Origin of the sequence: Rothia sp. ND6WE1A, assembly GCF_001683935.1 — a bacterium.
Classification (GTDB): Bacteria; Actinomycetota; Actinomycetes; order Actinomycetales; family Micrococcaceae; genus Rothia; species Rothia amarae.
The window spans coordinates 1-52,065 of sequence record NZ_LXTU01000012.1 but is presented as its reverse complement, the minus strand read 5'-3'; the positions used below and the strand labels follow the sequence as shown (position 1 = coordinate 52,065).

At 55.4% G+C, this 52,065-nt stretch carries 43 protein-coding genes, 1 tRNA gene, 1 other RNA gene and 1 pseudogene; 24 read left to right on the top strand and 22 right to left on the bottom strand.

Annotated features, from left to right (window positions below):
• Positions 1 to 244 precede the first annotated feature (244 nt).
• The 6 genes from A7E48_RS01510 (at position 245) to A7E48_RS01485 (ending at position 7,743) form a co-directional block, all read left to right on the top strand.
• On the top strand, positions 245 to 1,963 hold the full coding sequence (locus A7E48_RS01510) for an ABC transporter family substrate-binding protein (protein ID WP_083147109.1): 1,719 nt from the start codon (positions 245 to 247) through the stop codon (positions 1,961 to 1,963).
• 260 nt (positions 1,964 to 2,223) lie between these two features.
• Positions 2,224 to 3,945 (top strand): ABC transporter family substrate-binding protein, encoded by a 1,722-nt coding sequence (locus A7E48_RS01505; protein ID WP_068168560.1) that lies wholly within the window; start codon positions 2,224 to 2,226, stop codon positions 3,943 to 3,945.
• Between the two features lie 342 nt (positions 3,946 to 4,287).
• Positions 4,288 to 5,682 carry an anion permease gene (locus A7E48_RS01500; RefSeq protein ID WP_083147115.1) on the top strand — a complete coding sequence of 465 codons (1,395 nt, stop codon included), beginning with the start codon at positions 4,288 to 4,290 and terminating at the stop codon, positions 5,680 to 5,682.
• A 50-nt stretch (positions 5,683 to 5,732) separates the two neighbouring features.
• Entirely contained in the window at positions 5,733 to 6,278 is a 546-nt protein-coding gene (locus A7E48_RS01495; RefSeq protein ID WP_068168556.1) for a CE1759 family FMN reductase, read from the top strand.
• A gap of 70 nt (positions 6,279 to 6,348) precedes the next feature.
• Positions 6,349 to 6,852, top strand: coding sequence for an asparaginase domain-containing protein (locus A7E48_RS01490; protein ID WP_068168553.1), 504 nt, complete (start codon positions 6,349 to 6,351; stop codon positions 6,850 to 6,852).
• Positions 6,853 to 6,939: 87 nt separating this feature from the next.
• Positions 6,940 to 7,743: a hypothetical protein gene (locus tag A7E48_RS01485; RefSeq protein ID WP_068168550.1), complete on the top strand. Its 804-nt coding sequence runs from the start codon at positions 6,940 to 6,942 to the stop codon at positions 7,741 to 7,743.
• Between the two features lie 128 nt (positions 7,744 to 7,871).
• Here the strand turns inward: A7E48_RS01485 and purL are convergent, their stop codons facing one another.
• The 4 genes from purL to A7E48_RS01465 form a co-directional block, all read right to left on the bottom strand.
• Positions 7,872 to 10,190: a phosphoribosylformylglycinamidine synthase subunit PurL gene (gene purL, locus A7E48_RS01480; protein ID WP_068168547.1), complete on the bottom strand. Its 2,319-nt coding sequence runs from the start codon at positions 10,188 to 10,190 to the stop codon at positions 7,872 to 7,874.
• A gap of 37 nt (positions 10,191 to 10,227) precedes the next feature.
• Positions 10,228 to 11,025, bottom strand: a complete 798-nt coding sequence (gene purQ, locus A7E48_RS01475) for a phosphoribosylformylglycinamidine synthase subunit PurQ (protein ID WP_068168545.1) — start codon at positions 11,023 to 11,025, stop codon at positions 10,228 to 10,230.
• Positions 11,026 to 11,028: 3 nt separating this feature from the next.
• Positions 11,029 to 11,280, bottom strand: coding sequence for a phosphoribosylformylglycinamidine synthase subunit PurS (gene purS, locus A7E48_RS01470; protein ID WP_068168541.1), 252 nt, complete (start codon positions 11,278 to 11,280; stop codon positions 11,029 to 11,031).
• A 117-nt stretch (positions 11,281 to 11,397) separates the two neighbouring features.
• A complete protein-coding gene (locus A7E48_RS01465) occupies positions 11,398 to 11,634 on the bottom strand; it encodes a helix-turn-helix domain-containing protein (protein WP_068168539.1) in 237 nt (78 codons plus the stop codon).
• 77 nt (positions 11,635 to 11,711) lie between these two features.
• Between A7E48_RS01465 and A7E48_RS01460 the strand changes: the two genes are divergently transcribed.
• Positions 11,712 to 12,338, top strand: coding sequence for a DUF4126 domain-containing protein (locus A7E48_RS01460; protein WP_068168536.1), 627 nt, complete (start codon positions 11,712 to 11,714; stop codon positions 12,336 to 12,338).
• Here A7E48_RS01460 and A7E48_RS01455 read toward each other — a convergent pair.
• Both A7E48_RS01455 and A7E48_RS01450 read right to left on the bottom strand, forming a co-directional pair.
• Positions 12,335 to 13,315 (bottom strand): 3-methyladenine DNA glycosylase, encoded by a 981-nt coding sequence (locus tag A7E48_RS01455; RefSeq protein ID WP_068168533.1) that lies wholly within the window; start codon positions 13,313 to 13,315, stop codon positions 12,335 to 12,337. The two genes, A7E48_RS01460 and A7E48_RS01455, sit on opposite strands and share 4 nt — an antisense overlap.
• 98 nt (positions 13,316 to 13,413) lie before the next feature.
• Entirely contained in the window at positions 13,414 to 14,709 is a 1,296-nt protein-coding gene (locus A7E48_RS01450) for an aspartate kinase (protein ID WP_068168530.1), read from the bottom strand.
• A 292-nt stretch (positions 14,710 to 15,001) separates the two neighbouring features.
• On the opposite strand from A7E48_RS01450, the gene A7E48_RS01445 reads away from it, so the two are divergent.
• From A7E48_RS01445 to A7E48_RS01435, 3 genes are all read left to right on the top strand, one after another.
• The gene (locus A7E48_RS01445; RefSeq protein ID WP_141669332.1) at positions 15,002 to 15,901 is read left to right on the top strand and encodes a DUF559 domain-containing protein; all 900 of its coding nucleotides are present in this window, start codon (positions 15,002 to 15,004) and stop codon (positions 15,899 to 15,901) included.
• Positions 15,902 to 16,186: 285 nt separating this feature from the next.
• On the top strand, positions 16,187 to 16,678 hold the full coding sequence (locus A7E48_RS01440) for a DUF2087 domain-containing protein (protein ID WP_068168525.1): 492 nt from the start codon (positions 16,187 to 16,189) through the stop codon (positions 16,676 to 16,678).
• Between the two features lie 173 nt (positions 16,679 to 16,851).
• Positions 16,852 to 17,130, top strand: coding sequence for a DUF1801 domain-containing protein (locus A7E48_RS01435; protein ID WP_233125934.1), 279 nt, complete (start codon positions 16,852 to 16,854; stop codon positions 17,128 to 17,130).
• A gap of 27 nt (positions 17,131 to 17,157) precedes the next feature.
• On the opposite strand, the gene A7E48_RS01430 is transcribed toward A7E48_RS01435, so the two are convergent.
• The 5 genes from A7E48_RS01430 to hchA form a co-directional block, all read right to left on the bottom strand.
• Entirely contained in the window at positions 17,158 to 17,655 is a 498-nt protein-coding gene (locus A7E48_RS01430; RefSeq protein WP_068168522.1) for a DUF805 domain-containing protein, read from the bottom strand.
• Positions 17,656 to 17,690: 35 nt separating this feature from the next.
• Positions 17,691 to 18,824, bottom strand: coding sequence for a recombination mediator RecR (gene recR / locus A7E48_RS01425; protein ID WP_068168520.1), 1,134 nt, complete (start codon positions 18,822 to 18,824; stop codon positions 17,691 to 17,693).
• Positions 18,825 to 18,867: 43 nt separating this feature from the next.
• Positions 18,868 to 21,909, bottom strand: coding sequence for a DNA polymerase III subunit gamma and tau (locus A7E48_RS01420; RefSeq protein ID WP_068168518.1), 3,042 nt, complete (start codon positions 21,907 to 21,909; stop codon positions 18,868 to 18,870).
• Positions 21,910 to 22,010: 101 nt separating this feature from the next.
• Positions 22,011 to 22,105: signal recognition particle sRNA small type (gene ffs, locus A7E48_RS01415), an RNA gene on the bottom strand.
• 60 nt (positions 22,106 to 22,165) lie between these two features.
• Positions 22,166 to 23,017, bottom strand: coding sequence for a glyoxalase III HchA (hchA, locus tag A7E48_RS01410; protein WP_068168577.1), 852 nt, complete (start codon positions 23,015 to 23,017; stop codon positions 22,166 to 22,168).
• A 223-nt stretch (positions 23,018 to 23,240) separates the two neighbouring features.
• Between hchA and A7E48_RS01405 the strand changes: the two genes are divergently transcribed.
• A tRNA-Ser gene (locus A7E48_RS01405) sits at positions 23,241 to 23,328 on the top strand.
• A gap of 68 nt (positions 23,329 to 23,396) precedes the next feature.
• Here A7E48_RS01405 and A7E48_RS01400 read toward each other — a convergent pair.
• The 3 genes from A7E48_RS01400 to A7E48_RS10910 are packed head-to-tail and all read right to left on the bottom strand — an operon-like array spanning position 23,397 to position 27,396.
• Positions 23,397 to 24,275: a glycosyltransferase family 2 protein gene (locus tag A7E48_RS01400; RefSeq protein ID WP_068168516.1), complete on the bottom strand. Its 879-nt coding sequence runs from the start codon at positions 24,273 to 24,275 to the stop codon at positions 23,397 to 23,399.
• Positions 24,272 to 25,273, bottom strand: a complete 1,002-nt coding sequence (locus A7E48_RS01395; protein ID WP_198924106.1) for a hypothetical protein — start codon at positions 25,271 to 25,273, stop codon at positions 24,272 to 24,274. Before A7E48_RS01395 ends, A7E48_RS01400 begins: the two co-directional genes overlap by 4 nt.
• Positions 25,270 to 27,396: a glycosyltransferase gene (locus A7E48_RS10910; RefSeq protein WP_141669331.1), complete on the bottom strand. Its 2,127-nt coding sequence runs from the start codon at positions 27,394 to 27,396 to the stop codon at positions 25,270 to 25,272. Before A7E48_RS10910 ends, A7E48_RS01395 begins: the two co-directional genes overlap by 4 nt.
• Before the next feature lie 169 nt (positions 27,397 to 27,565).
• Here A7E48_RS10910 and A7E48_RS01385 point away from each other — a divergent pair, with 169 nt between their 5' ends.
• The 6 genes from A7E48_RS01385 (at position 27,566) to A7E48_RS01360 (ending at position 34,642) form a co-directional block, all read left to right on the top strand.
• On the top strand, positions 27,566 to 28,606 hold the full coding sequence (locus A7E48_RS01385; protein WP_068168513.1) for a WcbI family polysaccharide biosynthesis putative acetyltransferase: 1,041 nt from the start codon (positions 27,566 to 27,568) through the stop codon (positions 28,604 to 28,606).
• Positions 28,603 to 29,646: a hypothetical protein gene (locus A7E48_RS01380; RefSeq protein ID WP_068168512.1), complete on the top strand. Its 1,044-nt coding sequence runs from the start codon at positions 28,603 to 28,605 to the stop codon at positions 29,644 to 29,646. Before A7E48_RS01385 ends, A7E48_RS01380 begins: the two co-directional genes overlap by 4 nt.
• A complete protein-coding gene (locus tag A7E48_RS01375) occupies positions 29,639 to 30,871 on the top strand; it encodes a glycosyltransferase (RefSeq protein WP_068168509.1) in 1,233 nt (410 codons plus the stop codon). Before A7E48_RS01380 ends, A7E48_RS01375 begins: the two co-directional genes overlap by 8 nt.
• 342 nt (positions 30,872 to 31,213) lie before the next feature.
• Complete coding sequence (locus tag A7E48_RS01370) at positions 31,214 to 32,776, top strand: DUF1800 family protein (protein ID WP_068168507.1); 1,563 nt, start codon at positions 31,214 to 31,216, stop codon at positions 32,774 to 32,776.
• An 84-nt stretch (positions 32,777 to 32,860) separates the two neighbouring features.
• Positions 32,861 to 34,261, top strand: a complete 1,401-nt coding sequence (locus A7E48_RS01365) for a DUF1501 domain-containing protein (RefSeq protein WP_068168504.1) — start codon at positions 32,861 to 32,863, stop codon at positions 34,259 to 34,261.
• 60 nt (positions 34,262 to 34,321) lie between these two features.
• Positions 34,322 to 34,642, top strand: coding sequence for a type II toxin-antitoxin system VapB family antitoxin (locus A7E48_RS01360; RefSeq protein WP_068168501.1), 321 nt, complete (start codon positions 34,322 to 34,324; stop codon positions 34,640 to 34,642).
• A gap of 48 nt (positions 34,643 to 34,690) precedes the next feature.
• On the opposite strand, the gene A7E48_RS01355 is transcribed toward A7E48_RS01360, so the two are convergent.
• The gene (locus A7E48_RS01355; protein ID WP_068168498.1) at positions 34,691 to 35,359 is read right to left on the bottom strand and encodes a TetR/AcrR family transcriptional regulator; all 669 of its coding nucleotides are present in this window, start codon (positions 35,357 to 35,359) and stop codon (positions 34,691 to 34,693) included.
• 120 nt (positions 35,360 to 35,479) lie between these two features.
• On the opposite strand from A7E48_RS01355, the gene A7E48_RS01350 reads away from it, so the two are divergent.
• The 6 genes from A7E48_RS01350 to A7E48_RS01320 all read left to right on the top strand — a co-directional run bounded on the left by A7E48_RS01350 (position 35,480) and on the right by A7E48_RS01320 (position 42,255).
• Positions 35,480 to 36,292, top strand: a complete 813-nt coding sequence (locus A7E48_RS01350) for a hydroxymethylpyrimidine/phosphomethylpyrimidine kinase (RefSeq protein ID WP_068168494.1) — start codon at positions 35,480 to 35,482, stop codon at positions 36,290 to 36,292.
• 364 nt (positions 36,293 to 36,656) lie between these two features.
• Positions 36,657 to 37,373 carry a queuosine precursor transporter gene (locus A7E48_RS01340; protein ID WP_068168487.1) on the top strand — a complete coding sequence of 239 codons (717 nt, stop codon included), beginning with the start codon at positions 36,657 to 36,659 and terminating at the stop codon, positions 37,371 to 37,373.
• A gap of 260 nt (positions 37,374 to 37,633) precedes the next feature.
• The gene (locus tag A7E48_RS01335; RefSeq protein ID WP_083147111.1) at positions 37,634 to 39,013 is read left to right on the top strand and encodes an amino acid permease; all 1,380 of its coding nucleotides are present in this window, start codon (positions 37,634 to 37,636) and stop codon (positions 39,011 to 39,013) included.
• Positions 39,014 to 39,142: 129 nt separating this feature from the next.
• Positions 39,143 to 40,582 (top strand): amino acid permease, encoded by a 1,440-nt coding sequence (locus A7E48_RS01330; protein ID WP_068168480.1) that lies wholly within the window; start codon positions 39,143 to 39,145, stop codon positions 40,580 to 40,582.
• 121 nt (positions 40,583 to 40,703) lie between these two features.
• Positions 40,704 to 41,162, top strand: coding sequence for a thioesterase family protein (locus A7E48_RS01325; RefSeq protein ID WP_068168568.1), 459 nt, complete (start codon positions 40,704 to 40,706; stop codon positions 41,160 to 41,162).
• A 22-nt stretch (positions 41,163 to 41,184) separates the two neighbouring features.
• Positions 41,185 to 42,255, top strand: coding sequence for an FUSC family protein (locus A7E48_RS01320; protein WP_068168477.1), 1,071 nt, complete (start codon positions 41,185 to 41,187; stop codon positions 42,253 to 42,255).
• 116 nt (positions 42,256 to 42,371) lie between these two features.
• Here the strand turns inward: A7E48_RS01320 and A7E48_RS01315 are convergent, their stop codons facing one another.
• The 3 genes from A7E48_RS01315 to tgt form a co-directional block, all read right to left on the bottom strand.
• Positions 42,372 to 42,854 carry an SRPBCC domain-containing protein gene (locus A7E48_RS01315; protein WP_068168475.1) on the bottom strand — a complete coding sequence of 161 codons (483 nt, stop codon included), beginning with the start codon at positions 42,852 to 42,854 and terminating at the stop codon, positions 42,372 to 42,374.
• A gap of 28 nt (positions 42,855 to 42,882) precedes the next feature.
• A complete protein-coding gene (locus tag A7E48_RS01310) occupies positions 42,883 to 43,386 on the bottom strand; it encodes an SRPBCC domain-containing protein (protein WP_068168472.1) in 504 nt (167 codons plus the stop codon).
• A gap of 73 nt (positions 43,387 to 43,459) precedes the next feature.
• On the bottom strand, positions 43,460 to 44,959 hold the full coding sequence (gene tgt / locus A7E48_RS01305; RefSeq protein ID WP_233125933.1) for a tRNA guanosine(34) transglycosylase Tgt: 1,500 nt from the start codon (positions 44,957 to 44,959) through the stop codon (positions 43,460 to 43,462).
• A 164-nt stretch (positions 44,960 to 45,123) separates the two neighbouring features.
• Here tgt and A7E48_RS01300 point away from each other — a divergent pair, with 164 nt between their 5' ends.
• A complete protein-coding gene (locus A7E48_RS01300) occupies positions 45,124 to 46,635 on the top strand; it encodes a SulP family inorganic anion transporter (protein ID WP_068168565.1) in 1,512 nt (503 codons plus the stop codon).
• A gap of 17 nt (positions 46,636 to 46,652) precedes the next feature.
• On the opposite strand, the gene A7E48_RS01295 is transcribed toward A7E48_RS01300, so the two are convergent.
• From A7E48_RS01295 to A7E48_RS11060, 4 genes and pseudogenes are all read right to left on the bottom strand, one after another.
• Positions 46,653 to 47,921 (bottom strand): glycoside hydrolase family 76 protein, encoded by a 1,269-nt coding sequence (locus A7E48_RS01295; RefSeq protein ID WP_141669330.1) that lies wholly within the window; start codon positions 47,919 to 47,921, stop codon positions 46,653 to 46,655.
• Between the two features lie 38 nt (positions 47,922 to 47,959).
• Positions 47,960 to 49,147, bottom strand: a complete 1,188-nt coding sequence (locus tag A7E48_RS01290) for a pseudouridine synthase (RefSeq protein WP_233125932.1) — start codon at positions 49,145 to 49,147, stop codon at positions 47,960 to 47,962.
• Positions 49,095 to 49,985: a DNA-formamidopyrimidine glycosylase family protein gene (locus A7E48_RS01285; RefSeq protein ID WP_068168463.1), complete on the bottom strand. Its 891-nt coding sequence runs from the start codon at positions 49,983 to 49,985 to the stop codon at positions 49,095 to 49,097. The genes A7E48_RS01290 and A7E48_RS01285 overlap by 53 nt, the downstream gene beginning before the upstream one ends.
• Before the next feature lie 184 nt (positions 49,986 to 50,169).
• A pseudogene (locus A7E48_RS11060) lies at positions 50,170 to 52,065 on the bottom strand (ATP-dependent helicase); the annotation flags it as partial.

Sequence of the window (52,065 nt, the reverse complement as noted above, 5' to 3'; positions counted from 1 at the left end):
GTGTTTGCGGTGGTTCGGGGGTTGGTGTTTTATGCGGCTGGGAGGACTTTTGAATAAGCCTCATTACGTAGGTTAATTTTTCATGAAGTAAATGAGACAAGGATTTGCCTTATTGACTGAATTTTAGTTTGATAAGACTAAAGATTAAGAGGTCTATATCACATTGTTCAACAATGCTTCACCTCCTATCTCGCACATCTACACCGTATGCGCTTGGCGCCGTTCATAAGGGGACAGGAAACCCGTGAAAAATTTCATCTTCAACCGCCGCACACTTCTTGCTGGAACCGCCGTTGGTTCCGTTGGTCTTCTCGCTGCTTGTGGTAGGGGTAATGGGGGCAACACCACCAGTGCAGAATCAGCCTCTGCGCTAGGCGTGGGCGAAGATATTGCCAAGCTCATCTCCATCAATCCCAAAAAGCGCGATGAGCTGAAAGAAGGCGGCGAGCTGAAACTTGCTCTCACTCAGCTTGGACCGGACTTTAACACTGCCTCGCAGAACGGTAATACTCGCCATAACAACTTTATGGTTTCTGCACTTTCACCCATTACTATTATGGGTCTATGGCAAAACGATTTTGAAGGTAAGGGTTCTCCTAACCCCGATTTCTGTGAGTCATTCCAGGAAGAACTCTCTGGCGGCACTCAGATTCTCAACATCAAGCTCAACCCCAAAGCCAAGTTCAATGATGGTACCGCTATCGATATCAAAGCACTTCAGGCAACCGTTGAGATCTTGCGCGATGGTCTAGATAAAGGTCTTAATATTGTCGATGCTGGCCCCCACGCCTACATCGACTCAGTGGAAGAAAATGGCGACGCATTTACCGCTAAAGTCACCATGAAACAGCCTTACTATCCCATTGAAGATATTTTTAGCTCTGGCGTCTTTCACCCCGAGATGACCGATAAGAAAATCTTCAATGACGGCTTCGTAGACAAGATTCACAACGAATGGCAGGCTGGTCCCTTCAAGCTCGATAGCTGGAACTCCGCAGAAAAGGTTGCCACGCTCGTCCGCAATGACAAGTGGTGGGGTGAGAAGCCACTTCTTGAACGTATTACTTTCCGTCAGATGGAAGCATCTGCTCAACGTGCTGCATTTAAGAATGGTGAAATTGATGCGGTTGAAGCGAATACCCTAACGGCTTACAAGGATGCCGAGGGTAAGGACGGTGCTGAGGTGCGCCGCGGTCAACGCCTCTTCGCCGGTGGTCTGAACATGAGCTCCTTCCGTCTGCCTGTCGAAATCCGTAAGGCAATCTTCGCCGCAGTTGATCGCGATGCTATGGCAAAAATTCGCTTCAACGGCTTGAACTGGACCGAAACCATGCCCGGTTCAATGATGCTTATGCCCTTCTCTGCCGACTACAAAGATAACTTCGGTGAGGCAACCAAGGATTGGGATGCCGGCAAGATTCTGGAAGAAGCTGGTTACAAGAAGGACGGTGACTTCTATAAGAAGAACGGTGTGAACGCTAAGTTTGCTGTAACTATCTTCGGTGATGATCCTTCGGAAAATGCTTTGGCACAAACTATCGTTCAGCAGATGAAGACTGCCGGTATTGAATGCACCATTGACAACCAGCCAGATGCGAATTTTGGCAAAGTTATGGGAAATAAAGAATTTGATCTGACTTTCTCGGGTTACTCTGTAGGTGCCGATGCAACCGTTGCTGCTCGCCAGTACTACCTCTCCGCTAATAATGATGGCAAGGGCTCTAAGGAAATCGACAAGCTCATTGAAGAAATGGGTCAGATTCAGGACGATAAAGAGCGTAATAAGAAATGCAACGAGATTGAAAAGAAGCACATGGAAGAATTTGCCATTATGGGCACTCTTTTCAATGGTCCTGAGATTTACTTTGCAGATAAGAAGCTTGCAAACTACGGTGCTGCGCTGTTCGGTTCGCCTCGCTTGAACCCTCGTCAGTGGTCGAACATCGGTTGGATCAAAGAATAGTCTTTGATGTGAACTGTTGAGGCTCTAACAATCGAGTCTAGATAAGTGAAGGGCTCCCGTCTCTATGAGGCGGGAGCCCTTTATTTTGTGCATTTCGACAAAAGGATGGGCGGGTTTTCTCAAATATTCTCCTAATGTTGCACGGAGCACAATTTTAGTGTTAGATAAAGTTCAATATTATTGAGACTTGCACCACAAAGGTAAGTATCAGTTGAACAATATCCCACGCACATTGCTCTAGCCATTCGAAAGACACCTTTATGAAAAATTTCATCTTCAACCGTCGTACCCTTCTTGCCGGGACCGCTATCGGCTCCGTCGGTCTACTTGCTGCTTGCGGTGGCGGCAACAGCGGCAACACTTCTAGCGCCGCATCGGCATCAGCCCTGGGAGTGGGCGAAGACATCGCTAAGCTCATCTCGGTCAATCCCAAGGAACGAGCAGACCTTAAAGAAGGCGGCGAATTCCGCTTTGCTCTCAAATCGCTGGGACCCGACTTCAACGTCGCTAACCAAAACGGCAACACCCACGACAACGCTCTAGCTCTCTCTGCCGTCTCACCCATCAACGTATCCGGTCTATGGCAGACCGATTTCGAAGGTAAAGCCTCACCCAACCCCAACTTCTGCGAATCCTTCCAGGAAGAAGTCAGCGGCGGCGTCCAAACTCTACGCATCAAACTGAACTCCAAAGCGAAGTTCAACGACGGCACCCCCATCGATATTAAAGCTCTCCAAGCAACTGCCGAGATCTTGGGTAAGGGTCTCGATAACGGATTCAACCTGGTCGATTCTGGCCCCCACTCGCTCATCGAATCCATCGAAGAAGACGGCGACGCTTTTGCCGTCAAGGTGACCATGAAAGAGCCTTACTATCCGATTTCCGACGTCTTCGGTTACGGCTTTGGCGTCTTCCACCCCGAGGTCAACAACAAAGAGACCTTCAATAACGGATTCGTCGATAAGCTGCACCCCGAATGGCAGGCTGGCCCCTTCAAAGTAGATAGCTGGAACTCCTCCGAAAAAGTTCTCGCCATGGTTCCCAACGACAAGTGGTGGGGCGAAAAGCCCCTCCTAGAGCACGTCACCTACCGTCAGATGGAGACCGCCGCTCAGCGCGCGTCCTTCAAGAATGGTGAGTTGGACGCCGTTGAGGCTCGCACCCTCACCGCCTACAAGGATATTGAAGGAACCCAGGGCGCAGAAATCCGCCGTGGGCAGCGCCTGTTTGCCGGTGGTCTGAACATGAGCTCCTTCCGCCTACCCGTTGAAATGCGTAAGGCAATTTTTGCAGCGGTAGACCGCGACGCCATGGCAAAGGTAAAGTTCAACGGCCTCAACTGGACCGAGCAAATGCCCGGTTCCATGATGCTCATGCCGTTCTCCGAGTACTACCAAGACAACTTTGCTGAAGCAACCAAGGACTGGGAAGCCGGCAAGATTCTTGAAGAAGCTGGCTACAAGAAGGATGGCGATTTCTATAAGAAGGACGGCAAGAACGCCAAGTTCACCGTCACCACCTTCGGTGATGATCCCGTGGATTCAGCCCTTGCCCAGACCTTAGTGCAGCAGATGAAGACTGCCGGTATCGAATGCGTCATCGACAACCAACCCGATGCAAACTTTGGCACCGTCGTCGGCAACAAGGACTTCGACCTCACCTTCTCCGGTTACACCGTTGGTCCCGACGCTACAACTGTGGCTAAGCAGTACTACCACTCAGCAAATAACAAGGGTCAGGGTTCCAAAGAGATCGACAAGCTCATCGAAGAAGCCGGAAAGATTCAGGACGACAAAGAGCGCAACAAGAAGTGCAACGAGATTGAAAAGAAGCACATGGAAGAATTTGCCATGATGGGTACTCTTTTCAACGGTCCCGAAATTTTCATGGCTAAGAACGAGCTGGCAAACTTCGGCGCAGCCCTCTTTGGCGACGTCAACCAGGCACCCAACACCTGGCTCAAGCGCGGTTGGACTAAGTAACAACTCCTCTCTCTATCGTTGAGGTGCACAAAAGGGTCAACTTTTCCCGGGAAAGTTGACCCTTTTGCGCACCTCAATGTAGGGCAGGGTAAAAAGTGAAACTGACCTAAACGTCATGTTGTTTCATAAACCATTGGCTTTCTGCGCCACCACGCGCCCGAGAGGAAAAGAACGGCTAATGCGCTGGGGGAGTACCTCGTCACGGTGGAATAATAGGAGGTGAAAAGAAGGACGCAGCTCTGCTCGTCCGCCCTCACTCTGTAGCGAGAGAAGCCAGCAATGAGCCCCCGCCTGATGATCCCCGCAAAGGATCTCACGCCCCGCCACCACCCACGATCTGCAATGGCAGGTAAAATTGCCGCCATCGTCATCGTGACTCTAGCCCTCTACTTCATTCCGCCACCGGAAGGTGTGGATCCACGCGGTATGCACATGGCGGCTATCTTTGTGGGGACCATCCTCGGTCTGATTCTGCAGCCACTCCCCACAGCATCGGTAGCAATCATTGGGCTGGCAGTGGCAATGATTACCGGCACTATGACTGCCAAGGAAGAAGCGCTCCAGGGGTTTGGTAACTCCACGATTTGGCTGATTGTTGCCGCGTTCTTTATTGCAGACGGTTTTCTTCTCACCGGACTAGGTAAGCGCATTGCTCTGATGTTCGTGCGCATCCTGGGTAAATCTTCGCTTGGGCTTTCCTACGGCATGGCGATAACCGACCTCATTCTGGCACCGGCAACGCCGTCCAACACCGCCCGCGCAGGTGGCGTGGTTTACCCCATCATAAAATCTCTGGCAACGGTGAATGGGTCAGAACCCACCAGCGACGAATCACGCAAACGGCTCGGATCGTACCTTTCCTTGACGTCGGTGCAGGTCAATACCATCACCTCAGCCATGTTCGTGACCGCAATGGCGGGCAACCCGCTTGCCGTCAAATTCGCTGCTGAAAATGGCGCGCATATCACCTGGGGCGGCTGGGCACTTGCCGCGCTCGTACCCGGTCTTGCCGCACTGGTTGTGATGCCCTGGGCAATGAGCAAAATCTACCCACCCACCCTCAAAAAAACGCCCGACGCTCCTGCCCAAGCCAGCGCTCAGCTTAAAGAAATGGGCCCCATGAGCCGTGGCGAATGGGTCATGTTAGCAACCTTCATTCTGTTGCTGGCGCTCTGGGTGCTTGGATCAACTATTGGGGTGGACGCAACCTCGGCGGCGTTCTTGGGCATCGCCGTCTTGTTGGTGTTCAAGGTGCTCACCTGGAAAGATATGGCAGCCAACGCTGGCGCGTGGTCAACCCTGATTTTCTTCTCGGTGCTGGTGGGCATGGCAACGCATCTCAACGATCTGGGCGTTATTAGCTGGATTGGCGACAGCGCAGCGAAAGCAGTAGGCGGGTTCTCCTGGCCTATCGCCCTGCTGATTCTGGTGCTGGTCTACTTCTACGTTCACTACTTCTTCGCATCCAACACCGCGCAAATTGTGGCAATGTACTCGGTGTTCTTGGGCACTGCTGTTGCCGCAGGCGCCCCCGCTATGCTCGCCGCGCTCATCCTCGGTTTTGCCGGCAACCTCATTGGCGGTTTGACCCACTACGCATCGGGCCCCGCAGGGGTTATCTACGGTTCGGGATACGTGACCACCGGCGAATGGTTCCGCGTGGGCTTCATCGCCTCGGTAGTGAATCTACTGGTGTGGGCAGTAGTCGGACTTCCCTGGATGATGCTCATTCTCTAGTCCTCTCACTCGTTGAGGTGCAAGAAAGCCCCACCGGTTAGAGTTGAACCATGGCGAAAAAACTAGTGGTAATCACCGGCGGCGGATCCCGCCACTCGACCTCGGCAATGATGGGGGAGCGCCTGCGCGACTGCACCCTCACCGCCGCCCAACAATCCGGAATCGAAATCACCCACCAAACCTTTCACCTGGGGAACTTCACCTACGACATCGCAGACTATCTTTCCGATGGCTTTCCAGGCGACGAACTCGCAGCTCTGCTGGAGGCAGTACGCTCGGCAGATGCGCTGATTGCCATCACACCGGTCTTTAAAGCCAGCTATTCGGGGCTCTTCAAACTCTTTTGGGATATCACCGAAGACGGCGACATTGAAGGCACCCCGGTACTTCTCGCCGCAGTAGGAGGAACAGGGCGTCATTCGTTGGTACTGGACCACGCTCTACTACCGCTGTTCGGATACCTCGACGCCGACGTCGTACCCTCCCGCCTCTTCGCCACCGCCGAAGAACTCAACGGCTCAGAAAAACAAGCCCAAAAAATTAGTACCCGCATCGAAAAAGCGGGAAGTCTTCTGGCGCAAAAACTTACCGACTAGGGGGAGCGACCATGCAGCTGTACGATAAATCTACAACTTTTCCTGCCAGCCCTCTGTATAAAGGACGACCATGACAATTCGCAACGCCACCCACATCACCGTGCTCGCTACCGGTGGAACCATCGACAAAGAGTACAACCTCGACTCCGAAATGGTGATTGGTGAGCCCTGGATTCGGGAGATTCTCTCGCGAGTTATCACCGACGTTGAATTCGACGTACAGTCCATCCTTAAACTCGACTCCTTAGACATGACCGACGCCGACCGCGCTGTCCTCACCGAAGCCCTAAACAAAGTCGACGGCGACCGGGTGCTCATTACCCACGGCACAGACACCATGCCAGAGACTGCCCGCTATCTGCTAGAAAATGCGGACCTGAGCGAAAAGGTTGTAGTTCTCTGCGGGTCCATCCAGCCAGCTATCATGCGAACCTCGGACGCCGACTTCAACGTCGGTGCCGCCGTCGCCGCCCTCAACCTTTTGGAACCGGGCGTTTACATCTCGATGAGCGGTCGCATCTTTGCTGCAGAAACCGTGCGTAAAGATCGGTCACGTGGAATTTTCGAGGGCTAAGTCGAAGGGAACTTCGATAGGATTAAACTTGTCCCCATAAAATCGCGAGGGCCAAAGAACCACGCATCGAACGTCCTAAGGAGTGACATGAGCGACCAGAACGATTACGGGCAAATCCCCAGCTCTGATAACAATAACTACGGCAACCTAAACGGTACCAACGCAGGCTCCCATGCCTCAGCACCGCACAACTCAGGTGCGCAGAACCCCGGATTTCAGAACCCCGGCGCGCAGTCCTCATACGCCGGCAACTACGGGCAGCAGGGAAATTACCAGCAGGGCAATTACGGGCAGCCTAACGGAACCCAGAACTCTAACGGCTCCCCGGTGCCTAACCAGCCGCCGTCCTACGCAGGAGCAATGGGTTACAGCAACGGTGCAGAGCCCGAGAAACCTGCCACTCCTAAGACCTTGAAGATTGCTAGCTACTTTATCTACGGCACGATTCTGCTGGGGATTATTGCTACCATTTTGCAACTCTCGAACCCGGATGCTCTCATGCAGCAGGCTGGGATTACCGAAGAAGATCTCAGCGGTTCGGGCCTGAGCAGCGAAGATATGGAGAGCTTCACTCGCATGATCATGTGGGCAGGTGCGATTTGGGCTGTCATTCAATACGCACTAACCATCATGTTCACCGTCTTCATGTTGCGCGGCGCTAACTGGGCGCGCATTGTGCTCACCATTCTGATGGTGTTTGGAGCCTTCGGTATATTAAGTCTTCCCCTGGCAGCATTGTTGGACGTTCCGATGGGTATTGCCGCCCTTTCGACCATCAGCGGACTGCTGTGCGTCGGTGCGATTGTCTACATGTTCCTGCGCCCCTCCAACGAGTTCTTCCGTAAGATGCGTGAGCGCAAGCAGTGGCTTGCTTTCAACCAGTACCGCTAAACGACGGCGGCGGTTCTGCGGGCACGCTGTGCCTGAAAGCTAAAACCTAAAACACAGCCAAAGTGGCGTTCTGAGGTGTAAAAATACACCTCAGAACGCCACTTTCGCTAGCAGTTAGTTCTGAGCAACTAACCCTGCGCTACCTCACCGAAACGATCCGGCATAGTGGCAGACCAAGCGGCGCGTAGCTCGTCGAGCTTCACGGTGGTCTCGCCCTGAATAGCCAACTCGCCGGACTCCGCGTCCACAACACCGATGCGGGCGAAGGGGAAGTTACGGGCGGTGCACATATCCTTGAAACGAACCTCTTCGGAGCGAGGAACAGAAACGACCACACGACCCATCGACTCTGAGAAGAGCAGGGTGAAGGTGTCGACGCCGTCGCGCTCCGCAACCTCGCCCAAGCCAATGCGTGCGCCCACGTTGAAGCGCAAGCAAGCCTCAGAAAGAGCAGCGATGAGGCCACCGGAGGAAACGTCGTGAGCTGAATCGATCATGCCGTCGCGAGACAGATTGACCAAAATGTCGCCCAGTTCCTTCTCAACTGCCAGATCAACCTTAGGAGGTAAACCGCCCAGGTGACCCTTGAACCGTGCCCATTCGGAGCCGTCCAATTCGTCGGCGGTGGTGCCGAGCAGGTAGATTGCCTGGCCGTCGTGGGTCTTCTGCCAACCTGAGGGGGTGCGGCGGGTGACGTCGTCCATCACGCCCATCATTGCCACAACCGGGGTGGGGTTGATTGCCTTGCCACCGGTCTGGTTGTAGAGCGAAACGTTACCACCGGTGACGGGAACGCCCAGTTCCATACAACCGTCTGCGATACCGCGAACAGCCTCAACGAACTGCCACATGACATCGGGATCTTCGGGGGAACCGAAGTTCAGGCAGTCAGAAACAGCTACGGGGCGTGCGCCCACGGTAGAAACGTTGCGGTATGCCTCAGCCAAGGACGCGCGGGCGCCCTCGTAGGGATCCAGGTAGGTGTATCGAGGAGACGCATCAGTAGCCAATGCCACACCGGCACCGGTTTCTTCATCCACGCGAATCACACCGGAATCATCGGGCTGCGAGAGGGCGGTGTTGCCCTGAACGTAGCGGTCGTACTGGTTGGTGACCCAGGACTTATCGCAGAGGTTCGGGGACGCCATGAAGTCGCAAATCGCCTTGGCAAGCTCAGCGCCCTCGGGTCGCGCGTCGTCGGCGTCAGAACCAGTGAAGTGGTTAGCCTGGACGTCGTCCTGCCACTCGGGGCGGGCGTAGGGGCGCTCGTAGGTGGGGCCGTCGTGAGCTACAGTCTTGGGGTCAACATCAACGATGACCTCGCCGTCCCACTCAATAATGAGGCGGCCGGTGTCGGTTACTTCACCCAGAACGGAGTATTCGACATCCCACTTCTTCATGATTTCTTCGAAGGTAGCGAGTTTCTCAGGGGTAACAACCGCCATCATGCGCTCCTGGGATTCTGACATCAGAATCTCGCCGGGAGTCAGGGTGGGGTCGCGTAGCAGTACCTTGGTGAGGTCAACATGCATGCCGCCTTCACCGTTGGATGCCAACTCGGAGGTCGCGCAGGAAATACCCGCTGCACCCAAATCCTGGATGCCCTCAACCACTGAACCCTTGAAGAGTTCGAGGCAGCACTCAATGAGTACCTTCTCGGCGAAGGGGTCGCCCACCTGAACAGCAGGGCGTTTGGAGGGCTTGGTGTCATCGAATGACTCAGACGCCAGAACCGAGGCGCCGCCAATGCCGTCGCCGCCAGTGCGAGCACCGAACAAAATCACCTTGTTGCCCACACCTGAAGCATTCGCCAAGCGAATGTCTTCGTGGCGCATAATGCCAACAGCCAGTGCGTTGACTAGCGGATTTGCCTGGTAACACTCGTCGAATTCAACTTCACCACCAATGTTGGGCAGACCCAGCGAGTTGCCGTAGCCGCCCACGCCGGAGACAACCCCGGGAACCACACGCGCGGTATCAGGGTGATCGATAGCGCCAAAACGCAGTGGATCCATCACAGCTACCGGGCGTGCACCCATCGAAATAATGTCACGAACAATACCGCCCACGCCTGTTGCTGCACCCTGATAAGGCTCAACGTAGGAGGGGTGGTTGTGCGATTCAATCTTGAAGGTAACAGCCCAGCCATTACCAATGTTGGTTACACCGGCGTTCTCGCCCATGCCCACCATCAGGTCTTTCTTCATCTCGTCAGTGACTTTCTGGCCAAACTGCTTGAGATGAATTTTCGAAGACTTGTAGGAGCAGTGCTCAGACCACATCACCGAGTACATAGCCAGCTCGGCTGCGGTGGGGCGGCGTCCTAGCAGTTCTACGACGTCGTTGAACTCATTTTCTTTGAGGCCGAGTTCAGCCCAGGGAAGTTCGGTGTCTGGTGTAGCCGCTGCGTGCTCAACGGTATCCAGGTTGAACTGCTTTTCACTCATGTGTTTAGTCAATCCTTTTAATCGCCAAAAGCGGCTGTTACTTTACGTTGATGATGTTGTGAAGAGCCGAGGTGAAAATACCTAGACCGTCTGCGCCACCGCGCAAATCAACATCGCCAAAGCCAGAGGACGAGGGGCCAAAGCCAGCTTCGATAGCGTGCTCGGGGTGGGGCATGAGACCGACGACGTTACCGCGCGCATTGGTGATGCCCGCGATGTCATTGCGTGAACCGTTGGGGTTGAAACCCACATAGCGGAAGACGACGCGGTTTTCAGCTTCAAGAGCGTCCAGAACTTTTTGCTCGGCAACGTACTGGCCGTCCTGGTTCTTGAGCGGTACCACGATTTCCTGGCCCTTTTCGAACTCGGAAGTCCAGGGAGTCTCATTGTTGTCAATGCGCAGAATCTGATCGCGGCAAATGAACTTGCGGTGATCGTTCTTAATCATGGAACCGGGCAACAAGTGGGATTCGGTCAGAATCTGGAACCCGTTGCAGATGCCCAGCACGGGCAAGGCGTTGTCAGACTGAGCGGCATCGATAACCTTGCTCATCACAGCAGCTTTAGCGGCGATAGCACCAGCGCGCAGGTAATCGCCGTAGGAGAAACCACCGGGGATAATGACTGCATCAACGTTCTTCAAGTCGGCGTCGTCGTGCCAAAGCTCGACGGCGGTGCCACCGGCCGCGCGGACCGCACGAGAAGCGTCGCGATCATCCAGGGTGCCGGGGAATGTAATAACGCCCACACGAACGTCTTTGAGGGAATCGTTGGAGGGGGTCTGAGAGAAGTCACCCACCAAGGGAACTTCAGTAGCGGAGAGTGATTCTGCCATGGATTAGTCCTCCAACGCTGAAACGTTGACGACGTCTTCAATCACAGGGTTAGAGAGCAACTCTTCAGCCGCTGTGCGAGCCTGCGCCAGCAACTCTTCGGTTACTTCGCCCTCTACGGTGAGCTCAAAGCGCTTACCCTGGCGAACATCGGTGAACTCATTCAAACCGATTCTGGGAAGCTCATTTGCGATTGCCTTGCCCTGAGGGTCAAGAATTTCGGGCTTGAGCATTACATCAACTACGATACGGGCCATTTGGCAGGCACTCCTTGGTGTGCAGAAACTACATGTGAGCCGTTACTTATCCTAGCTCACGTTGATAGTGCACACCTAGACCGGTCTCACCGAGGCAGACACACCCCGACATGTTGCTTAACCCTGCCCGTCAGCACCGGGGCGCTCGCTGAACTTATTGAGCAAATCAAAGGACTGCAATTTGCGGCCCATCAGGTCTTTCTTCAAAGCCTCAACTGATTCGCGGGTAAACCAGAAAGGGTTGCCTTCGGCGCGCTCTAATCCGCCGTCCTCAGCCCAAGACTGCACCGTGTAGTCAGAAACTCCCAGGTACTCGGCAACTTCTGCGAGAGGCATGGAATCTTGCTCAGACATCTTTACTCCTGGTTGATTTTAGGGCGTGTTGATACCCACTCTATCGAGTTTGCCACGCACCCACCTATGATGAAGGCATGGATTTTCTCACGGGAACTGGGTTGGCGGCCTCCGCCGGTTTGAATGCGTATGTGCCCTTGCTGGCAGTTGGTTTGCTCGATCGGTTTACCTCGGTGGTTGACCTGGGGCCGGGGTACGCGTGGCTTTCTAACGGCTGGGTCTTGGCTATTCTCGGCGTCTTGCTTTTGCTTGAAATAGTCGCAGATAAAATTCCAGCCATTGATTCATTCAACGACATGATTCAGAGCATCGTGCGCCCCACCTCGGGCGGAATCGTTTTTGGCTCCACCGCTGTTTCTCAGATTGCCGGCGTGAACGTTGGGGGAGTCGATACATTCACGGACCCTGCCGCCTATGCCCACTCCGGCGCATGGATTTCAATCGTTCTAGGTATTGTGATTGCGCTAGTGATTCACCTGCTCAAAATGGGAGCGAGACCTATTCTGAACACCGCTTCAGCAGGTCTCGCGGCCCCTGTAGTTTCAACCGCAGAAGACGGCGCGTCCATCCTGCTAGTTGTTGCCGCTATCTTCTTACCGGTGCTAGTGGCGGGATTCCTTATGCTAGTCGTCTTGGCTATCTTCTGGGTTCTCAAAAAACGCAGGGAACGCAAGGACCGAAAGACGCGCGTACACGTCTACTAGGCGCGAACCTGCTCGGCCCCCGACGCCGTCCGGGCATCGTCGAGCACCTTCACTAAGCGACGACGCAACTGAACCGACCGCTCGGAAAAACCACGCTGAATTTTCACATACTCTGCTTTGCCTGCAGGGGTTTCCACCTCAATCGGTTCATAACCCCAATCGCGCAACTCGTAAGGAGCTGCCTTCATATCGAGTTCGCGAATCTCCCAGGCAAGTTCAAAACAGTCCATGAGCAACTCAGAATCAACCAGCGGCAGAAGCTTATACGCCCATTTATAAACGTCCATATTCGCGTGCAAACAAGCGGGCTGCTCCATAAAACGCTGCTGCTCGCGGGTGGGCTGAAGCTCGTTCTTATCGATTGCCTGGGGCATAAAAAAGCGGAAAGCATCAAAGTGCGAACAACGAATTCGGTTATTTTCTACCACCTGATTCGTACCCTCAGAACCCAAGCGCAACTGCAGGTACTCGTGGCGGATATTGTTCTCCTCAGACTTATACGCCATCGCCCATTCATGCATACCAAAACACCCAAAGAACCCCGGCTTCGCGGCAGTATTGCCGAGGATTTCACGAGTGAACTCCACGGCAGAGCCACGTTTTTCCAAGAAAGCTTCGACATCTACCAACATCGCTTCCCCGCTCTTCTCTAACGACGACGCGCGGGCGGCGTCCACCCCTGCTGCTTCAAGTTCAACGGCAGTGGCGGGGCGGTAAAACTTCTGCGCAGCATACTCGGGGGCGTCTAAAAGAATCACTCCCGTCCCCGGATGCCACTTCTTAAACTGACCCGGCTTCAGCGTGTAATAAGTGAACAGGAAGTCCTCAACAGGATGCTTTTGACCGCGATTGCGCCTATCCAGAAAAGGATCTGCAAACCGACCGGCACGCCGCTCGTGGGTACGCGCCGTCGGCTCCCACTGCTCGCGCTCCAGCGGGCGCAGGGGAGCTGCCAAAGAGTCCTGAGAAATATGCATGCCAACCATCCTACGGACACCCCGAACGCAAAAGTGCGCGATTCCCCGTGAGAAATCGCGCACTTTCTATAATCGCTCTAGGAGGGAACGAAAACTTTTTATCGACCGGTACCGCCGTAAACGGTTGCCTCACCTTCGGTATCCAAATCGAAAGCGGTGTGAACGGCGCGCACGGCGTCGTCCAGCTTCTCCAACTCGGTGATAACCGAAATACGAATCTCCGAGGTAGAAATCATCTGAATGTTGATTCCCGCGCTAGAGAGAGCCTCAAAGAATTTGAACGAAACACCGGGATTAGCCTTCATGCCGGCGCCAACGAGGGAAAGCTTACCCACCTCATCGGTGTACTGAATCTCAGCGAAACCAATATCGTCCTTAGCCAATGACAACGTAGCAACCGCCTTATCACCCTGATCCTGCGGAAGAGTGAACGTAATATCGGTGACATCCGGGCGGTCAGTAGAAACGTTCTGAACAATCATGTCCAGGTTAATATCCGCCTCATTGAGCAGACCAAACACCTTAGCGGCAGAACCCGGAACGTCCTGAACACCAATCAAAGTAACCTTCGCCTGGCTACGGTCATGAGCCACACCAGAAATAAGGGGCTGTTCCAAAGGGATCTCCTTCAAGTTATTGGGCACAAAATCATCGGGGGTATCAGGAATAACGATAGTGCCTTCAAGCTGCGAGAACGAAGAACGCACGTGAAGTTTCAAATTGAAACGGCGCGCATACTCCACGCTACGCAGATGCAAAATCTTCGAACCGTTGGCAGCCATTTCCAGCATCTCTTCACTGGTAATCACATCAAGTTTCTTGGCTGAAGCGACCACGCGCGGGTCGGCGCTGAAGACGCCGTCGACGTCCGAATAAATCTCGCAGACGTCCGCACCCAAGGCGGCAGCAAGCGCGACGGCGGTGGTATCAGAACCGCCGCGACCCAAGGTAGTGATGTCCCCGGTCTGCCGGTTCATGCCTTGGAAGCCCGCGATGACGGCGATATCACCTTCATCAATCGCTCTCTGAATGCGATCGGGATTCACTTCAACCAAACGCGCTGAACCGTGGATGCCGTCGGTAATCATGCCTGCTTGGGAGCCAGTGAAAGACTTTGCTTGCACCCCTAAATCGTTGACTGCCATAGCAAGAGCCGCCATCGAGATGCGCTCACCAGCGGTCAACAACATGTCCAATTCGCGGGAGGCACCCGGGTTGGAACTGACTTCAGCAGCGAGATCGAGCAGGTCATCGGTGGTATCGCCCATTGCAGAGACCACTACAACAACCTGGTTGCCCGCCCTATATGTGTCCGCTACGCGACGAGCCACCCGCTTGATGCCGTCTGCATCAGAAACGGAAGACCCGCCGAACTTTTGGACAATCAGGCTCATCGAAAACTCCAGTAAAAATCGAGGTGTGCCGGTATTGCCGGCTGGATTCATAGTACGTGAACCGGGTAACCGGGGGCGATTCATGTGTCACTTAGTGGAAATGCTACGCGTATTACGGATTGTTGAGAGGGTGATGTAACGGGTGCGTTCCTGGGTTCGGGTCACTAAATCAGCGAAAGTGCATTCAAATAAGTGCATTTTTACGGATTTAGTGACCCGGCGGAGGCGAAGAAGTTATCCACAGATTTATAAAAAACCACTAAACGCTATTAAATATCATCAAACTATAAGAATGAATCAAGATTTTATGAACAACATCCTCACCCTTTCCGAGCTCATCGACCGGGGATTCACTTTCCAGCAGATCCAAAATGGTATGCGCGATGGCGAGCTTCTGAAAATGGCTCACGGTATTTACATGCTGAGCAGTTTCGACCGTCAGCTCACTCGCTTTGACCAGCCTAAAGCTCGTCTTGTCGTGCGAGCCAAGCAGCTGCGTCGCCCCATTTTGAGCCATGAATCCGCAGCCCTTTGGCACGGTGCACCACTATTACTGACGCCGTCGGTACTGCATGTGTCTACACCGGGGCTATCGGGGCGGTCGCGCCCGGGCCTGCGATTACATAGAAATCGTTTTGAACAATGCGACAGTGCAACTCCGATTGATGGATTCATGACGACCGCCGCGGCGCACACCGTGAGCGATTGCGTAGAGACGACGTCGAGCGGTGGCGTGCTTGCTATAGCAAATTACTTTTTGCACCAGCGTAAATGTACGCCGGATGAGATAGCCGAGGTACTTTTGCAACCTCGACGTGTTCATCAAGAACGAGCGGTGAAAGTTGCTTCCAGGTTGTCTTTATTGTGCGAATCGCCATTAGAAAGTCTCACATGGAACCTCTTGCATGAGTGGGGAATGGAACTGCCGGAGCAACAGGGGGAATTTGTATTTGCCGGTGGGAAGACCTACCGCGTGGACTTTCTGTGGCGGAAAAAGAAGCTAATTTTGGAGGTAGATGGGCAACATAAATACAGCGGTGACTTGGGAAACCCCGGGGACGTAATTCGCAACGAGCGCGCCCGTCAGCGGGATTTGGAGAAACTGGGGTGGACCGTGATTCGTGCGGATTGGGGCGATATTACGAGAAATTCTCGGCAGCTAAAGTTGCGGTTAGAGGGGTTAGGGCTGTGATAACTGGGTTCGGGTCACTAAATCAGCGAAAGTGCATTCAAATAAGTGCATTTTTACGGATTTAGTGACCCGGAGGCGTCGTGCGGCTGCCTGCCCGCGCGTCGAGCTCTTGCGGCGGCGTCCACACTGCGGTTAATATAGACGACGATGGCGCACCCACCGCCCAGCGCAACTACCGGCGCCCTAGCACCCGGTAACTTGGCGCGAAGGGAACTGACTTCTCGGGTATATATGATCGTTTTCCGACTGGAATCGTAGGCTAGGGATACAGAAAGTCGATGCAACGTGACTTCCCGCCCCAACTTTAAAGCTCTCGTTCGTGCCCGTATGGAAGAGACAGGGCAAAACTTTACGTCCGCGCGCGCCGCTCTCTTGGAAGAGCGAGCGGCGGAAATTCTGGCTCAACGCGAGGAGGCACTCGCCGAGCATCGGTTGGTGGTCTCTCGATTTTTCACGGGTGAAAAGTTCTCTGCGTGGCCGTCGAAACGGAAACCTCGTGCTCACGTTTTGCTTTTCTTGGTGAATTTCTTTGTGCCCGGTCGTATTTATCGTGAAAAAGAAGTGAATCAGATTTTGGGCGCTTTATGGAGCGACTTTGCCTATCTGCGCCGTGAAATGGTCGAGTACGGTTACCTTGAACGGAACGCTCAAGGGGATTATTGGCTAACGACTGAGCTGGAATCGCGGGAGGGAACCATTCTGCACCCCGAAGCACCTGCCTGGGAGAATCACTGGCTCCCCGATTATTTGGTAGGTAAGACGGGGTCCATCTTGTGAAAGCGCACCATCGTTTAGACTGGCGGCATGAGTGAAAAACTTACCCAAAAAACTCTGCCCACTGACCAACCCGTTGAAGAATTTCTGGACGCCGCCGCGACTGCGCGTCGTGTGCGCGAAGGCCATGAGCTACTCAAAATTTTCACCGAAGCCTCCGGCGAGAAGGCCGTGATGTGGGCCCCTCGATGGTGGGCTTCAGCCAGTTCAACTACATGTCCCCGGCGAATAAGCGCACCAAAGGCATCTGGCCCAAGACGGCATTCTCCCCGCGCAAAGCAAAAATCTCGCTGTACGGGCTCAAAGACCTCCCCGAAGGCAAAGAACTGCTGCCGCAGTTGGGCAAATACACCGAAGGTATGGGCTGTGTTTACGTGAACAAGCTCGAAGACATCGACCTCAACGTACTGCGCCAGCTCATTGCCATCGCGATGACTTTCCCCGACCAGTGGTAGAGTAAACAACCCTCATAACGGTGAGCACTAGCGGCTTTTATCGAAGCGGGCGCCTGCAACTCGTGAATTGCGTGAGTAGAAGTAGGCGCTCGCCGGGAAAAAATCAATGAGCGGTAGCCACTTGCCGCTGATGTTGGAATCGTGCAGACGACGAACCTTCAGGCTCACCAGCGGAACGGTGAAAAGACCTCCCACAACCCAAGTCAGCGGCGAGGGCTTATAACCTGTAGACGAATCCACGGCCGCGTAATCTAGCTGCATTTCTTCAGTGCCAAAGATTTCTGCAAGCTCCTCATCGGCTGCATTCTCCTGGCGAGCTTTTTCGGCTACCTGCTTATGACGCTGAGCATAAACATCGCGCACAACAAACGGAACAGTCGCAACAAAATAGGCAGTTGCGGCCCACCAATACTCACTTTTTGATGCACGCCCCGAGTACCGGAAAGTCTTACGTAGACCGCGCTCCACTGCCGCTAGCGGTGAAATGCCGTGGATGGGTGCTTCGGATAACAGATGGTGTTTCATGATTCTCCTCGTCACATAGTAGGGTCTGGCTCGTTCTAACCCCAGGGGTTGACGTACGTTGCTCCTGGAATAGGCGGAACGTTCGGCTTAGGTGTACGTAGAGGCGTCTTCTTGAGCTCCTCAAGTTTTTCTTCGTAGGACGCGCGGCGCTTGGCATCGGCATCCGACGGCGCTACCTCCCGATGCTCAGCGGAGTAAGTTTTCTCTGCCTCAGACTCTTCAGCCGAGAGGTCGCCAGGAATTTTTGGTTCCCCAGTTTGCTCATGAGACTGCGGATTCTCTGCGCTCTGCTTGTCAAGCTCTTGTTCCAGTAAAGGCTCATTTAGCGTGCCCTGCTCTACCAAGTTGCCCTGTTCGGTTTCACTTTCGAGCACCAACTTAGTAGGCGCGACGACGTCGGGACCGAGGGCGGTCTCTGTATCTTCGAGGTCATCAAACATTGATCCAGACCAGCGTTTGGTGGGTTCTTGTACCGTCGCTTGCTTAGCTGCGGCGGTTGCGCGTTCTTTCGCTTCTTCCTCCACCGCTTCTTCAAACTTTTCTGCGGCGTGGTTCTCTACCGTGCGGTTGCCCTCGGAGATAACACGACGACCTTCCAGCGCACGTCCGAGGGTGATTTCGTCGGCGTATTCCAAATCGCCGCCGACAGGTAGACCGGAGGCAAGGCGCGAGACTCGAATACCCAAAGGCACCAGTAGCCGCGAAAGATAAGTGGCAGTAGCCTCACCTTCGAGGTTCGGGTCCATCGCCAAAATAATTTCTTGGATACGCTCATCAGAGAGTCGCGCCACCAGCTCGCGGATGCGCAACTGCTCAGGACCAAAACCAGCTAAAGGATTAATCGCCCCACCCAGCACATGGTAGCGACCGGAAAATGAGCGGGTGCGCTCCACCGCTACGACGTCCTTAGATTCCTCCACCACACAAATAGCCGAAGGATCCCGACGCTCGTCGCGGCAAATCGAGCAGAGCTTAGTCTCCGAAACGTTACCGCACACCTCGCAGAAGCTCACCGTGCGTTTGACCGTGCTGATAGCTGAGGTAAGTTTCTCCATCTCCGAGCTATCTGCATTCAGAATGTAGAAAGCGATACGCTGCGCAGATTTCGGCCCCACCCCGGGCAAACGCCCTAGCTCATCAATGAGGTTTTGTACTGCAGCATCGTACATTCGTTTCTCCTAATCACACAGGTTTATCAAGCACGCTAACGAGTTAGGCACCGTGGGGGCGTTCTTCAATCACCACACCACCAAGTACTTTTTCTACCGCTCGCTGACCAATCAAGACTGAAGTTTCCAGCGCTTCGTCTTCCTCAGAAATGGAGAAGTCCTCTGGTTCCTGAGAGCCCCGAGCAACCGAAGGAGCTGAAGCGTTCTCACTGGCGCGATGCCCCTCAGCTAATTGGGCGGCGAAGCGCTCGCGGAACCCGCCGGTCTTTTGGGTTGGCGTGGACTCAGCACTGGGCTGAGGACTCTCCTCTACTTTTCGGGCAGGAGAAACGGAATCAGCTTGCCGTTGCCCAGCTTGGGGAGCCAGAGGGGGCAAAACCCCCGAGGGTGCCTCATTCTTTACATAACCCACCCCGGCAACGTATTCAGGTTCTTCTGCGGGGGCATCATCAAAATATCCGCCCTCATAATTGCCGTATTCATCGGCAATCTGCCGTGAGCTGGTGCGCTCAGCTAGTGCTTTTGGGTCTGAATTCTCATCCTCCGAGCCGGTTGATGCGCCGGACTGCGCATTGGCCTGGGCGTCAGCGGCAGAAGTTTCAGAATTTGGTTCGTTCTGATCTGCCTGAGGAGGGTCAGGAATCATTGAATCTTCTGCTGGGGCTGCCTCTGCGGTGCCGTCGGCAATTCCGGTGTTTGCAGGTCGAGTATCAGGCTCCTCCGTGTAACGAGCGTTGTCCTCTCCCTGCGACTCATCCGGGGTAGCCGCCAGCGGAGACGATTCTCCCGATTCCTCAGCAGCTTCTTCTCCCTGGGTAACGGGATCAGCAGCTGACTGTTCAGAGCTAGCAGCATCGGTGGTGTCGACGGGTGCTGCCACGCCTTCATCTACGTCGTCAGGAGTGGGAGCAGCAGCAATATCGGGGCGCTGCCACATGCCCGACGACGGATGGTTCACTCGTGAGCGGTTGGCATTCTCGTTGCCTTCGCCGTCGATGACGCGCAACTGTGGCCCGGATTCGTTACCCGGATGCGGCTGCGTATTCTCGCTCATCGAATTCGCCGTGTTCATCTCAGAACGGCGGGGCTGAGAGTGATTTTCCTCTTCCGAGGGCTGTTCAGAAGGAATTGAAGCAACTGCCCAATCGGTAACGGGATTGTTCCAATCTTCTGTGCTCCACTGAGGCGCCTCGGTAGAGCGAGGCTGCCCGTGGGCGCGCCACGCTTCCTCCCCGCCGCGTGGTCCCTCAGCTATTTCTGGCTGAGAATTCTGAGGCTGCCCCTGCGAAGGAGCGGGATTTTGTGGTTGGTTTCGATTGCCCCAACTATTGCTAGAACCATTGCTGTTAGCGTTGCCGCCGGTGTTGGACGGACGTTGCAGCGGGGGAACGCTATTCTGCTGTCTGGGCGCAGGGGTGTCTGATTTGGCTACTTCAGCGTGGACGTCGGCGTCGAGCTGAATGACCTCCCGTAGAGCAGTCTTGAGCTGCGGAATGAAGTCTTTGACCTGGCGCAACGTCTGGATATCAGCGCGGATATACAGTGCCCCGTTTTCAAATTTTGAGGGCTCGCACTTGCTGAATCCCTCGCGTGCGGCAGGGGACTGCACATGGTCAACAATCTCAGACCAGGCGTTGCGAGCCGCTGCCACAGTATTCTGGGGCGCTCGGTTTTGGGGAGTCGGTGCAGATACCGGCGCAGGTGCTGAGGCTTCCTGCTTTTTGCGTAGATTGGCCAGAGGCGCGGTTTTCATTTGTTCGGGTGCAGGGGCAGGGGACGACGCAGAGTTGCCCTGTGCCTGTGCCTGTGCCTGTGCCTGAGGGGAAGCCACGTTCGACGGGGCTTGCTGCTGGGGTGCAACCGGTGCAGAGGCCACCTGAACGGGTGCCTGTGCAGGCGCTTGAGTAGGTGCAGGGATATCTCCGTTCGCCACGCGTCGTTCTAGACGATCTAGACGCGCACCCACTCCGCCCACTGTTTTATCTGAGGCGGGTAAAAGAATTCGAGCGCACAATAGCTCCAGGTGGAGCTGCGGCGACGTCGCACCGGACATCTCATTCAATCCAGCATTAGTTACATCCGCAGCGCGCGAAAGCTCTGCTGCACCAAATGCGGAGGCCTGAGACCGCAAACGCCCAATCTGATCGGCGCTCATGCCGTGCAAAATGGACTCAGCAGCTTCAGGAACAGCCTGAACAATAATTAAATCGCGGAATCGCTCCAGCAAGTCCTCGACGAAACGGCGGGGATCCTGCCCTGTTTGAATCACGCGGTCAACGGCTGTGAATACATCGGCAGCGTTACAGGTTGCGAACGCGATGACTACTTCATCTAGAAGCTCAGCGTGAGTGAACCCTAACAGCGCAACGGCAAGATCGTAAGTAATACCCTCTTCACCCGAGCCAGCCATGAGCTGGTCGAGAGTCGACAGCGAGTCACGCACCGAACCTCCACCGGCACGCACTACGAGCTGCAGCACGCCGTCCTCAACCTTGACTCCCTCTTCTTCGCAGAGTTTCGCCAGATAGTCATGCAGGGTTTCCGGAGGAACCAATCGGAAAGGGTAGTGGTGGGTACGCGAACGGATGGTTCCCAACACCTTGTTGGGTTCGGTCGTCGCAAAAATAAACTTAATATGCTCCGGTGGTTCTTCCACAATTTTCAGCAACGCGTTGAAACCCTCACGGGTGACCATGTGTGCCTCATCAATGATGAAAATTTTGTAGCGGTCACGAACCGGGGCGAATGTTGCGCGTTCACGCAAGTCACGTGCGTGATCCACACCGCCGTGGGAGGCGGCGTCCATCTCAATCACGTCCAGCGATCCGCTGCCGTCCCGAGCCAGCTCAACGCATGAATCGCAGACGCCGCAGGGTGTAGGAGTGGGACCTTCGGCGCAGTTAAGGCAGCGTGCGAGGATTCGGGCGGAGGTTGTCTTTCCACACCCGCGCGGACCAGAAAACAGATACGCGTGGTTCACACGATTGTTTTGAAGCGCGGTCATGAGAGGTTCGGTGACGTGTTCTTGGCCGATGACCTCGGCAAACGTTTCCGGACGGTAACGGCGATAAAGTGCGGTACTCACAGCTCAACCCTATACGTTCGTGTGGCGGATAAAGAATCTGAGTTCAGTTTACTGATTACCACTGACAAGATAAGCATTTTTCACACAGGGCGAGAAGATACAAAAAGACCCCTTACGCACCCATCAGAGCTCAGATACCCTTGCTGCCTTCCGGCCCTGGGGGAGTTTTCCAAGATGATGCCACGTAAGAGGCATATAAGAGTTTACAGGAGAGACAGTTTTCTGACAAATGGCTGTCCGCTACCTGTTCATGGGGCTAGTCCAGCAATGCCTGCACCATCTGCTTACCCAGCTCATTGGACGCCAGTGGGCTATCGCCGGTGAGTACGTTGCGGTCGCGGTGGACGGCACCTGTCATGTCATCATTTACGATTTCGATTCCAGCAGCCTTCATGGCCTCGCCCAAAGCCCAGGGCATTTTGCCGGGCAGGTAGCCGATTTCGATGTTCGCTCCGGCATCTAGTGAATCGGGGAAGGCGCACACCTTGAAACCAGCGAACGGTGATTTTTCGCGGTTGATAGAACCGGCAAGGAAGGCTGCGGGGCCGCGGCACAGGGACACGATGAGCTTGTTTTCTTCCATAGCCCAGTCCAAAACTTTCTGGACGTCAGCAGATTGGGGGATGGTCAGCATGGCGCCGTGACCGCCGGGAATGAAGACCGCTGCATAATCACTTGAACCGTTAAGGTTCGCAGCAATATCCGACAGACGTGCTGGTGCCTTGAACTGCTCTTTCAAAGCTTCCCAGGTGGGGACGACGGCGGCGTCCTCGCTGGGGAACGCCCACCACTCGAACTTTGCGGGTGCACCGGTCAACGTGGCAATCTCAATTTCGAAACCGGCTTCGTGCACGTGATGTAGCGGAAGCAAAGTTTCTACGGGGTGGTTGCCGGTGGAGAACATGGTGTCGTTCTGCATTAGCATGTACCGCTCTTCGGTAGCGATAACGAGAACTTTCTTTCCCTTGCCTTCCCCATTGGAGCGCAGAACCTCATCAAAGTCGGTTTTGCTGGCGGTGTACTGGCTCAAAGAATAGGGGGAGGGGAAGAATGCGTTGTCCTCTGCGGGGTCGGCAGTGGGATTCTTGGTTAGTTCTTGATTACTCACGGTGAGTTCTTCTTTCTTGAGGAGAAAATTATCTATACCTCTTATATCTGAGGTCATTCACCATTTTAAGGATTCATACTGAAAAGCAGCTGGAAAAGGAGCATAAGTGTGACGAACCCTGTATTCCCTCACTCACGGACGAATTGCCAGGACACCAAAAGATAGGGTAAGCTCGTATCTGTTCGCTTTCGTGAAGTTATTTTTATAACTAAGCAAACAGCCTGGAGGATTCGCCTAGCGGCCTATGGCGCACGCCTGGAACGCGTGTTGGGTTCACGCCCTCGGGGGTTCAAATCCCCCATCCTCCGCCAATAGATAAAGACCTCGATTCCTGATTCAGGAATCGAGGTCTTTTCTTATGTTGAGACAAAGGCGGAAATCACTTCCGCCCCAACACCACGTACTCGCCCGCGTTCGCATTCAACCGCACGGCGCCGTCCTGCTCAAAAGCATCTAGCCAATCCTTCATGGGCCATTTGCCCCATTTGGCAAAAAAGCGGTTGGCGTTCTCCACGATGTCGTTCAGATGCTCCCAAGGCGGCGATGAAACCGGGTGCCACACATGAAACGCATCGGCACCTCCTACCCAAAACAGGGGCACACTGTGCTCACGCATCTGCCAACCAAAATCGGTATCTTCCCCGCCGTACCCGCGAAAAGTCTCATCGAATCCACCCCACGAGCGGCGGATGCGCCGCCACGTTGCACTAGTGAGCGCGAAGGTCAGCGACCAAAAAACGTCGTACTCCTGCTCCGTTGCTTTGCGCATCTGCGTCCCTTCTATCTCAGGACGCGCGGGATGCGGCTGTCGCAGTTGACCCAGCCACGAGGGGTTCTGCGCCCCGGCGCGAATCTGCTCAAGCTGAGAATCAGCCTCCTGCAAGTAAGTAACGGGACCGGTAACCACCGCACTCGGCTCCTGCTCTAGCGCCTGCCGGTAGCGGCGGAGCAAACCAGAACCCGGCACACAGTCGGCGTCGAGAAAGATGATAGTTTCGTTCTCCATGCTCCGCCCCGTTTCACTGCCAGTAGCCCAGTCTCCGGCGAGATTGCGTGCCGCTGCCAAGTGGGGCTGGCAGTCGGAAAGGTGCGCAATAATCTCTACGCCGTCTACCGCGAACCTCTCCGGTCCCAGAATAACTACACCATGGCGGGGCGGTTCTTCCCCCGTATCGTGCGCGGTCTGCAGCAAGTATTCGTGCTGGGCAATTACACGTTCCCGGCGGTTGAAATCAGCAAGGGTTACTAGGGTCGTCATGAATTCTCCTGCGCCGGGGCTACACTGCCGGCTACCTCTTCGAGGACGGCAGCAGCACGCTGAGTTGCCCCGTTCATCTGCCATTGTTCCCACCGAGGCTCGGTTGCCGTGGCATTCTCTAAAATTTTTGGCCAGCAATCTGGTGCGGGGAGGTCAACAAAAACCTGGGCAATCCCCAATTCTTCCAGTAGCTTGCTGGTGGCATGCTGCTCATCGAAAGGGCGGGACTGCGGCAGAAATACCGCGTTGACATTAGCTAACGCAATATCTGCTACCGAATTTTGCCCTGCCGCGCTGATCACCACATTGGCGCCTTGTAGGTAAGGGAGCGGATTTTCCACACGGTAATCGCCGCCAAGAAAAATAAAATTCCAGTCAGAACAGGCGCGCTGGACTTCCTCCCAATACTCGCTTGTCCATTCTGTGCCGCCCTGCCCCTGCATGACGACGGCGGTTCGTTCCGCCCCCTCAAAGACGACGGGCTCGCTAGGTTGCTGGTTCTCAAAGCGGGAAATCCCACCGACAGCGTGCAACTTATGGGCAAACTCCTGAAGGTGCGGGGGAGTCTCTAAACCCGGTGGCTGGACGGCAATCAGCGCAGCCGCTTGGCGGTACTGCAACTGGTGGGGGAAGTCGTCGCGGTTGCCGGGCATGGCTATGGTGACCACCGGCACGCCCATCAGGCGTACCAGCAGAGCAACTTCTACCGACACATCTACAAAAAAGACGTCGGGCTGATGCTTCTCAATCCAGCCAGCAATCATTGCCATGCGCGAGCGCAAACCCGCCACATGCAGGGGTACCCAGTGGAGAGTTCCGCCAGCTTCGGCGTCCTGGGCGGGGGAGGAATCGTCAACATCTAGTGGCAACACGACGTCGGCATCGGTAAGGGATGACAGAATGGTGACTTCAGCATCGAGAGCAGACGCGATTGCCCTACACCGTTGGAGATGTCCGGCGCCCTGGTGGTGGGCGTACATGCCAATCACAGGTTTCATGCTGCGTCTTCTTCTGTTGCTATCCCAATCACCTGCGCGAAAAGCGCGGTGTATCTTTCGACCAGTCTGCGGTTGTTGAATTCTGAGCGGGCCCAGTCGGAGAGTTCCTGTCGGTTCATGGTGAGTGCCTGGCGGGCGGCGCGGGCGAGCCCGTCTGCGCCGTCTTGGGGTTCTACCAAAAGCTGGGGGAAGGGGCTCAAAATGGCGGGGATTCCGCCACGGGCAAAGGAGACTGCGGGGGTGCCGCATGCCATGGATTCGATGACGACCATGCCGAACGGTTCGTCCCATTGGGGTGTAACGAAGGAGACGGCGCTGGCTCCTACTAGCTCGTTGAGGTGGCTTTGACTGGTGCTACCGAGCAGCTCAATATCTTCGCCTAGACGGGGCCTAATTTCTTCTTCGAAGTAGCGCGGTGTGCCCAATCTGCCCACCAGGGTGAGCGGCAGACCGAGCTGGCGCGCGGCGTCGATGGCGAAGTGCGGTCCTTTTTCGGGGGTGATGCGCCCAAACCAGATGGCGCGCTCACCGCCGGGGCCGAGTTTCCACAGGCGGTCGTCGATTCCGTTGGGAATAATGCACGCGGGGGTGGGCAAATTCCATGTAGATGCGGTAACAGCGCTGACCGCAGCAAAGAGCCCCGCGCCCCATTCGGTCTGGACTCCCTCGTCAATACTTTCTTGTAAATCGTCCAGCATGGGAGTGTGCAAGGTCGTGACCATCGAGGGCGCGACGGCGGTGCCAAAGAATTCGGGGTGCAGACTGTTGTTGTGAATGACGTCGATTCGCCCTACCGCAAGATCCGCTTCTAGATGTTCGCGTAGCTGCTTAAAAACGGCGTCTTCTTTTTCTCTTTCACCCGGTGGGTAGGTGTGATCGGTTTGGTCATCTTCGTGTCCTTCCCAGTTCACCCCGGGAAATTCGACGGCTGGACAGTTGCCCTCCGATCCTTGGGCGGCGTAGAAATCTACGCGGTGGCCGTAGGAGCGGAACGCTTCAACTATGAGGGCGCAGAATGCTTCTAGTCCGCCGGCGTAGGGTTCCTTGATAGGGAAGCGGGCGGGGCCAATCAGCGCAATGTTCAGAGAGGGCCCTAATAGCGCTTCGTAGATGTGCCGGTGCAGAGCTACTATCTCTTTTTGCTGGGCGTCGCGGTCGCCGGAAAAAGGTATGTGACCGGTCTGGGCTAGTTCTGCTGCAGCGATTCCCGCCTGGTGCCCGTCGCCGGTGGGGAAAACCCGTACCGCGTCGGCAGAATCCGCTTGTCCGGCAAAGCATCCGCAATCGGGTACGGCTACTGGCACGTCGAGATCGCGACACATCTCCAGCCACCCTGAGTGGGTACCGCCGCGGTAGGGCAGAATGACGGCGGCGCATCCGGCAACTGCTGCATATAGTTGGGAATCGCTCATCTCATCGTGGGCAATCAACTCGATGCCGGGGTAGCTCTCTAGCTGGCGGAAAAGTTCTGATTCCGCTTGGTCCCGGTGAATAAAAACCCGGAAAGATTGACTGCGTTTGGCACATTCGGCGGCAATATCCCGGTAGAAAGTAAAGTCGTGAATTACGTTGCTGCGCACTGATTTGAGAAATACGCCCACGCCCTCACCAGCGGCGGGTGCAGGTAGTTCACTTGAAGGTACGACGCGCGGGTGGGGAGCTACCCTGATGCGCGCGGCACGCACTGAAAATTCTGTGACCAGGCGGTTTTTAGCTAACTCGGTGAGCGTGAAAATCCGAGCGGCGTCGCCTAGCAAAATAGCAAGCTGGCGGTGGTAATCGCTCTGGTCTGCCAAATGCGGGTTATCAATATCGTGCACGGTAAGAATCAGTGGAATGCGCTGGTCTCTGAGCGTATCGATGAAATCTTGGGTTTGCTCCACGCTGAGGTGCTCAAAACCAAAATGAACGTGTACCGCTGTAATCGAATCTTTGAGATGGCGAGGCGTATCGGCGGTATTGTTCTCCCACCACTGACGTTCAAAAGCTGGGTGGGGCCACCAGCGTGCCGGCTCGGCAGGGTCGAGAATCGGATCGGGAAGAACGGGGACGTCGTGAGCTATCGCGCGGGGGTAAATCGAGCGCACGTAGGGGTGCTCAGAAGGTATAGATAGAAGAGCCAAGAGCGCGAATTCCTTTCACTCACGCCGAGCAAGAATTCACTCGTCTCAAATGTTGTATATACCACTTTACGCTATTTTAGGAAGTATGATGATGAAATATATGTGAGCTAATTTTCTACTTCTTACGAACGCAGTTTTCAGCCCCGCGCACCCATAAGATAAGGCCGCCGTGAAACACCTCAATTCATCTGAACTAGCCCTTGAACTTCGCCGTAAATCGCCCACGCCCCGCGATTATCACTTTGGGGAGTTCTATAAGCTCCGGGAAATTGCCGACGGCCTAGAAACCGGTCACGACGCCGCAATCTCCGCGCCGCGCGTCGCCGTGGTGGGTAATTGCCAGGCGGAATCCCTGCGTATTCTGCTGGCAACTACCGGTGCTGTGCGCTCTTTCCGTATTCCACCTATTCACGAGTGGGACGAAGCAGACCTACCTTTTGTGCGCCATCTCTTGGCAGACACGGATGTGCTCATCAGTCAGCCGGTGCGCGATAACTACCGCGATTTGCCCTGCGGTACCGACCAGCTTGCCCAATACCTCCCACCTCACGGGAGGGTCGTGAAGTTCCCTGTTCTGCGTTTTAATGCGCTGAACCCCTATATCGCCATTGTGCGCTCGCCGCAGAACCCCTCCTTGAATCCGCCGGTGGTGCCCTACCATGACCTGCGCCTCATCGCTGAGCACGCGCAGCTATCACGCCCTGGCACCCCTGACTTCGCCGGTGCCCTGAACCAAACGGTGGAGCAACTTGCAAGCCGTGAGCGCGCTCACGGTTGTGTGTCTATCTCCGATACTCTGCTCGATATTCCCGTGTGGCATACGCTCAATCATCCTTCTAATGAAACGCTTGCCGCGCTTGCCCGTCGGGTGCTGCGGGCGATTGACCCTCAGCTGGCTGAGGCTCATAAGGTGCAGCTACCGGATGAGGAACTCTTGGGGCACTTACAATCTCCGATTGACGAGCAGGCGGCGCAGGCGCTGGGTGCGAAGGTGCGCCGGGGCGAATGGACTGATAATGGCGAGGTGATAGATGCTGAGGAAATTCGGGAAGCTCAATTGAAATTCTATGAAGAGCACCCCGAGGTGGTGCAGGCTGCTCTGAATCGCCACGGGGAACTCTTGACTCTCTTGGGTTTTGAGGTGCCGGATAATCCTGGGGACTCTTCGGAACCGGCCGTCTCTGCTGCGCCGAAAGGCAAGAGGGCATGAAAGAGGCACAGCATCTCGTGGTAGGTCCCCAACAACACGGAGTCGTGGAGTACGCGCTCCGCCTCAGCGATGAGCTGGGAGTTACCCCGCTTCGCTTTGAAACGGCGGCGGAACTGGAGGAAGCGTTACCTCTAGATTTTTCCTCTGGCGTGCACCTTTGCTTCACCGACCATCTCTGGGGCGAAAATCCTCAGGCAGCCGTTGAACGAGTGGAAAGGGTTGCCGGAGGAGCGCCGCTTAGCATCTCCTTTCACGATATTCCCCAGCCCCAGGAAGGTAGGGAACGTTTCCACGAGCGAGCTGAATCCTATCTCCGACTGGGCGAACTTGCCGACGTAGTGGCGGTCAACTCCCAGCATGAGGCAGAATTCTTTGCTGAGCAGGGTAGCGATGTGCGCCCGGTTATCATCCCGCTACCGCTACCTCAACCGGTATTGAGCCAGTCTGAGCGCGAAAAAATCAATGCAGAACACGCACAAAAACTACAGCAGCGCCTCAAAGGTTCTGCAGGGGCATCCGGTGCAGAAAGAGACTATCCACAGCTAGCAGTCATGGGTTTTCTCTACCCCGGCAAAGGGCACCGCGAGCTCATTGAGTCTCTGGCAGGTACCGGCGCGTGCGTCCGCGCTTTGGGTGGGGTTTCTGCAGGTCACGACGATCTCGTTGACGAACTCAACGACGCCGCCCATCGTGCAGGCGTGAAATTTAGCGTCACCGGGTTTTTGCCTGAGGAAGAACTGGAGCGGCATATGCTCGCCACCGAAATTCCAGTCTGCGCCCACCGGCATTTCTCTGCTTCAGGGTCACTGATGAAGTGGATTAGTTTAGGACGGCGCGTTCTGGTGGCAGACACCGCCTATAGCCGGGAGCTGGCAGACCGTTGGGGTGACTTCATTGTGCTGGTGGCTGATGACCGGTGGAGGCAAGCGGTAGAGCATCTCTCCGCTGATTTCGCGCTCGCCACTGAACCACCCACCGACTGGACGTGGCGCGACGTCGCCGCTGCCTTTCGGGCAGAATGGGAGGGTTCTCTTGGCTAAAACAACGCACAGCTTGCCCAGCGTTTCGGTCGTGGTGCCCTACTTTGAGAACCAAGAAGGGCTCAATCGGCTCCTCGAAGCCCTGGATGCGCAAACCTACTCCGGTCGTCTCGAATGCATCGTAGCTGATGACGGTTCGATGCAGCCACCCCTTATCCCCGAAAGGATAGAGACTCCCGTTCGAATCGTCCGCCAGGAAAATCGGGGATTTCGAGCGGCAGCCGCCCGCAACCTGGGAGCTGCTGCAGCCAGCGGAGAAATCCTCGCCTTTATTGATGGGGATACGGTGCCTCGCCCCGATTATGTGAGCAGCGCCGTTGCCCCCGTGAAAAAAGACCCGCTGGCGGTGGTGGTCGGCACCCGCTTGCATTCCGATGGGCAAGAACCTCGATGGCTCCGCGAGGCATGGCAAGCCACCGATGACTTACTCGATGCCAATGATTCCTCCTGGCGGTTCATCATCTCAGCCGTACTGACCTGTTCCCGAGCCTTCTTTGAACGTGTTGGTGGTTTCGATGCCACCATCGTGGGCTACGGGGGAGAGGACTGGGAATTTGCCTGGCGGTGTTGGAACGCCGGCGCCCAATTTATCCATCAACCTTCAGCCATTGCCGACCACTCAGAGAACGATTGGGGCGCTCGCTACGAAGATAAAGAGCAGGCGTATGCGCAAAAGAATGTGGAGACGCGCGCATTAGCGCGGCGGATTACGCATCCGCTGGCGCGCCCGTCCCAGGCATTTTTTGAGGTTCCCGATACCGTGGTTCTTTTCCCTGCCGATTACTCCACCTGGCCGGTGGGAGTTGCCGACGCCGTGATAATCGGTTGGCTAGCGCAGCCGGATACCCACGTGGTGTTGCCTGGCGAGGGCGAAGAAGCAGGACTTTTTGCTGCCGACCCCAGAGTGAAAATAAAGGGCTCAGACGATATGAAGCTAATGGAACGCGCCCGTTTTCAGATGCGGTTGAGTGCGCCGGCGCATCCTGAAGCAGAAGATGCGCAAGGCTTTGTGCTGGTTCGAGATACCGAGGGACTCGGTGGGAACGTCGTCCTCAAAAACCACAATGGACGCACGGTGGCGCAGGTAACCAGTGCACGTTTCCGGGCGTTGGCTACAACTCATTATCAAAGTGGTGAAGGTGCTATCCCAGCGGAGGTAACGGCCCGGTGGCAAGAATACGAAGAGCCCATTCGTCTAGAGGGATTTTTTGCAGGTTGGGATTAGAAGGATGTGCACTGAGCTCTCAAAACTTAGCGGAAAGGTAACCTTTGCTGTCCTTCTAGAGAGCTCCAATCAGTTAGGGGGACGTATGAGGGAAGAAGACAAAAGGACCTGAGAGTATCTCTCCTAGCCGATAGTCCCCCAGATAGGGACATTAGTCCCCATTAATGGGATAAGCGCCCTAGTCAAAGCCAAATGCGGTATCGTTTCAAGCGCTTTGGGTATATCGGGTTATCCCCTCGAAGTGAATCATCATTTCTCTCGTTACTTGAGGTACTCAAAGCACCTCACATATCGCATCCCTTAGAGGCCAATCATTCCCTAGTGCAAAGGCCGAAGAACACCATGGACTTCGTCTCCCCGTATTTGACCGGAACAACTTTGGCCAGCTCAACCGGCTGGTTTTATGCTCGTAAGCTCGCAACTGCACCTAGCCGCGAGCTAGCTCAGTACATCGAAAAAATTGGGCCCTCCGCCTGGGTCGAACAGCAACTTTACCCCGAGCGCATCAGCGAGAGCGCTCGCTATGAAATTGAACGTAAAGCACTCTTCCCCTCTACTTTTATCAAGCCCGCCGGTGGTAAAACCCGCGATAAAAACTTCTGGGATACCTATCAGCGCGGTGCTAAAAACCACCCCTACGACGTCAGCGTTTACGTGTTGCAGTCTGCCCTGCACCGCCTCTGGCGTTCCAACAAGCATCTCGAAGGCAAGATGGCGCAGTTCTGGGCAGACATGTTGGCTGTCACCATCGAAAAGGCTCCTAATGGATACCACGACTACGTAGGCATCTTGTTCGAGGGTGCTCTGGGCAAATATTCAGACCTTCTCTACAACATGACTTGTTCACAGACCATGGCGCTGTTCTTGGATAACAACACCAACAACCGGTATGCGCTCAACGAGAATATGGGTCGTGAGCTCATGGAACTGCACAGCTGGGGTCCTGAAAAGGGATACACCCAAACCGACGTCATTAACGTGGCAAAGTTGCTCACTGGCTTGGGCGGTAACACCAATTATGAGTTCAAAGAGGCACGACCCGACCTACATATTTTTGGTCCTATCAAGGTTGTCGGAAAGACTTTCCGCAACGGTGGTTCAACGGCCGCAGACATGTACCGCACTATTCGGGAACTGACCGATTACCTGGCACATGACCGCTATACCGGGTTGCGCATCGCCCGCCGTCTCATCCAGTTCTTCGTAGGCCAAGATAAGAACTATGAGGCACTTGCGCAGCGGTTGGCGACCACCTACGTTGCCAACGATACCGCTATCCGCCCTGTCCTGCGTGAGCTGTTTACGTCTTCTGAGTTCCTTAACTCCGGCGGTAAAACCATCCGCCGCCCCTGGGAAGTACTGTGTTCGCTGATGGCATCAGGAAAGCTGGAACTCAAAGGCACCCATAATCTTTCGGATACCTCTGCCATCGACAAGGTCTTGTACAAGATGTTCATGACCTTGAAATACAACTGCGGGCTTCCCTTTGATGCACCTGCAACCAACGGATACTCCCTGGATGCGGATTCGTGGATTAACTCAGTGAACTACGGAATGCTCACCCAATTTGGGCGCTACACCGATTACATTTCGAAGTGGGACGGTGCATCCGACCTCTCCTCCATGAGACGCTGGGCCAACACCATCGTTTGGTCAGACAAAATCGGTATCACCCTGGGCAAGACCACCGCTCAAGATGCGGCGCGGAAGACCTTCGAATACCTCACCGGGTACGCGGCGAACAACACCGAAATCGTGAACTCTATAGCCGTCTATGCCGTCACGCGCAATAGCGTTCAGGCGGCTGAAACTCGTAACGCAGGCAACGAAGTTATTGCGAACGAAGGTGAAGTCTACCGACTGGTAGAAGCGGTACTTCTCACCCCTCACCTTCTAGTTGCCTAGTAGCAACTGGCCCGCCTCTTGTCTTACTTCTCGATGAAGCAGTTACCGATAACTGCAGTACGCACCGTACTCTAAGGATTTGTTATGCAACCCCTGAACACCCTCTTTCTTAAAGACGATTCGCTCCACCAGGTTCACCACCACTCCGGCGACGACAGCCGGAACTTTCTGGTAGATACCGAAACCGGTGAGACCGTTAGTTCAATGACCAGGGCGAACCAAATCGCGCTGGAACGTATGCAGAAAAAAGAAGGACACCGCGGCTTTACGCGCCGTACCCTGCTCAGCGGAGCGGGTGTTGGCGTCCTCTCTTTAAGCTCGCTGATGCTCAGTGAATCAATCCATCCCCGCTACGCCTACGCAGACACACCGCTGGGCGATGGTACCGTGCTGGTTGTCATCTACCTGCGCGGTGGCGCCGATGGGCTTTCGCTGGTGACCCCCTATAACGACAAGTACTACACCGCAAACCGTAAAACCACCCGCAAAACCCCTTCCATGAGTGGCGCTCAGGTGCTCAACAATACGTTCATGCTGGCACCTGAAATGAAGGGCTTGCGTGAAGCGTGGGTTGCGGGTGACCTTTCAATCGTTCACTCAGTGGGTATCGATAACAACACGCGCTCACACTTCACCAACTACACCCAGGTTGATCGCTCGGCACCGGTGCAGTACAAGACCGGTTGGCTAGCCCGTTTGCTGGACACCACCACCGATAACCAGTCGCAGTTCCGTGCGTTTTCCCACGCATCACGAGTAGCCGGTGCGTTCTATGGTGCTGATAAGGACATTCTGGCGATTAACAGCTTTGCTGAGTTTAAGCCGGCAACGGTGATGAACGATAAGGACACCATCAACGCCACCGCACAGCGTATCGCTAAGTCTGTGGGCGGTGCCCTGGGTACTACTGCTCAGCAGACCTTGAGCGCGATGGGTGAGGTGCAGAAGCTAGCCAAGTCGGGTTACCAGCCCCAGAACGGTGCGGTCTACCCCAAGACCGGTTTGGGTCCGAGTATGAAGGACGTCGCTCAGATTCTCAAAGCGAACAAAGGCGTGCAGGTGGTTACCGTGGATCAAGGCGATTGGGATACCCACCGCGGTCAGAAAGATCGTGTGAACGTGCTGGCGAAAGAACTGGGCGACTCACTGGGAGCTTTCTACAAAGACATGGGCTCAGTACGTATGCAAAAGGTTGTTGTCATGACCGTTTCTGAGTTCGGCCGTACCACTGTAGAAAATGCTTCACAGGGCACCGACCACGGCGCGGGTAACTTCTCCTTCATCCTCTCAGGTAAAGCAACCGGCAAAATTGCCGGCGGCACCTGGGCAGGGTTGAAGAACAGCCAGGATAAGGACAACATGATTAGCACCGACTACCGCTCGGTGGCGGCTGAAGTTATGAAGAAGGGGCTGGGTATCGACGACGCTCGAATCGCCCAAATCTTCCCCTCCTACTCACCTAAACCGGTGGGAGTTCTTGCCTAAGAAGTAGAGAAACAGGGGCGGGCAGAACCTGGGCTGTGAGCGGGGTAGTAAGATAAACCCATGATTTTCAAGGCCGTTGGTGATTCCCGCCCCTACCCCGACCATGCACTGTCTTTGCAGGCATGGGGCAAGATAGCGCCCGAGCAGGTGCGTTTAGATCAACTCATCACCACGCAGAAAAATCTGAATTTAGAAACACTGTTGGATGAAGATTCCACTTTTTATGGCGATCTTTTTCCGCATGTGGTGCGGTTCGGCGGCAAGCTCTACCTGGAGGACGGCGTTCACCGTGCTCTTCGCACAGCCCTGCACCGCCGGGCAATTATGTACGCCAGGGTATTGGACTTGGATAAACTCCACCCTGGCCTTCTGGCTGGCTAGCTCAAAGCTGATTGAGTCGCCGCTGGTACAGGAGTGGAAGTTACTTTGTTAGGAAACTGCACTCAACAGTTGTTCGCGGCGTCCATCGAGGCGGGCAGGCTTGCCGTCGGCGTCGAATTGTGCCCCCAGACCCATCTGAATAAAGCGAATGGTGGAATCGATGTGTTGCTGACGCGCGGCGGCGTCGGGCGCTTCATCGGTGCGATCTGCTGAGGCTGCAAGAGAGCCGTGTACGAGCTTTGCCATGCTGGCGATGTCGGCGGTAGGAATATACCCCTGCGTCATCGATTCACTCAAAATCTGAGAGAGAACCCGCTGCAGTTCACTAACATGCTTACCGAGGCGCGCAAACGATTCGGGGGAGAGCACCGAGCGCATAGCTGGTCCCGGCGGCATATGGTGAACCGAAAGACGTTCGATTTCTAGCCGAATGTAAACCGCCAGCTTGTCGATGGGGTTAGTGATTCCTTCTAGCCCTTCTTCGAGATCCTTGAGGAACTTGTCGGTCTCATCCATGGCGTAGGCGACTAGTAGTTCGCCCATATCCGCGAAGTAGTTGTAGACCGCGGTGCGGCCAATTTCAGCATTACGCGCGACGTCGGTCATGGTCAGACCGGGCAATCCGTGCGTGTAGAGCAAACGCCCAAAGGAATCGAGAATAGCTCGTTTGGTGTTTTCGCGCTGGGCGGCGTTGGAGGCAGCTGAAATTCTAGGCATAATGACACTTTATCTCACGGTGTCAGTAATTGGTGACGTTTTCTCTCAAAGTGTCAGTGAGTTCTCAGGTTGCGGCTTTGATGACGGGGATATTGAGTAAATCAATACCAGAGGAGTTTAATGAACACTATGACTAATCCTCCTTTTGTACTGACCATTGCAGGCAACGAAGCTACCGGTGGCGCCGGCGCGCAAGCAGACCTTAAAACATTCCAGGCACTGGGTGTTTTTGGATCGCTGGCTCTAACCTGCATCGTATCTTTCGACCCCAAGAACGACTGGGGACACCGCTTTATGCCGGTTCCTGCGCAGACCATCCACGATCAGCTCGAAGCTGCCCACGCCGCCTACGACCTCGACGCCGTCAAGATTGGTATGCTCGGCACCCCCGAAACCATTGAGACCGTGGCGAAGTTCCTGAAGGAGAACAAGCCGAAGAACCTAGTGCTTGACCCCGTCCTGATTTGCAAGGGCCAGGAGCCCGGCGCTGCGCTGGATACCGATAATGCTCTCAAAGAGCATATTCTGCCGCTGGCAACCTTCATCACTCCCAACCACTTTGAGTCCCTTTCCCTCTCCGGCATGGAAAAGATTGAAAACGTGGATGACCTGGTGCAAGCTGCCAAACTCATTCACGAAAAGTCAGGTGCCGCTGTTCTTGCTAAGGGTTCGATTCGTCTCGAAGGTGACGCCGCGATTGACGTTTTCTACGACGGCGAAGCCCTCGAAGTTCTCGAAACCCCTAAGGTGGGCGAAGGCGCTGTAGTCGCTGGCGCCGGTTGCTCTCTTGCCGCGGCTATTGCTGCTGAACTGGCCAAGGGCGCCGCACCGCTGGAAGCTGCGAAGAAAGCTAAAGAATTCGTCACCGCTGGTATTGAGCAGCGCGTACAGTCGAAGGCTCCTTTCGACGCGTTGCGCCAGATCAATCAATAAAAGGTGCTATCTCGCTGGGTTGTTGCCTTCAGCCCGGCGCAGCGGGAGGCAAGCTGGCCGGGTCTGGCGTGAATTGCCTTTCTGAGATGAGTTTGCCGAGTGCGAGCTCGCGAGCACATAAGAGGTAAATGAATGAAACAGTGCCAGCCTCTTTCGAAGCAGGCAAGAGGGACCGCTTGCCGACGCTGTGCCGGGCTGAAGCGATAGGGGTGAGAACTTTCTTTCCGGAGTGCACGGACCGACCTCCATTATTTACTCCGCATAGACTCTCACCGCCTTTGCCGAGCCCTTTCTCTCAGGTATGCTGAAACGGCTCGGGTGGCAGACGAGCTTTCTCTTGTTGACCTACTGCGAAAGGTGAACTGTGTCTGACTCTCAGAACAGCTCTGCGCCTGTTTCTACGCCCGCTCCTACTTACGCGCGTCCTTCGCGAACGTATTTTGACCTCCTGCTAGCTACCTCCGCCATCATTTTGATTCTCTCGAACATCGGCGCGACCAAAGCTGTGGCCTTTGGGCCGATTTTGACCGACGGCGGTTTCTTCCTCTTCCCGGTGGCGTATGTGATAGGCGACGTTATTGCTGAAATCTACGGCTTTTCACGTTCCCGCAAAACCATATTCTTCAGTTTTGGCGCAGCGATTTTTGCCAGCCTGGTTTTCTGGATTGTTATTAAGCTCCCCGGAGCCGATTTCTATGAAAATCAGACGGCGCTAGAGACAGTGCTCGGCCCAGTGCCCCTCATCGTGGGCGGTTCTCTGCTGGGGTTCGTGGTGGGTCAGTTACTGAACTCGTGGGTGATGGTAGCTATGAAGAAGCGCTTTGCCGGACGATTCTTGGTGGGGCGCCTGGTGGGTTCAACCATGGTGGGGGAGCTGGCAGACACCATTATTTTCTGCACCATCGCAGCTCCTATTCTTGGAATTACACAATTTAGCGACTACCTCAACTATGTTCTGGTGGGTTATATCTATAAGTGCCTGGTTGAGTTCCTCCTCATGCCTATTACCGTGCCTGTCATCGGCTGGTTTAAACGCCATGAACCCACCTATCCACGCGAGCTCGCCGGTTCATCTCTCTAAAACGGTCTACTTCGTGAGACTCAGGTGAAATGCGCGGGACAAGTCGCGTAGTATTGCCCGAAAGTGCGGGGAGATTGGCATTCAGTGCATAATAAGCACTTGCGCTTTAGTAAAACCCGTCTGTCTCTAGTCGGCAAGAAATGTGATGCGTAACATACGTTAACAGCATTTGAACTTGTCTGTAGAAAGAAGAAACCGTGAGCATACCTGCACCGGAAGAGCAAAACGGAAACCTTGCTCGTTCCCTCTCACACGGTCAGATGACCATGATCGCCCTCGGGCTTGCCGTCGGTACCGGTCTGTTTCTTGGCTCTGGTGGCGCTATCGCCATTGCCGGACCAGCCGTCGTCGTCTCTTACGCTATCGGTTCGCTCATTGCAGCTATCATCGGCGCGTGCGCCGGTGAAATGGCAGTGCGTTACCCCGTTCGCGGCGGCTTTGGCACCATCGCCGGTAAATTTATTAGCCCCTACGCCGGGTATCTCACCCGCTGGGCCTACTGGGCAACCACTGTTCCCCTCGCCGGCGCTGAACTCGTTGCAGTGGGTCAGTACATGACCTACTGGTGGCCAGAAATTCCCCTGTGGATTTGGGTTGTTGTGTCTGCAGTTTTGATTGTTGGATTGAACTTCGCCAGCGTGAACTCCTTTGGAACTTTGGAATTCTTCCTCTCTTCCATCAAGGTCATCGCCGTCGTTGTATTTATTATCTTCGGTTTGATTCTGGTGTTCTTCGGACTGCCGAACACTCCGCCCCCGGGGCTCACTAACCTGCATGCCGACGGCGGTTTTATGCCTAACGGGCTCTCTTCCATCTGGTTGGCTTTGGCGATTGTGATGTTCTCATTCGGAGGGATTGAGCTGATTTCAGTCTCGGCTGCAGAAGCAAAAGACCCTGTGCGTTCAGTGCGTTCTGCTGCTAAAGCAATGATGTGGCGCCTGGCTTTCTTCTACGTACTCTCGTTGTTCGTTGTGGTAGCGCTCATTCCGTGGCGGGATGCTTCGACCCTCAAGGATGAGATTGAAACCTCACCGTTCGTGATGGTTTTTTCCCAGATGCACATTCCATACATCGCAGGAATCACTAACTTTGTGGTGCTGGTAGCCGCACTATCCGGCGCAAACGCAGCGCTCTACGCGGCAACCCGCCAGCTTCACTCGCTGGGTTCAGAACGTATGGCACCGCGCGTCTTCGCACGCACCAATGGCCGCGGAGTACCTGCCCAAGCGTTGGCCCTTTCGACGCTCGGCGCAATCGTCGCTGTGGTGCTGGCAATTTCCGGTGTAGGAGGAATCTTCACCTACATGATGGCACTGGTGACCGTCTGTGTGCTGGTGGTATGGGCGATGATCCTTATCTCCTACCTAAAGTTCAAGAAGGTCGAAGGGAATAAATCACCCTTTACGGTCTGGGGTGGCGCTGCTACTGCAACCGTCGGTCTCATCGGCGTGATTGCCACCTTTGTTGCAATGTTCTTCATCGGTGATATGCTCGCCTCCGTTGCCGTGGGTCTCGGGTTCTTCTTGCTGATTACCGTGATTTATTTTGCCGGTGTGAATAAGCAGATTGCCACCAACGATGATGCTTTTGCAGAAGCCAAGACCATGACTGCCCAAATTCCTACCGTTCAGAAGAAATAACCGCAGAATCTCTCGCAGGTAGCTGCGATAGACTCAAGTTAGATTTCGCTAGGCAGCGGCGGGATACGGAGTGAAAGCTTCGAATCCGCCGCTGGCGCGTTTAACTCAAACAATGTGAAGCAGGATTTAATGCCCTCTCAACTCACACACTCCCCACAGGATGAGCCCCGCGGTCTTCAGCGTTCTTTGACCCACGGGCAGATGACGATGATCGTGCTCGGCTCCGCTCTAGGCACCGGTCTTTTTCTAGGTTCTGGGGGCGCTATCGCAATTGCTGGCCCCGCCGTCATCCTGTCCTACGCCATCGGCTCGATTCTTGCCGCCATCATCGGTGGCGCGACGGGCGAAATGGCAGTGCACACTCCGGTGCGCGGCGGTTTCGGATCCATTGCTGCTAAGTACTTGGGGCCTTTCGCCGGCTTTCTCACGCGTTGGGCGTACTGGACCTGCACCATGATTATTACCGGCATCGAGCTGGTAGCAGTAGGTTCTTATCTGAAATTCTGGTGGCCTCAACTGCCGCTGTGGGTGGGCATCGTGATTTTTGGCGTGGTGATTATTCTGCTGAATGTGCGGAGCGTAAAGTACTTCGGCACTATGGAATTTTTCCTCTCGTCCATTAAGGTGATTGCGCTGACCGCGTTTATTCTCGTGGGTCTGTGCATGGTGTTCTTCGGGCTACCGGGACATACGGCAACAGGCGTTTCGAACCTGACCAACGACGGCGGCTTCATGCCCCACGGTTTCTCTTCAGTGTGGCTCTCACTTGCAGTCGTGATGTTCTCCTTTGGCGGCATCGAGATGATTTCGATTTCTGCAGCAGAAGCGAAAGATCCAGCCCGTTCGGTGCGAACCTCCGCTAAGGCAATGATGTGGCGCCTGGCTACTTTCTACGTGCTGGCAATGTTCGTGGTGGTTTCTGTGATTCCCTGGAGCCAAGCCGCTCAGCTAGAGGGTACAGTAGAAACCTCTCCTTTCGTGATGGTCTTCTCCGAATTGGGTATTCCCGCTATTGCAACTATTACTAACCTGGTGGTGCTGGTAGCTGCGCTATCAGCCGCTAACGCAAACCTCTACGCGGGAACTCGTTTGATGCACTCTCTAGCATCAGACAAGATGGCTCCTTCTTCTCTTGCCCAGGTCACCTCCCACGGTATTCCCGCTCGCGCCATGTGGGTTTCAACCCTCGGCGTCATTCTGGCGATCGTTCTCGCGGTCTTCAAACCCGGTTCTGCTTTTGGAACCATGATGACCCTGACCATGGTTTCTGCTCTCACCGTGTGGGTTCTGATTCTGCTGGCATATATGGCGTTCAAACGAGTGGAGGGCAACTCTTCGGCCTTTCGGGTGTGGGGTGGGCGCGGTACTGCCGCCGTCGGCATCCTGCTCCTTTTCGCTATCTGGGCAGCTCTCTTTGCAGCTCAGGGAAATAGCACTCCCGCAACGGTAGGAATCGTCTATTTCTTGATTCTGACCATGGTTTATTTTGCCGTGATTCGCAAGGTACAAACACCGGACGACGACGCCTTCGCTGAGGCACGCGCAGCAAGCTCGCAGGTAGCCGAGTAAATTTTCCTTCACAAGCGACCACGAAAGTGCACATCTGACCAGCAAAAACTGGTCAACAGTGCATTTTCGTGGTCGTCTTTGTTTGCCCCTGGTACTCAATAACCCGAGTACACTCGAAACCATGGCTGAGAACGTATTCGAAGTAGAAATTCCGCTCCGCTGGGGCGATATGGACGCCTATGGGCACGTCAACAACGTCACCATGTTTCAGATTTTAGAAGAAGCGCGCGTGGCGGTTTTTGGAATGCCGCCGTCGTCAGGGGAGCCTGTTGCGGAATCTCCTCGGCCGCGCGTCCATCTCTTTGAGACCTTTCCCGACGGCGTCCAGGCGCTGATTGCCGAACATCACGCAAAGTATCACTCGCCTTTGCCTTACCGGGGTCTTAAGGTAAAAGTAGACGTGGCTATCACTGAGGTAACTGCTGCTTCCTTCACTATTTCTTACCGGGTTTTTGACCCCCACACCAGTACTTTGTGCGTCAGCGCCTCTACAGTGCTTGCATTTTTTAACGCCACCACAGGTACCTTGACCCGCCTGAATAAGGCGCAGCGAACCGAGCTTGAATCCTTCATCAACTAGACAAGAGGAGAACACTAACGACGTGCCAAAAAACCAGTACGCCCGCGAACTATTCCAACTGCCACCCCAGGTAAGGCACCGAGACACTCTGCCTGCCGTGCGTATTGCACTCAGCGTTGGTATTCCGCTACTGGTTTTACTGCTCATGGGGGAGCCGAAACTTACCATCTTCACCGCTTTCGGTGCGTTTACGGCGCTCTACGGGAGAAACCAGCCGCTACTACCGCGCGTCATTCAGCAGACCTCATCGGGTGTGCTGATGGTGGTGTGTGTGGGAGTTGGCCTGTTTCTCTCTGCTCATCATGTGGCAGGGTGGCAGCTGGTAGCTGTTACCTCGTTTTTTGCGGCGGTGTGCGCCTACATCGCGATGATATTCAACCTTAAACCTTCGGGGCCGCTGTTTTATATCTTTGCTTCGGCGGGTATTGCTTCGATTCCCTATTCGGGGATGGCGGTGCGCGACTTGTCTCTTACCGCAGCCTCCGCCGGTTTCTCGCTCCTACTCGGTGTTATTTTGGGCCAGCTCTGGGGAGAAGGCAGGGGCGTGCCCACTATTATTCGCACCTCTCTTAACTATAAAAATGTAGCAACGCAGACCCTGACTAACTTTATTACCACCCTGGTTGCAGGTTTGGCGGGTAACTTGCTGGGACTTTCCCATGCCTACTGGGCGATGGTTGCTGCGGCTGCTGTGCTGGCTGCGCCGTCAATGTCCAAAAGAATTCTGCGCGGTGTCCACCGCATGATCGGCACTATCTTGGGCGTGCTGGTCACCGCGTTTTTTATTTCGATGCATCCCGATGCATGGCACATTGCCGTGCTCATTGTGATTGCACAGTTCGTCACAGAGATTTTTGTGATGCGTAACTACGGGCTGGCGGCAATTTTTATTACACCGCTGGCGCTGTTTATGGTGCACCTGGCGTCGCCATTCACCAGCTATGAACTGCTCACAACCCGCATGTTCGAAACTATCCTCGGTGCGATTATCGGTATGGTGGGTGCCATCGTTTCACCTAGCCCAGAGCACCTGGGCAAAGATACCGTGGCGATTCCTGTAATCCGATTTGCCCGGGACCATCGGCGCAGGTAGGACTGCACTAAGACTTCGATGTAACTAGCTCTTTTGAGTATGGAGCAGATAGAGGGAAGCGGACCGTATGTCATACGGTCCGCTTTTTCTATATCCGATTCAAGTCTGCGGGGTTCTTAGATTTCAGAAACTAGAGCCTGCAACTTGTTGAAGGAGGACGTCCACCCCTGCGCACCGGGTTCGTGATACTCGGTGGGGAGCGGGCCCTGGGTAATCTTCAGGTGAGTCTTATCGCCCTCTTCTTTGAATTCGATGCGCATATAGAGGTAACCAGGCTCCTCGCCGTCGGCAGCCGGCATAGTTTCGATACCTTCAATGAGTTTGTTGGGCTCCAGGGTTGCAAACACGGCGTTGGAGGGGCTGGTCATGGACGGGTCGTCGTTGACCATGGTGAATTTCCAGACGCCGCCGACGCGGGGATCAACCTCAGCGGATTCGGCGGGAACACTCCATCCTTCGGGACCGAACCACTGAACGAGCAAGTCTTTTTCGGTGAAAGCGCGAAAAAGCTGCTCGGCGGATGCCTTGAAAGTGTGTTCGATTTCGAACACTAATTCTGCGGGGACTTCTTCAATCTTGAAGGGAGGTACTTCAGCCATTGCTGGGCCTTTCGTCTGTAGCGAGCCTCTAGCTATGAGGTTTCAACACTTTTTCTAGGGAAGCAAACGATTCATGCCAAGTGCTAGCTGCCTGTTCATGAACCGACGCCGGTAGCGGACCCAACTCTAGAACCAGAGTGGTTCCCTGCCCTACGCCGTCGTCGGTGACGACTGTTCCGGGCACCATCCGTAGCCGCCAGCCGATTTCCTGCTCGGTGGGTTGGCCGTCGGGACCGGCGATGGCTTCGGTAAATTCCAGGAGCGTATCGGTGATGGACTCAAATCGCAGGTACACAGGAGAAAAGACGTTCGGGCCGGATTCGTGCTTCATCAACAACTGGATTCGTCCGCCGATTTTGGGTTCGAAAATGAAGTGTTCGTCCTGGATAGTCCAACCAGCCGGAGCGTACCACTGCTTGAAGATGTCAGCGGCGGTAAACGCGGCGAGCAACTCATCGGTCCCCGCCAGAAAATCGTGCTTGACGGTCAGGAGTTCTTTTTTCGACACCTTATCGAGGGGAAAATCAGCCATGAGGCAACCTTTCGCTGTGTTTAAGAGTCCATTCTAGCCGGTGGGGTATCTGCCCCAAATCGCCCCGGCAAACCTAGCCTGCAGTCTCTTCGCTCTGAGCAGTTTCCTCTTCCGCCTCAGCTAAAAGCGCCGCTTCTGCCACCGCCGCGCGTCGTGCCTCCGCCTCAGCTTTAGCTTTAAGATTTGCTGCCCGGCGAGCTTCTGCCGCCGCGATGCGTTGAGCTTCTTTCTGCGCTCGGCGTGCCGCAGCCTCTTTCTGGGCTTTGAGCTGGGCAACCTTTTTCGAGTAGTACTTGCCCACGAACTCGTCGCGGTACTCAAAGTAGTCGCCGGAGTCGATCGCTAGGCGGGCGTCGTCCACCATCTTCACGATGAACCGCTCATTGTGAATTGACGCCAAAGTTGCCGAAAGCCTCTCGTCCGCTTTGAACAGGTGATGAATGTAGGCGCGCGTGTAGTGGGCGCAGGTGTAGCAGTCGCAACCCTCAAAGATGGGCGTGAAATCGGTCTTGAAACGCGCATTAGTGAGGTTCACACGGCCCTCGGGCGTGTAGACGGCGGCGTTACGGGCAACGCGCGTGGGCGAGACACAGTCAAAGGTATCAACACCGTTTTCGATACCCACGAAAATATCATCGGGTTCTGAAATCCCCAGCAAGTGGCGGGGCTTATTCTCGGGGAGTTCTTCGTTGCACCAGCGCACAATCGTGCCCAGGTTTTCTTTTTCCAGCGCACCGCCCAAACCAAAACCGTCAAAGGGCATCGACCCTAAATCGCGGCATGCTTTACGGCGAAGATCTTCATACTGCGCACCCTGAATGACGCCGAATAACGCCTGATAGGGTTTGCCTACGCGTTCCTTGGTTAGACGCTGGTGCTCAGCTATGCAACGCAGCGCCCACAAGCGGGTACGCTCTAACGCTTCTTCCTGGTAGGGGCGGGAGTTGTAGAGGGTGGTGAGCTCGTCAAAGGCGAACATGACGTCGGCGCCAATCTGATGCTGCACCTGCATCGAAACCTCAGGGGTGAAGCGGTGCATATCGCCGTTGATATGGGACTTGAAGAACACACCGTCGTCGTCCACATGAGCCATGCGCTCTTTGCCGGTTGCGACGTCGTCGTCGCCAATTGGTCGACCATCGGCGCCCACAGCGTTTGCAACTGTGCCCATGTCGATGACCTTTTTGAATCCTGAACCCAAGCTCATGACCTGGAATCCGCCGGAGTCGGTAAACGTTGGGCCATCCCAGTTCATGAACTTGCCCAAACCGCCGGCGGCGTCGAGAACCTCGGGGCCAGGCTGCAGGTACAGGTGGTAGGCGTTAGCGAGCAGTGCTTGCGAGCCCAACTCCTTCATGGCCTCGGGTAGAACAGCCTTCACCGTTGCCTTGGTGCCAACGGGGGTGAAGGCGGGTGTCTGGATATCACCGTGCGGGGTATGAATGACGCCGGTGCGGCCACGGAACTCGCCGCCATTAGCGTCGGTTCGGGCAGCGGGGATATCGGCGGTATCCGCTAGCCTGTTGCCAAGTTCAAAGGAAAAAGTGGGGTCAGAAAATTCTGTATTGAGCACCTGCCCATTCTACAATGTTCAGCTTGGGGAAAGGCCGTTCTGCCGAGAACACATCATCTGCCCACCACACACGGTTCTTCGCTGTGCTTGTGGGCAATTCGGGTGTATTCAACCCAACTGCTACCCTGAAAAGTGTTCACCCCTATCTGCTTTTCAAGGATTTCATGAGCACCTCGGTATCTGCGCCGCCTCTTTCACCCCAGCAACGTCAATCGGTGGTACGTACGCTGAGAAGTCCCAAACTTCTCACCGTGGAAGTACTTGCAGGTTTGGTCACGGCGCTGGCGCTGATTCCCGAAGCACTTGCCTTTGCCGTGGTGGCGGGAGTTGATCCGCGCGTCGGTCTTTTTGCCTCATTCACGATGGCGGTGACCATCTCAATCACCGGCGGGCGTCCTGCCATGGTATCGGGTGCCGCGGGTTCGACGGCGCTCGTCATCGCACCTCTCATGGCAAGTCACGGACTGCCTTACCTGATTGCGGCGGTGCTTCTTGCCGGTATTTTGCAGATTGTTCTGGCAGGGATCGGGGTGGCTAAGCTGATGCGTTTCATCCCCCGTCAGGTCATGGTGGGTTTTGTGAACGCACTAGCCATACTCATTTTTTCTTCCCAGCTTCCGCAGCTCATCGGTGTGCCGTGGCTGGTCTACCCGCTTGCCATTGTAGGGTTACTGCTGGTTTTTGGTCTGCCTAAAATTCACCCGATGATTCCTGCGCCGCTCGTCGCCATCGTCTTACTCACGGCCTTCACCATGCTGGCGGGTATCCGCGTGCCCACAGTCGGTGATTTTGGCGCCCTTCCCGATTCGTTGCCGCAGTTGACTGCACTTGGTGTACCCCTGACACTGGACACTCTAAAAACGATCTTCCCGTTCGCGCTCGCCGTTGCGTTCGTCGGGTTGGTGGAATCGCTGATGACAGCCAAACTCGTAGATGACCTCACCGATACCCACTCCAGCAAAACTCGTGAATCCTGGGGGCAGGGCCTTGCCAATATCGTGACCGCTTGCTTTGGCGGAATGGGCGGTTGCGCCATGATTGGTCAGACTATGATCAACGTGAAAACCGGCCATGCTCGCACTCGAATCTCTACCTTTAGCGCGGGAGTGTTCGTGCTAGTTCTATCGGTTGCTATGGGGAACCTGGTGGGGCAGATTCCTATGGCGGCGCTGGTAGCGGTCATGATTCTGGTGCCCTGGAGTACTTTTGATTGGCATTCAATCAAACCCTCTACCCTTCGCACGATGCCCCGGTCTGAACTTGCCGTCATGGCTATGACCGTTCTGGTTACGGTATTTTCCCACAACCTCGCGCTGGGCGTGGGTGTAGGCGTACTTTGCGCGTTGGTGCTTTTCGCACGTCGAATTACGCACGTCGTCACGGTAGACCGAAAGATCGTTGCCGAAACGGAACAGGACGGCGTTTACGCCCTCTACCGCGTAAACGGACCGCTATTTTTTGGCTCCTCGAACGATTTATATTTCCAATTCTCCTACGCCGAAGACCCCAGCGCAGTGGAGATTGACTTGAGCAATTCGCATATATGGGACGCATCGAGCGTATCTGCCCTCGATTCTATTGCCGCCAAATATGCGACCTTAGGCAAGAGCGTGAGAGTCACAGGGTTGAACGAGGTTTCTTATGAGCTGAGAGAACGACTGCGCGTTCGAAGCTAGAACCGAGAAACCAGTAACTAAGCGCTCGCCGCCAGTACTCGCGCGGCGGATTCGAGAAGCATCCACCCCTGGAGCTGGCTTGAGAGCTGAACGGGAGTACCTACACCCAAAGTCTCAGAGGCATGACGCACAATATCGGTGCTGAAAAGAACGGTGGGTTCACCGCGTACTTCTCGAACATCAATGCCGTACTCGTTGAGGGGCAGATCGGGGTCGAACTCGCGTCGCCCTTCCCAGAGAATATCGGCACTTTGAACGACCAAAGCGCCGGCACGCGAGCGCGCTTCTTCAGCGACCTGCTCGCTTAGCGCTACCTGCGCCAGGTACCGAGCGAGGATACCGCTGAAGAGTCCGCCGTCGCCATCGCCATGTGTGGAGAGAACCTTGACCCTTTCGACGGCGGAAACTTCAAAGGTTGCAGTGAAGTGCTGCTCGATACCGTCGAGGATGTCCGAGATCCGCTGATTTACTTCAAAGTTGAGTTCTCCGTCTGCTTCTGCAACTTCCAGCAAGGCTGAGAGAACCGGGCCCTGGTTGTAGGAGTAGAGGGCTGATTCTAGTTCTTCAGAATCTTGGCGAATTTTGATGCCGTCGAGGTAAACCTTGCGCTCGGCGTCCCACAGCTTGGTGTCGAGCCAGTTGAGGAGGGCAGACGCGCGACCCACCTGCGCGCCGCGGGCGAAGGCAAGGGCTGCGGGTGCTGTGGCGGGTGTATTTTTGAAGTCTTTTTGGGTAGACCAGAACATACCGCCACCGAGGTCTGTGGTGGCGCCTTTGGAGAGTGCTACGAATAGGTCGCGCCCGGCGTCTTGTGCCTGAATAAGCCCGCGCCCGTTGAGGATCTCGGCAAGGGCGTTGAGTCTGCCTGACGCCAGTGCCAGCCATGCCATGTCGTCAAAGTAGGAGTTAGTCCAGGAACCGAGGTTGCGGGTATGAATTCCGCGGAGGATTGCCTGGGCGGTTTCAAACCAGGTGGTTGCGGTGGCTGAATCCATTTCGCGATGGGCGCGTAGGGAGGCGTCGATGGCGCAATCGAGCAGGTGTGCCTGCCACCAGAAATGCCATTCACCCAGCCGGGTGAATCTGGTGCGGGTTTCGGGAATCTGTACTGCGCCGAGCAGGGTTCCGGGTACACCAAAAGCTTTTTTGCCGAACATTCTGAGGATGGACCGCCCGGCGGTTTCGGCTCGGTCGCTGACTTCCCGTGCGTGTTCTTGGTGGAGCTGGGAAATTTCTGCGGCGGTAGGCGCTTGGTGCAGGGAGCGGCGAGTAGGTTCGGTGCTCAATTTTTATCCTCTGATGTTGGTGTGGACTCGTTTCTAGCCTATCGCACGCCGGGTCCTGGGGGCGGGGCGAGGGCGAGGGTGCGTTGGCTACGCAACATCACGTCTTCGCCGGTTAAAGGGTGGATAAATTCCAGTGTTCGCGCTAGAAGTTGCAGGGGAAGAGCGGGATTATCGTTGCCGTGCTCCTGTAATTCTGGGTAGATGGTGTCGCCTAAAATAGGGGAACCTGCTGCCAGCAGATGTGCCCGTAATTGGTGGGTTTTTCCACTGTGCGGTTCGAGTTGAAGGTGGGTTAATCGGCGGGCGCTGTTGTTTAGTTCGGTGATGTTTACGGTCGCCGAATCGAGGTCGTAGATGCTCAGGCACGTGATGCGGGATTCTGCATTGAGTCCGTCGAAAGCTTGGCCGGACTGTCTGCGCTTCCGTTTTTGCGCGTGGGTTTCAGGGGCTAGGGGCGGGTGCTCACCGGGTAGAATCTGCACGTTAGTTTGTTCTACTTGAATGTGGCCGTGTTCTTTGTCGATGCGCGAGCGTACCGTCAGCTGGTCTCCTTCGCTCAGGTTCGCTATCGGCAGGGTTACCGCTTCGTAGGTTTTGCGTACCTTGCGGCGTTCGAACAGCATCTGGAGCGGCGCCCGGGCTGGGGGCACTTTAGCGAAGACAAGCACTCCTGCCGTTGCGCGGTCAAGACGGTGCACAGGGGAGAGCTCGGGCAGATCGTGTGCTACCCGAAGATTTGCCAAGGCGGTATTTTTGACGAACATACCCCGGGGCGTGGTGGCAAGAAAATGTGGTTTATCAACTGCCAAAATCCATTCGTCTTCGAAGAGCACGGGCAGGTCAGAGGGTACATCTGGTTCTGGAGATAGTTCGCGGTGGTACCACACTGAGCTTCCTCCGATAAACGGGGAGTGCGGCGCATAGGGGGTCCCGGAGTCATCGACGATTTCCCCGCGTTCTAAGCGAGCAGGTACGTAGTGGGGGTCTTGGGGGAAGAACCTGGCGGTGAGGTAGTCCGCCAGAGTGGGCGAGGTTTTATCGGTGGCCGCGTATTCGCTGGGGTACTGCTCCGGCATGATGAGATGCACGGGATCTATCCCCTCTACCTGGGGCAGGGGTTTGCTGATGGGTGTTTTTCTACGGCGGGCCATAGGGCTATGGTAGCGTGCCCAACTACTCCCTAAAGAGTACTTGGCAGGTGGGGCAGCGGTAGGAGAGGCGCGCAATATCGTTCTCTTGGGCCAGCCGGTGCGGTGTGATTCCGAAGCGTTCGCCGTCGGTGCCTTGGTCGCTCAGTTCTTCGCGCACAATCGGTGAGGTGCAACGGTAGCAGTTTTGCCGCCTGCGACCGTAGACCCATAGGGGTTCAGCAAGGGTGCGCGTCACCCGGAGGGGGCGTGCGCGGTTTGCGTTGAGGAGGAGAGAAGCGATTTCGACGACGCGCGGCAAATCCGGCACGGCGGCGACGGTGCTGCGGGGGTCTACGCCAGCAAGAAAGAGCGTTTCAGCGCGGTAGATAGTTCCGATTCCAGCGAGGTTTTTCTGGTCGAGGAGGGCTGGGCCGATCATCCGTTCGGGGCGTTTGCGAATGTTTTCTACCGCCTGTGCAAGATTCCAGTCGGCGCCAAGAATATCCGGACCCAGGTGGGAAACAAATCGTTCTTCGTGCTCGGTGGGCACCACATCGAGCATTCCTAGGTTAAAGCCGACTGCCTCTACCGGTGAGGAGCCATCTCTTACTACTCCTGATGCATCTAGCCGCGCGTTCGCTTTGATGACGGCGCGTGCCTCCGTCGTCCGTCTTTTCCACCGTGCGGGTTTGCCGGTGCCGTCGGTGCCGTAGACATGCCAGATACCTTCCATCTTGAGATGGGAGTGAACGCTCATTGAGCCGATGCGGATGAAGAGGTGCTTGCCCCGGGCAAAAGCGCCGTGAATGGTTTCTCCCGCTAAATCTATTTCGGCGGAATCGGGAAATCTGAAGCTGGTGTGGTGCACCGTTCTGCCTGCAAGAGCGCGGTGTAAGTTACGCGCTTGGCGCCATACGGTATCGCCTTCAGGCATGGGTTCTCCTAGAGCAGCTTTTGAATAAGCTTCATTCTATAAATAATGTGACAGAAGATAGGTTGGCTTATCAGTTACCGGCTGGTAACATCGTTGTGTCATCCATTATGTCTATACAGTATTCCCCCAATTTGTAGAGCGTAAATCCCCCATGAAGTGGCTCCTGCACCGGCAGGAGCCACTTTTATATTTCCCGTCGCATACGCAAACCCTTGGGGGTAGCGTAGAACCCGGCTTCTTCTAGACCTCGACGCAATGCTGTTATGGGGTGCATCGGGGGCTCAACAGCCTGTTCTTGGGTGGAAACTAAAGGTGCTAGGTTTTCTAAGATTCCCAGTCCGTTGACTTTTTCGATCATGATTTTCTCTGCTGCTCCGCGTCGCACCAGCTCACCGAGCAAGGGAGCTGCCACTCGTACGTCGGTCACATCGGAGCTAAAGAGTAGAACGGTTCGCCCGCCTCGTTCGAGGTAGATTCCTAACCGCCCGTCAATCAAGACCACCACCGCACCGGCTTTTCTGCCCGGTTTATGTTTGGTAAATTCTTGCTCGGTTTGACCCAGTAACGACGGCGCAGGCCAGGGAAGCGTTGAACCGTAGGGATTGGCGGGATCGGTCGCCGCAAGTAGAACGACCGTTCGTGTTGTTTGAGTGGAGCCGCCCTGATTCTCTACCTCCCGATCATAGGCGCGCAAGCGGTCTACCGTGTTCGCCGTCGAGAACTGTGCTGCCCCCAGCTCTTCCACAAAGTAACCTCGCCTCGCCACTCCTTTTTCTTCTGCTAGAGAGAGCACGCGATATACCGCTGAGAATCCGCCGGGGGTGTCCTCTGCTGCCACGGCGCCGCGCGTTAGCACGCCGTAACGGTCCAGGAGTAATTCGGCGCGGGCATGGGCGGCAATCGTGGGGTCCAGCTCTTCGGTCCATACCCGGGACCATCGCCCTGAATCCGTAGGAGACACCATATCGGCGGGGGTAGAAAGCAACCCCATCCGCCCCCTTCTGCTCATTCCGGTGTTGGTACCAAAGCGGGAGCCGGAAAGACGCGCGGCACCGCGGCGTACTGCAGCACGCGGCGCTGGTGCTGGCTTTTTAAGTTTGTGCGCCGAGTGCCCGCCGGCGAGATGCGCGCGTACCGGTGCGAAGGTGTCGTTGGTAACCAGTCCTGCCCAGGCGAGGTTCCAGAGGGACGCAGAGACCTCGGAGCTCGTAAAGGGCATATTCTCAGGGTGTCCTGCGCCTGACTCGGTGGGGTTCGCACTCGGTTCTACTGCCTGCAAAGCTTCTGCGGTGTAGCGGGAAAGCGCCTCGCGAACCTGCTGGAAGAATAGACCGCCACCGCCGAGCACCTCATACACCGCTCGATCTAGCGGGGAAAGTTCGGAGAGCCTATCCTGGCGTTCGCCATCGGAGGGGAGGGTCAGTGAAGCGGCTTCGGTGAGGTGGAGGGTAATCCAGCCATCGCCTGCGAGTTCGCCGTCGCCTGCCCACAGCACATCACCACTGGATAAGGCGCGGTCCAATAGTGAGGACGAGTAGTCTTTCACCCGCGAGCGCAGAACCAGGGGCTCCAGGGCGGATGCCGGTATGCGTACTCCGGCCAGCTGGTCGATCGCGGTGAGTAGCCCGTCGTATCCGCTGAGCATGGAGTCTTCACAGGCTTTTGCCGAGACTTTTTTGCCTCCTACCGGGGTACCAAAAGTGCCGGGTGTAAAGGTTTCTTCGGTGATTTCCCACGACTGTACGTGCTGCCAAGGGGGCAAAAAACGCCCATAGATGTGTTGGGCAACCGGTTCGACGTCGGCGCGTAGGGCTGCCAACGAGCGGGATCGGAGGGTGCGTAGAACACCGGCGTCGACCCATTCGGTGCCCGCTGCTTCGACCGTTCCGGTGCGGGCAAGGGCTAGTTCTGCGCGGATTTCTTCGGGCAAGAATTCGCCGGAAATGACTCTGCGTTCTGTTGCCATGGCGCGCAGGGTGGTTTCGACGACGGCGGTACCCAGCCCCAGCGCCGCCGCGGCTTGGGCGGTGGTAAAGGGGGCGTGGGTGCGGGCGTAGCGACCCACCAAATCGTGTAGGGG

What these genes read in the sequence shown, in the direction of transcription:
- A7E48_RS01445 (WP_141669332.1), top strand. Translation starts at nt 15,002, where the DNA reads ATGAATCAAGATTTTATGAACAACATCCTCACCCTTTCCGAGCTCATC.
- A7E48_RS01365 (WP_068168504.1), top strand. Translation starts at nt 32,861, where the DNA reads ATGCAACCCCTGAACACCCTCTTTCTTAAAGACGATTCGCTCCACCAG.
- A7E48_RS01380 (WP_068168512.1), top strand. Translation starts at nt 28,603, where the DNA reads ATGAAAGAGGCACAGCATCTCGTGGTAGGTCCCCAACAACACGGAGTC.
- A7E48_RS01335 (WP_083147111.1), top strand. Translation starts at nt 37,634, where the DNA reads ATGACCATGATCGCCCTCGGGCTTGCCGTCGGTACCGGTCTGTTTCTT.
- purL (WP_068168547.1), bottom strand. Translation starts at nt 10,190, where the DNA reads ATGAGTGAAAAGCAGTTCAACCTGGATACCGTTGAGCACGCAGCGGCT.
- A7E48_RS01360 (WP_068168501.1), top strand. Translation starts at nt 34,322, where the DNA reads ATGATTTTCAAGGCCGTTGGTGATTCCCGCCCCTACCCCGACCATGCA.
- A7E48_RS01505 (WP_068168560.1), top strand. Translation starts at nt 2,224, where the DNA reads ATGAAAAATTTCATCTTCAACCGTCGTACCCTTCTTGCCGGGACCGCT.
- A7E48_RS01330 (WP_068168480.1), top strand. Translation starts at nt 39,143, where the DNA reads ATGCCCTCTCAACTCACACACTCCCCACAGGATGAGCCCCGCGGTCTT.
- A7E48_RS01310 (WP_068168472.1), bottom strand. Translation starts at nt 43,386, where the DNA reads ATGGCTGATTTTCCCCTCGATAAGGTGTCGAAAAAAGAACTCCTGACC.
- A7E48_RS01500 (WP_083147115.1), top strand. Translation starts at nt 4,288, where the DNA reads ATGGCAGGTAAAATTGCCGCCATCGTCATCGTGACTCTAGCCCTCTAC.
- A7E48_RS01495 (WP_068168556.1), top strand. Translation starts at nt 5,733, where the DNA reads ATGGCGAAAAAACTAGTGGTAATCACCGGCGGCGGATCCCGCCACTCG.
- A7E48_RS01370 (WP_068168507.1), top strand. Translation starts at nt 31,214, where the DNA reads ATGGACTTCGTCTCCCCGTATTTGACCGGAACAACTTTGGCCAGCTCA.
- A7E48_RS01460 (WP_068168536.1), top strand. Translation starts at nt 11,712, where the DNA reads ATGGATTTTCTCACGGGAACTGGGTTGGCGGCCTCCGCCGGTTTGAAT.
- A7E48_RS01300 (WP_068168565.1), top strand. Translation starts at nt 45,124, where the DNA reads ATGAGCACCTCGGTATCTGCGCCGCCTCTTTCACCCCAGCAACGTCAA.
- purQ (WP_068168545.1), bottom strand. Translation starts at nt 11,025, where the DNA reads ATGGCAGAATCACTCTCCGCTACTGAAGTTCCCTTGGTGGGTGACTTC.
- A7E48_RS01455 (WP_068168533.1), bottom strand. Translation starts at nt 13,315, where the DNA reads ATGCATATTTCTCAGGACTCTTTGGCAGCTCCCCTGCGCCCGCTGGAG.
- A7E48_RS01285 (WP_068168463.1), bottom strand. Translation starts at nt 49,985, where the DNA reads ATGCCTGAAGGCGATACCGTATGGCGCCAAGCGCGTAACTTACACCGC.
- A7E48_RS01490 (WP_068168553.1), top strand. Translation starts at nt 6,349, where the DNA reads ATGACAATTCGCAACGCCACCCACATCACCGTGCTCGCTACCGGTGGA.
- recR (WP_068168520.1), bottom strand. Translation starts at nt 18,824, where the DNA reads ATGTACGATGCTGCAGTACAAAACCTCATTGATGAGCTAGGGCGTTTG.
- A7E48_RS01485 (WP_068168550.1), top strand. Translation starts at nt 6,940, where the DNA reads ATGAGCGACCAGAACGATTACGGGCAAATCCCCAGCTCTGATAACAAT.
- A7E48_RS01325 (WP_068168568.1), top strand. Translation starts at nt 40,704, where the DNA reads ATGGCTGAGAACGTATTCGAAGTAGAAATTCCGCTCCGCTGGGGCGAT.
- A7E48_RS01400 (WP_068168516.1), bottom strand. Translation starts at nt 24,275, where the DNA reads ATGACGACCCTAGTAACCCTTGCTGATTTCAACCGCCGGGAACGTGTA.
- A7E48_RS01315 (WP_068168475.1), bottom strand. Translation starts at nt 42,854, where the DNA reads ATGGCTGAAGTACCTCCCTTCAAGATTGAAGAAGTCCCCGCAGAATTA.
- A7E48_RS01450 (WP_068168530.1), bottom strand. Translation starts at nt 14,709, where the DNA reads ATGAGCCTGATTGTCCAAAAGTTCGGCGGGTCTTCCGTTTCTGATGCA.
- A7E48_RS01465 (WP_068168539.1), bottom strand. Translation starts at nt 11,634, where the DNA reads ATGTCTGAGCAAGATTCCATGCCTCTCGCAGAAGTTGCCGAGTACCTG.
- purS (WP_068168541.1), bottom strand. Translation starts at nt 11,280, where the DNA reads ATGGCCCGTATCGTAGTTGATGTAATGCTCAAGCCCGAAATTCTTGAC.
- A7E48_RS01355 (WP_068168498.1), bottom strand. Translation starts at nt 35,359, where the DNA reads ATGCCTAGAATTTCAGCTGCCTCCAACGCCGCCCAGCGCGAAAACACC.
- A7E48_RS01395 (WP_198924106.1), bottom strand. Translation starts at nt 25,273, where the DNA reads ATGAAACCTGTGATTGGCATGTACGCCCACCACCAGGGCGCCGGACAT.
- A7E48_RS01350 (WP_068168494.1), top strand. Translation starts at nt 35,480, where the DNA reads ATGAACACTATGACTAATCCTCCTTTTGTACTGACCATTGCAGGCAAC.
- A7E48_RS01430 (WP_068168522.1), bottom strand. Translation starts at nt 17,655, where the DNA reads ATGAAACACCATCTGTTATCCGAAGCACCCATCCACGGCATTTCACCG.